The sequence below is a fragment of the Halosolutus amylolyticus genome, assembly GCF_023566055.1.
GTDB classification, from domain to species: Archaea; Halobacteriota; Halobacteria; order Halobacteriales; family Natrialbaceae; genus Halosolutus; species Halosolutus amylolyticus.
In genome coordinates, this window is record NZ_JALIQP010000002.1 from 557,808 (window position 1) to 611,267 (window position 53,460).

Below are 53,460 nucleotides of genomic sequence, written 5' to 3' on the forward strand. Positions count from 1 at the left end.
GTTCCGTGAATTCGATCTCTTCGCTCCCCTCCGGGGCGAGGAAGAACCCTACCGTCGTGTTTTCGAGCGGCTGGCGATCAGAATGACTCATCGGTCGATCCTGAGGCCGGGAGCGGGGAAACGGTTCGACTTTCCGTTGCAACGCCGCCGTCACCGCGTCGCTCGCTTCCACTCTTTCAGCCCGAGAATCTCGCCATCGAGTGCGTTCCGATCGGCCTCGGTCGCCGCCCAGACGAACATGCCGGCGATCGACTCGGGGTCGCGACCCTGCCCGCCGGTGAGGTCGGTCGCGATCTGTCCGGGTTCCAGACAGCCGACGGCGTACGCGGTATCGGCGGCGAACGCGCGGACGATCGCTTCGGCCGTCGCCTTCGAGATCGCGTAGGAGCCGTAGCCGGGTTTTGCCGTACGAGCGATCGCACCGGTCGGGACGAGGACGCGCGCCCCCTCGTTCAGGTGGGGAAGCGCCTCGCGGATCGTCGCGAAGATGCCGCGGCCGTTCGTGCGCCAGTGGTCGTCGAACGCCGCGTAGGATTCCCGATCGGTGGGCGTCTCGCCCGGGTCGCCGTGGTAGACGCCCGCCGCCGCGACGACGACGTCGATCCCGCCGCCCTCGCCGGTTCGCGAGGCCGTCTCCACGAGTCGTTCGACGTCGTACTCGTCGCGGACGTCGGTTCGGACCCCGTCGACGGCCCCGCTTCCATCGATCGTCGCAAGTGCATCGACGGTTTCGTCGATCGCGTCCCCGTCCCGCGCGCCGACGACGACGGTCGCACCCGCGGTCGCGAACGCTTCGGCGACTGCCCGTCCGATGCCACGCGTGCCGCCGGTCACGACGGCGGTCGTGTCGTCCATACGCCTGCTACGAGGGGGAGCCTCAGAAACCCACTGACTTCCGGCAAGACGGACGTCTCGAACTGGTGTCAGTGCCGACAGCGAGAGAGTCGATCGTGTCGGATCAGTGAACGCTGACGCGGTGCTACCGTCCGAACAGCCGCTGGTATAGGCTGCGCTCGGACGGACGTTCGGCGAGCAGGACCGAACAGCCGACGTCGTCGATCACGTCCATGTGCAGCGATCCGGTCACGAGCCGTGAGAGGAGGCCGCGTTCGGTCGCCCCGATGAGCATCATCGTGTGATCGCTCGCCGCCCGGCAGATCGCCGCCTCGACGTCCCCGCTGTCGTCGACGATGAGGTTCGCGTCCGCGAGGTCGTGATCGGCGGCCCACTCGCCGAGGAACTGTTCCGCACGATCGTGTTCGGAGGATTCGTCGGCGACGTACAGCAGGGTCACCTCGGCACCGACGGTCCGGCGGAGGGTCCGGGCCACCTCGGCGCTCAGGTCCGAGTCCGGCCCGCCCGCGGTCGGCAGGAGGATCCGCGAGGTGTCCAGCCCGCGGTCCTTGAACACGAGGAAGTCACACGGCAGTTCGCTGGTGAGTTCGCTGAGCGGGCGCTCGGCGCGGGCGGCGTCCCACAGCTGGTTCGCACCCCACCCCATCACGACGAGGTCCGTCCCCGACCGTTCGGCCGTGGTGAAGATCTCCTCGAACGATCGGTGGGAGACGACCGTCGAGGTCTCACAGTCGACGTCGTACTCGGCGACGAGGTCGCGAACGTCCCGGAGCTGGTTGTCCGACTCCGAGACGATACGCCGGTGCTGGCGGCTTCCGTAGTTCGCCGACGGCCGCTCGGGAACCTGGACGATGTGGGCGACGTGGACGGTTCCCGACTCGTGGCCCTCCGCGAGCATCGCGGCGAGTTCGACGGTCGACGACTCGGTCCGCGGGTTCGCGATCGGGACCATAATCCGGTAGGATTCGTCGTCCGCGGCCGTCCGCTCGCCGGTGTCGATCAGCGGGACGTACGATCGGCCGACGAACCCGCCGAACAGCCACTCGCGGGCGGAGAGGCGGCGCTCGCTACCCGCGAAGCGGGCTGATTCGAGCCGTTTCTCGCTCGTCTGGTAGTAGTTGACGACGGTCACGAGCAGGATGCCGCCGAGCGTGTTGCCGAGCAACACCGGGAGCACGAACTCGGTCGCGCCGACGAAGAGGCCGAGCTGGCCGGCGAAGACGAGATAGAGCATCTCGGTGAACGAGACGACGACGTGGAACAGGTTCCCCAGCGGGATCGCGAGGAACGCGAGGTAGACGACCACGAGCCGCGAGATCGTGTCCCGCGAGGCGAAGGTCACCCAGACGACGCCGGCGACGATCAGGCCGGCGAACGCGGCCTTGAAGAACAGGTCCCACCACGCCGTTTCGATCCCGTGGGTCGCGATGGTCATCGCCGCTTCTTCCGCCGGCTCGTCGAAGACGCCGCCCCAGGTGAGCGCGGCCGCGCCCAGGGCTCCGCCGGCGAAGTTCCCCGCGAGTACGATGACCCAGTGACGAAGCAACGCCGGCAGGCTGGCCAGTCGCTCGATCGTCAGCGCGACTGGCGGGAGCGTGTTCTCCGTGTACAGCTGGTAACCGCCGATGATGATGTAGATGAACCCGAGCGGGTACAGCAGGGAACTGAGTATCGGGTGGCCGTCCGTCGCACCGTACAGCGACGCGTACAGCAGGAACGTGATCGTGATCGCGAACCCGGCGGCGAGGCCGCTGAAGAAGAGTTCGCGGTTGCCGGACGTGATCTCTTCGTCCGCCGCCGCGACGATCCGCTGGAACACCTCGTCGGAGGAGAACCGATCGCGAACGACCGACCCCACCGCGGGCGCACCGTGTCTGGATCGCTCGACTGCCTCGCGGACGGAATCTTCCTCGGACTGCTCGGGGGCCTCCACGGCCGATTCCTCGGGAGGTCCGGCATCGAGGTGGCGAGGGCGTTCGGAATCACTCATTGGTGGCTCCAGTCGGTTCACTAACTAAGCGTTTGGCTTTCGGATCGATCGAACGGGGCTATCGGCGCCCGTGGCGGCGCTGGCCGGTCGATCCCGACCGCCGATCCGGCGCTCGTCGAGCCACGATTTCGATCGGCGGCGACGTCGATCCGGTCCGGTCGGTGTGGACAGGTTCGCGATCGGCGACGGCGAAATGCACGCGGCGATAGCGGAACCCTACGTACGTATGACTCACATTTAACATGGAACCGACACTGTAATATCACATGGAATCGCTGGCCGGAGAGTCGGTCGTCGTGATCGGGGCAGGCGTCGGCGGGCTGTCGACGGCCTGCTACCTCGCCGACGCGGGTGCCGACGTGCGAGTCATCGAGAAGAACGAGCAGCTAGGCGGCCGCGCGAGTCGCCTCGAACGTGACGGGTTCCGGTTCGACATGGGGCCGTCGTGGTACCTGATGCCCGACGTCTTCGAGCGCTTCTTCGCCGAATTCGATCGGACGCCGACCGACTACTACGACCTCACGCACCTCGATCCCCACTACCGGATCTTCTTCAAAGACGGCGATCGCGTGGACGTGACGGCCGACATCGATCGGACGAAAGCACTCTTCGAGGAGTACGAGGAGGGTGCGGGCGAGGCCCTCGAACGCTACCTCGAGAAGTCGAAGGAGAACTACGAGGTCGGGATGGAACACTTCGTCTACGAGGACCGATCGCGACTGCGTGACTACCTGGACCTCGACGTGGCCAGGCAGGCCCGCGGCCTCTCCCTGCTCGGGTCGATGCAGGGTCACGTCGAGAAGTATTTCGACCATCCGAAACTCCAGCAGATCATGCAGTACACGCTGGTGTTTCTCGGCGGGTCGCCGAAAAACACCCCGGCGCTGTACAACCTGATGAGCCACGTCGACTTCAACCTCGGCGTCTGGTACCCCGAGAACGGTCTCGGCGGCGTCATCGACGGGATCGTCGACCTCGGCCGGGAACTCGGCGTCGAGTACGACACCGATCGGCCGGCGACCGCGATCAAGGGCCGCGAGGGCGCGTTCCTGGTCGAGACGCCGGACGGCCCGCTGCGGCCGGATCTCGTGGTCAGCAACGCCGACTACGCCCACACGGAACAGGAACTGCTCCCGCCCGAGCGGCGCGGCTACGACGCCGACTACTGGGAGTCCCGGACCTACGCGCCCTCCGCGTTCCTGCTCTATCTCGGCGTCGAGGGCGACGTCGAGGACCTCGAACACCACACCCTCGTGCTCCCGACCGACTGGGAGGAGCACTTCGACCAGATCTTCGAGGACCCGCAGTGGCCCGGCGACCCCGCCTACTACCTCTGCGTCCCCTCGAAGACCGACGACTCCGTCGCCCCCGAGGGTCACAGCAACCTGTTCGTCCTCGTCCCGATCGCGCCGGGGCTCGATGACACGCCCGAACGCCGCCAGGAGTATCGCGACCTGATCCTCGAGGACATCGCCGCCAACACCGGCACCGACCTGCGAGATCGGATCGTCGTCGAGGAGACCTTCTGCGTCGAGGACTTCGCCGATCGGTACAACAGCTTCAAGGGGACCGCACTGGGGATGGCCCACACGCTCCGCCAGACCTCGCTCTTCCGGCCGCCCCACCGATCGAAGGCAGTCGAGGGGCTGTACTTCACCGGCTCGTACACGACGCCCGGGATCGGCGTCCCCATGTGCCTGATCAGCGGCGAGTTGACCGCGGAGAAGGTGATCGAGGATTACGGACGGCCGAAACCGACGGACAATGTCCAGTGACGGCCATGCCCGGGAACTCGACGTCGATCGCGAGTTCGGGGACGAGATCGGATCCGGGTCCGGAATCCATATCGGGCTCGGAGTCGGCACGGGGACCGAAGTCGGACTCGGACCCGGGTCGGGAGTCAGATCCAGAACCCGGGTCGCCGATCGCCGACGGGGACGGACGAGGTCTGCGCGATCGGCTCTCGTACCTGGTGACGCTATCGCGGCCGCGATTCTGGCTCTACCTCGCGGGACCGGTGCTCGTGGGCGTCGCCTACGCCGCCGACGGCGTCGGTGACCTCACCTCGCCCGCGGCCGCCGTGTTGTTCGCCTACTTCCTCCTCCCGGCGAACGTCTTCCTCTACGGGATCAACGACGTCTACGATCGGGAGATCGACGCCGCGAACCCGAAGAAGGAGGACCGGGAGGCACGGTACCGGGGCCAGCGGTGGGTTCCGGCGGTCGTCGCCGCCTGTGGCGTTCTGGCGCTCCTGCTCCTCCCGCTCGTCCCGGCTGCGGCGTGGCCGTGGCTCGCGGCGTTCCTCGTTCTCGGGGCCGCCTACAGCGCACCGCCGGCGCGGTTCAAGACGACGCCCCTGCTCGACTCGGTCTCGAACGGGCTCTACGTCACGCCGGGGATCGCCGCCTACGCCGCCGTCGCGGGCACGCAGCCGCCGTTGCTGGCGATCGCGGGCGGGTGGCTGTGGGCGATGGGGATGCACACGTTCTCGGCGATTCCGGACATCGACCCCGATCGAGCAACCGGGATCCGGACGACGGCGACGGTGCTCGGGAAGCGTCGAACCTACGCCTACGTCGGCGCGTGCTGGCTCGCGAGCGCCGTCGCCTTCGGGGCGCTCGACGTCCGGTTGAGCGCGCTCATGGCCGTCTACCCCCTGCTCGTCGCGGCCATCGCCACCGCGAGCGTCGCCGTCGATCGGGCCTACTGGTGGTTTCCGGCGATCAACACCGTCGTCGGCGCGGCGCTGACGATGGGCGGCCTCTGGAGGCTCTATGGATAGTCTCTCGACGCGGTCCCACGACTGGACGCGAGCGGCAGTCCAGCGGCGACTCGAGACGATCGTCCGCGAGAACCGCTTTACGATCGCGGTCGTCTTCCCCGTCGTCGGGGCGGTGACGCTCGTGGCCAGCGCCGAGGGACTGCTCCCCGATCCGCTCTCGTACAACCCGTTCCTGATCCTGTTCGGGACGCTGGTCATGCGATCGCCGCTCGTCGTCGGCCTCCTCCCGCGGATCGACCGGCGGGCCGTCGGCGCGCTCGGCGTCCTGACGGCGTTTACGTACGCGATCGAGATCGTCGGGGTCCGAACAGACTGGCCCTACGGGGCATTCGAGTACGGGATCCGGCTCGGACCGATGCTGTTCGGGGAGATCCCGCTCGCCTTGCCCCTGTTTTTCGTCCCGCTGGTACTGAACGCGTACCTGCTCACCCTGCTGGTCCTCCGCGGGTGGGCCGAAAACCCCGTCGTTCGGCTGGGGACGGCGATCGCCGCCATCGTCGGGATCGATCTCGTGTTGGACCCCGCCGCCGTCGCGATCGGGTTCTGGGCCTACCTCCCGCCAGGGGGGTACTACGGCGTTCCCGCCTCGAACTACGGCGGCTGGCTCCTCTCTGGCACCGTCGCCGTCGTGCTGGTGGATCTCGCGTTCGATCGGGCGGCGCTCCGAGAGCGCGTTCGAACCTGCGAGTTCGTCCTCGACGACCTGGTGAGCTTCGTCCTGCTATGGGGATCGATCAACGTCCTCTACGGCAACTGGCTCGCGGCCGGCGTGGCCGGCATCTTCTGTCTCGGCCTGTTCAGTACGGACCGCTACGATCGCGAACTGGTGTGGACGGCACTGCCGATAGGCGGGTAGCGGTGGCAGCCTCGAGTCCGAAGCCGGTACCGGCTCGACGCGGGAGCCGTGTCGAGAGAATCCGTCCTGACCGCCCAACCCCACTCACACGAACAGGTCGCTGAGCGGTTCGCCGAACTGAAGCAATAGCACGACGGCAGCGAGCGTGATAGTCAACCAGACGGCGAGGGTGATCGCGGTCGTCCGAACGCCGTACCGATCGATCGCGAGCGGATCGTGTCCCGAATCAGTACACGTACGAGACGATCAGGATCGCCGTTTCGACGAATTTCGTCCCACGATATAGGGGAGTTGCCGTCACCGCGTCGGAACGCGATCGCCCGGATCCGGTCGGTGGCGGTCCTGGCCGACGGTCGGAATCGCCGAGACGCGCTGGAACACCGCCTCGGGGTCGCGGTTCCAGTGCCAGTGCCAGCGGGTTTTCGCGAGACACCACAGCTTTCGCGCCGTCGACAGCGACGGCTCGGTCGAGAGCACGTCGTACTCCTGCTCGCGGATGATGGTGTGGTGTTCGGCGTAGAGTACGGCCGCGAGCAGGACCGGAAGCTGGCAGTCTTCGGGGAGATACCGGATCCCGGCGACGCCCTCCCGGTAGAGGTCCTCCGTCCGTCTGAGTTCCTCGGCCATCGCCGCCCCGAACGAGTCCGAGTACTCGAGCCGTTCGATCTGCTCCTCCGGGACGCCGTGTGCACGAAGGGTCTCCTGGGGAACGTAGATCCGATCGCGTTCGACGACGTCCTCACGGACGTCCCGCAGGAAGTTCGTCATCTGGAAGGCTTCTCCCAGTTTGACCGCGTGTGGAAGGGCGGTCTCCGGGTCGTCGGGTTCCATGATCGCAGTCATCATCACGCCGACCGCGGCGGCCGAACCGCGCATGTACGCCTCGAGATCGGCGTAGGTCTCGTACCGGTGGCGATCGATGTCGGTCGCCATCGCGTCGAGGAACTCCTCGACCTCCTCGTCGGCGATGCCGTACCGCTCGCGCAGTTCCTGGAACGCCACGAGGACGGGGTCGTCCGGTTCGACCTCACCCAGCGCCTGTGCCCGGAGTCGCTCGAGTTCCGCCCGCTGTTTCTCGGGCGGAACGTCGGCCGCATCGTCGACGACTTCGTCCGCGATGCGAAAGAACGCGTAGAGGACGTGCGTCGCATTGCGGACGCGCTCGGGGAGAAACCGTGTCGCGAGGTAAAACGTCTTGCCGGTCCGTTTCTGGATCGCTTTGCCAGCGTCGATATGTTCCTGTTGCATTCTCGTCCTCGTGTCAACCTGACTTCAGTCGGGTGTCTATGGTACAACAGGAGTATATAAAAGGCCTATCCCTCACTAGTAGGGTGAGTTTATTCTCCGCTGAACAGTTCCTCCAGCAACTTTCGCTGGGCCGTTCGCAGGTGCTGGTGGAACGTCGATCGGGAGATGTCCATCGTCCGGGCGAGGTCCTCGCCCGAGACGTTTCGCGGCCACGCGAAGTAGTCCGCGTAGTAGGCCTTCCGCAGCGCCGTTAGCTGGCGGTCGGTCAGTTTCGTTTCGAGCCTGGCCGCCAGGTCCTGTGGCGTCCGCGTCGGTTCCTCGCTCTCGTGGTAGCTGATCAACTCGACGCGATCGTACCGGTCCGCGAGCAGGTCGTAGGCCGATCGTGCCGACTGTCCGGTCGGGAGTTCGACGGACAGGTCCGCGATCCCGTCACCGGCGTCGAACCGGCGGATCACCGCACCGTGTTCGCTCAACGCGGTCACGACGTCCGCGTCGACGGCGACCTCGAGCAAGGTTCCGCCGTCGTGTTCCGACAGTTCCGTCACCGCCGAAACCGCGTCGAATTCCGCCACGGCCGCCGCGACGTCGTCGTCCCGATCGACGTGGAAGAAGACCAGCGGGGTGCCATCCCGATCGTACGTGAGCCCCCGATAGGAGACGTCAGCGTCGAGTTCGTCGGCGAGCGCCGTGACGAACAGCGACGGATCCTCGATCGCCAGTTCGAGTTCCACGACGGTATCGATCGTGAGCATGCGACGGGCCTCGATCGCGTTCATCGCGGTCGCGATCGTCCCGGCGAGCGACTCGAGGACGAGCAGTTCCCGCTCCTCGAAGACGTCCGGTTCGTCGGCGAACAGCACGAGCACGCCGTACGTGACGTCGCCGTACTCGAGCGGGAAGGCGGCGACCGACTGGAATCCCGACCCGGCCCCGGTCGGCCACCACCGCTCGGCGTCCGCGAACGTCTCCACGTCCTGGACGACCGCTGGCTCGCCGTCCTCGAGCGCCCGGACGGCCGGATGCGATCGCCCCGACTCGAGGACGAGTTCGCCGTCCTCCAGCGGCAGATCGCCGGTGCTGGCCCACTCGCGGGGCGTGATCCGCTGGTTCGTGACGTCGACACGTCCGATCCACGCGAGGACGTACGAGTCGGACCCGATCAGCCGCTCGCAGACCCGGCGTTCGATCTCGGGCCGCGTCCCGGCACCGACCGCGGCGTCGGTCACGTCCCGGACGAGTCCGTCGATTCGCTCGAGCACGTGTTCGAGCGCCGCCCGTTCGTCGCGAAGCCGATCGGACGTCGCCTCGGTCTCGAGTTCGGCCAGTTTCCGATCGGTGATGTCGAGGTGGACCACGGAGACCCGGGGTTCGTCGTCGACCGCGAACCGACTGGCCCGCATCAGGAACCACTGCTTTTGCTCGGGGGAGTGACAGGGGTACTCCATCGAGAACGTCTCCCGATCGCCGTCGAGGACCGCCTCGAGGCCGGCGACCGCCCGTGCGGCGTGCTCGTCGTCGGCGTCCGCCGCCGTGGCGACGTAGTTGACGCCGACGTCGTCGGGGTCCGATCGTTGCTCGGTGCCGAATTCCCGCCACGAGCGGTTCGTCAGGAGAATGTCGCCATCGTCGTCGAGAACAGCGACCGTGATGGGGAGCGTATCGAGGGTCGCTGCGGCGAGCGAGTGCCGTTGGACCATCGAGAGATGCTTCGTCGCGAATCGGCTTAACACGCATGCCCCGTGGTCAGCCGTCGGTCGCTGCCACGGGGTCCGGGGCGGCCGCCCGGCGACCGTCCCCACTGGATCGGGCTAGTCGAGCAGTTCGTCGCGCAACATCGGGATGAACGTCCCGATGTCGGTGACCATCCCGATCGCCTGGGCGCTGCCGCGATCGAGCAATTGGGTGACAGTGGCGGGGTTGATGTCGACGCAGACGGTCTTCGTCGTGGAGGGGAGGCAGTTCCCGACGGCGACGGAGTGCAAGAGCGTCGAGAGCATGAGCACGAGATCGGCCTCGTGGGCCTGTTCGCGGATCGCGTCCTGGGCCTCGATCGCGTCGGTGATCGTGTCCGGGAGCGGGCCGTCGTCACGGATCGATCCAGCGAGCACGTAGGGAACGTCGTTCGTGACGCACTCGTACATCACGCCTTCGTCGACGATGCCCTCCTCGACGGCCTCGGGGATGCCGCCGACGCGGACGATCTCGCTGATCGTGTAGATGTGGTGTTTGTGGCCCTTCCGGGGGTGTTCGAGCGACTCCGTGTCGACCCCGAGCGAGGTGCCGTACAGGTCGCGTTCGAGGTCGTGAACGGCGAAGCCGTTGCCGGCGGACAGCGCGTCGATGTAGCCCGCGCGGACGAGGTCGGCCAGGGCGTTCCGGCCGCCGGAGTGAACGATCGCCGGGCCGCAGACGACGAGCACGGTGCCGTCGTTCTCGCGGACTTCGCGCATCTCGTCGGCGATCTCCTCGATCAGCGATGCGGACGGGCGCTCGCTGGAGACCCCTCCCTGCATGAAGCCGAAGGAACTGCCCCCGTTGCGCGGTCGTTCCGGCGGTTCGACGCGAATCCCGGTGTCGCCGGTGACGACGAGGTCGCCCTCCTCGACGGCGTTGAGCACTTTCGTGGTGACGCGGGGGCCGTCGTCATCGTCGGTCCGTTCGACCACCAGCGCGCAGTCCATCTCGACGTCTTCGACTGCAACCCACTCGCCGTCGACGCGGACGTAGGTCGGGTGGTTCGTCGTCGAGTAGAAGTCGACGGGGACGACCTGGTCGTCGGGTGCGGCCTCCAGCGTGGCGTCGCGGGGATCGGCGACGGTCGCACCCTGTTGATTGAGTTCGTGGAGGATGGCCCGCAGATCCTCTGCGGTGTCGGCCAGCACCCGCATCCGGCAGTACGTCTCCTCGTGTTTGTGGCGGCCGACCTCGAACTCCTCGACCTCGAACTCGCCGCCCATGTCCATCACGACCCCGAAACAATTGCCCATCGTCCCCGAGTCGATGATGTGACCCTCGAGTTCGACGGTGCGCGAAACTGTCATTGGGGAGGGGTTGGCGGTCCGGGACCGTGAATGTGTGCGTCTCAGTTCGGCACTGCCGATCGCCCGGAGAGTTCTTCGAACCCGACAGTTCAGCGAAGGGAAATTTAAGTAATTGGGGTATCCATCCGCTCGTATGTATCGATTCGTCCTGTTCGTCACGGTATGCGTCCTCACAACGCCGATGCTCACTGCGGGGGCCGTCGGGGCGAGCGAGGAGGTGACGGTAAGCGTGCACGTCGTCGACGACGACGGTGACGACGTCGCCGGCGCGACGGTGACCGCGACCTGGGATGGCGGTGAGGAGACGGAAACGACCGCCGCGAACGGCCAGACGCTCATCGACGTCCCGAACGGCGCGGACGTCTCGATCACCGTCGAGGACGACGCCCTCGTCCAGAACAACCCGCGAGAGATCGGCACCGTACGGAGCCACACCGACGTCACGGTCGAACTCTTCCCCGAGACCACCGCGACGGTCACGGTTACCGACGGTGAGGCCGCGATCGACGGAGCGACGGTCACGCTCACCAGGACCGACGACGATCGGGCGGCCGCGACGGGAACGACCGACGGTGACGGCGAGGTCACGGCGGAAGGGATCGAGGAGGGGCGGTACGACGTCGTCGTCGAACGGACGGGCTACTACGACGAATCCGCGGTCGTCGACTTCGCCACGACCGACGAGGCGTCGGTGGAACTGGAGTCGGGGACCGTCGACGTCTCGGTCACGGTCACCGACAGCTACCTCGACGCACCCCTCGAGACGGACGTGGGGTTCTACAAGGACGGCGACCACGACGCGACCGTCTCGACGGACGAAGACGGTCAGCGGACCATTCCGCTCGACGTCAACACGAAGTACACCGCCGTCGTCGAGAAAGACGGCTACGGCGAACCCGAACGCACCGTCGACGTCGGCGAGTCCGATCGCACCGTCAGCTACGAGATCGAACGGGCACCCGCAGTAACTCTCGAGTCGACGAACGAACGCGTTCTCGTCGGCGAAACCGTCGGCGTCGGCGTCACCGACGAGTACGGCGAACCGATCGAGGGAGCCGAGGTCCGTCTCGACGGCGAGGCGGTTGCGACGACGGCGGCCGACGGCTCGGCGACGGTGCCGATCGACGAGGCCGGCGACCGCGAACTAACCGCCGTCACCGAGGACACGACCGCCGAGACGGTGACCGTCGAAGGTGTCGATCCGGACGCCGACGACGGGACCGTCGAGGGAGACGAGACGGACGAGCAGGCGGAAACCGAAACCGACGAGACGGACGACTCGGTCCCCGGCTTCGGTGCGCTGGTCGCGGCCGCCGCGCTTGCCGCCACGATGCTCGTCTACTCCCGGCGCTGAGGCCTGCGCTGAGCCGAGTTCGGTGCTGAAAGTATCGGTGCGTGGACCGAACGTGTCACCGATCGTATCGTAGTGATACTGTCCGACGAGTGCGCAACTGATCCCGCCGATTCGGTCGATCTGGGCCGTTTCGACCGCGTTCGTGGCAAAAGTTCACAGTGTCTGACATCGGGCCAAACGCTTTTCTACCTCTTCGTGGACAGCCTCCACGGAGATCACTCGTGTCGGACCACCAACTCACATCGAAGACGGTCGAGCTATGGATCCGTTCGTTCGCTCCCGTGACGACCGGTCCGACCCAGGAGCGGGCGCTAGAGCGGGTCGAGGCGCTCGAATCGGCCGCACCGATCGACGAAATCGAGATCAGCGTCTGGGGGAAACAGGTCGAGCGGACGAGCCGATCACGACGGATCCCCCAGCTGCGGACGATCGAAGCCAGGCTCGACGCGTTCGAACGGTGGGCGAACCGGACGGGCCGTTCCCTGGTCCCGTTCTTCCGGACGCGAACGGTCGAGTCCTCGATCACGGGTGACCGATACGAGGTGTGCAGACTGCCGACGATCGCCCTCGCGGAGTTCGCCGACGGCGAACTCGTCCACGTCGCCCCGTGTCGCGACGGCGATCGAACGATCGAGGTCTTCGACCGCCTCGACGCCCTCGAACGCGACGAGGCGACGGATCCGGTGGTCACGTACGAGGAGACGCACGCGAGCGACGAGTCGATCTCCGACCAGACGCGGTCCGGGCCGGACCGACGGAGTCTATTCGTCGGGCCGTCGCCGCCCGGGCCGAACTGACGGCGTGTCACACGCATCGCCGGCCATCCAACCCTGTCACTCGCGGTCCATCGCTCGGCCGATCCCCGGCCCGGCGCGGACCGCACCCGGCGTCGATCGCCGAGTGACGACCCCGCGAGCACGCGTCGTCGGCGGTCGGTACCGGCTCCGTGAAACCGGGACCAACATATATGCTACTCTATCGCATATGACGGCGTATGGCAGGTGAATCAGCGACGCTCGATCACTCGCGGTGCCGAAACTGTGGGTTCGAGGCACCCGGCGGCGCCGACGAGTGGCTTCGGATCGACGTCCCGAAACTCGGTCGAATGACCCAGTGTCCCGACTGCGAGAGTACGGACATCATCACGAAGCGGTAACTATCGGCATCCGGCACGGGGCAGGTCGCAGTCAGTGTCGCCCCCAGGAGCGCGTGCGTCGACCGATCGCCGTCGCCCCTGTCGCTGACCGCCGACGCGATTGCAGGCAGCACCCTTTTCGACGGATCGGCCCCACCACTACCCATGTCCGAAGACCGACCGACCGCGGACGAACTGCGCCAGGGACTCACCGTAGAGATCGTCCAGGGCGACCAGGACGTCCAGTCGACGGAGCGAGAACCGATCGTCGGCGAAATCGGCACGATCTACGGGGACGAACCCGCCGGCCCGGAGGTCGAACTGAAAAGCGGCGTCGTCGGGCACGTCCAGTCGATCGTCCACGACGAGTCGTCGACGCGCTGATCGCGTCCGAGAGGCTGCCGGCCGAATCGATTTTTGTCGGGCCGTCGTCGTCAGGGTATGGCAGACTCCGGGGTAGTCGCGCTCGTCCGTGACGTCACCGCAGTCGCTCGCGAGCGCCAGATAAGCGTCAAATCCGCCGGCCTCGCCTACCACGCGTTCAACACGCTCGTTCCCCTCGTCATCCTGTTGCTCGTCGGCATTACGGTCGTCGACGCACTCGAACCGCTTGTCCGGACCCTCGAGTCGGCGATGGGCCTCGAGGGAACGGTGACCGGTGACGGACTCGAGGGCGTGACCGGCGACGGGAGCACCGACCTGGTCCGGGCTGGCCTCCTGGCGTTCGTGATCCTGCTGTGGAGCGCGGCCCGCTTGTTCCAGGCGGTCAACAGCGCCTTCACCGACGTGTACGGCGCGCGAAGGGAGCAGTCGTACGTCGGAAACGCGGCCCGAGTGACGATCGTGACGGCCGTCAACGCCGCGCTCGCCACGGCGACGTTCGCGGTCGGCGTCGCACTGGTCGGCGTCGTCGGCGTGAGTCTCTCGATTTTCCTCGGCGGCGTCCTGGCCGCCGCGGCCAGCAGCCTCCTCCTCGCAGTGGTCCTGTGTGCGCTCTTCCTGCCGATGTACTACCTCTTTCCCCACACCGGCGTCTCGATCGGGGAGGTGCTCCCCGGAACGGCGTTCGCCGCGCTCTCGTGGACCGCGCTGGCGATCGGCTTTCGCGTCTACGTCGCGACCGCCGAGAGCGTCGCGCTGTTCGGAATCGCCGGCGCGATCCTGCTGATCCTCACGTGGGTCTACCTCGGCGGGCTCTGCCTGCTCCTCGGGGCCGTCCTGAACGCCGTCCTCGCCGATCGGGTCGAACCCGAGACGGGCTGGATTCCAATGCGAGACGTCTGGTCGAAATACGCCTGACGGCCGTTTTCGCCGGTAAAAGGGAGGCGGACTGCTCGATCAGAGGTCGGCGGCGTCGAACTGGGAGTAGCCGACGACGAACGGCACGACGAGCCAGAGCGCGAGCACGAGGAGGCCGACCTCGGGCGAGGCGTAGAACGGCTCTGCCGCCTCCGGGCCAGCCTCGACGCCGACGCCGCCGCCACTGGGTTCGGCCCCGGCGACGTCCGCGAGATCCGGCAACAGCGCGACGACCGACGAGAGGTACGCCGAGGAGGGCGAGAGCTGCATGACGAAGAACACCCAGTCGGGGATCGATGCCGGGAGCGTGAACCCCTCGACGACGTAGAGGATCCCCATCGGAACGACGTCCCAGAGCAGTTCGAAGACGACGAAGAACCCGAGCGCCAGCGTCGTCGCCCGCGACGTCGAACCGGTCGTCGCGGAGATGCTCACGACGATGCCCGCGTAGATGGCCGCGAAGGCCAGCGTGGCGAGTACGAAGAGCAGGGTCGCGGCGAGGTCGATCTCACCGAGGAGCGCGGCCCCGATCCCGAGGCCGACCAGGAGCCCGACGGCGAGACCGAACGCGAGCACCCCGGCCCGGCCGAAGAGTTTGCCGACGAACACGTGTCGCCGGTTCGTCGGGAGCGAGAGCAACAGTTTGATGCTCCCGAGTTCGCGCTCGCCGGCGAGGGACTTGTAACAGACCACGATCGCCGACAGCGGGACGAACAGGCCGACGAGACCGATCGTGAAGAAGATCAGACCGCCGAAGGTGGCGCCAGTCGTCGAGCCGAGCAACTCGGGTGCCTCGACGTAGGCGTAGGTCGAAATGACCGACAGCACCACGAAGATAGCGACGAGCGCCCACAGGGCCCGCGACTGGACGGCGTCCCGGAAGTCCTTCTTCGCGATCGTGAGCCAGGTCATGCCAGCACCTCCCGCTCCTCGTTCGTGTAGCGGACGAACAGGTCCTCGAGCGACGATTCGGCGACCGAAAAGTCCTGAATGGGAACCACCTCGGCGTCGATCGCGTGCAGGACGGCGAACTTCGAGACGCCGTCGACCGTCACCCTGAGTCGGCCGTCCTGGATCGACGCGCTCCCGACGCCGTCGAGGGCCGAGGCCTGCTCGACGATCCCTTCGTCGAGCGGCGAGGCGTAGACGTACAGCGTCTCCCCGGTCTCGCTCGCGTTGCGAAGGCCGTCGATCGTGTCGACGGCGACGAGGTGGCCGTCGTCGATGATCGCGACGCGATCGCAGACCGCCTCGACCTGCTCCATGACGTGACTCGAGAAGAAGACGGTCGTTCCGCGGGCGTTCTCCTCGCGGATGATCTCGCGCATCTCGCGGGCCCCGTTCGGATCGAGACCGGTCGAGGGTTCGTCGAGCACGAGCAGGTCGGGATCACCGACGAGCGCCATGGCGAGGACGAGACGCTGGCGCATCCCCTTCGAGTAGCCGCCCGCCTTCCGATCGGCTGCGTCGGCGATCCGGACTCGCTCGAGCAGCGCCATCGGATCCTCGTCGGCGCCTTTCATCTCGACCGCGAACTCGACGTGCTGGCGGCCCGTGAGCCGATCGTAGACGTGGTAGCCGTCGGGCAGGACGCCGGTCCGTCGCCGGACCGCCTCGCCCTCCGTCTGCGCGTCGTGGCCGAGCACGGTCACGCTCCCCTCGGTCGGGCGGATGAAATCGAGCAGGGTGTCGATCGTCGTCGACTTCCCCGCGCCGTTCGGGCCGAGAAAGCCGAAGATTTCGCCCTCCCTGACGGTCAGGTCGAGGTCGTCGACGGCCACGACGTCGTCGAACCGCTTCGTGAGTCCGTCGAGTTCAATCGCGGCCATACTCACCACCCCGGTACTCCGTCCGGCCGTTCGCGGCCGATGTAACGCGAGTCATGGCAGTATCAAAAGCGTACTCGGAGAAAAGTATTGTTATTCCACTTACATATTGACAGCGTCCCTACTCAAATATCTTTGAGCGAGCGGCGACGCGGTCGTACCGTTCGAGCGACGATCGCCGATCGGCCACGAAACGGCCGGGAGAGCGCTACGAACCCGGATCGATCGGATCGACGACGCCGTGTTCGTCGACGTCGATCGCCAGCGTCTCGTCGTCGAAGGCGAACTCGATCGTCGCGGCGAACGGATCCTCGGAGACCACGTCGGTCCGCACGGCCCCGGAGGTGACGTGTTCGAAGAACTCCCAGAGCGGCAGGGAAAACAGCGAGACGCCGTGGCTCCAGAAGTAGCCCACGACCGCCGGGTGGAACGCGGCCGTCACCTCGATCGGGAGCGTGATCACGAGGCCGCATTCGCGGCAGGTGCTGACGTGGACGGGGAACGATCGGTCCCCGTCGACGGGTTCGTTGGCGCGCGTGTCGACGATCCCGTAACACTCGGGGCAGACGTCGCCCTGGATCAGGATCACCGTGCTCCAGATCCGGTAGCCGAAGCTGTCGACGATCTCCGCGGGCGTTCGGTGGCGCGCCTGACTCCGGGGGAAGTAGTCCGTGACGAGCGTCGCGTCACACGCTCGACAGCGGACGACGAATCGGCCGTCGACGAGGGACGCGGCCAGTTCGTCCCCCTCGCAGAGCACGCACGCCCCGTCGACGGCTCGGTCCTCGAACGCCGTCGCGCTCGCGTACAGGTCCGATCGGATCGCGCGGACGATCTTGTCGCCGCCGTAGGTGAGTCGGTAGCCCTCGGACGTCTCGGCGACGAATTCGCCGACCAGCCGATCGAGGTGGTAGGAAAACTGCGACGTGCTGTCGACGTCGACCGCGTCGTACAGGTCGGTAAACGTCATCGGGTGGCCGTCGACGCCCACTTCTCTGGCCCGATCGGCCAGTACGACCAGTATCTCGAGTCGCTGGCGGTTTCCGAGCGATGCGATCGCGTCGACGACGTCGTCCTCGATTCGCGTCTCGTGATCTCGCGTCATCGTAGTGCCTTCCGCTGGTCGTCCCGAGGGGCCGCATCGTCTTCACGCTGTCCGCATACCGATGGCCGATCGATCTGGTCGGCGAGATCGTGACCGGCCCAGGACGCTGGAAACGAAGTCGCGGAGCGTTGCCCCCGTCGATCGAGACGTGTGCACGATCGACACGATAACCGATACCTTCTATCCCGTGACGTGCGTAGTGGCGACGAATGGGTACCGCAGGGTTCCACGCCACCCTACTCGTCGTCGGGTTCGAGGCGGAAGCGGCGGCAACCGTCGCGACCGACGACGTCCGCGAGGTATCGACCGCGAGCGAGGCCATCGAGACCGTGAGCGCGGGCGCGATCGACTGCGTCCTGACCGCGGGGACGCTCCCGGACGGGACCGGTCTCGGCCTGCTCGAGTCGATCCGCGAACGCGACCCCGCGCTCCCGGTCGTGCTCGCGCCGGCCGACGGCGACGAGGCGCTCGCGAGCGAGGCGATCGCAGCCGACGTCACCGAGTACGTCCCGCGCGAGGACGGACCGGACGCGCTCGCGGCAGCCGTCGATCGGGCCCTCGATCGGGGTCGGGACCGCCGGGAGCGGCGAGCGCAGGCGCGGCAGTTCGAGGCAGTCTTCGAGGATCCCGGGGCGTACTCGTGGGTCCTCGAACCCGACGGTCGGGTTCGACGGGCCAGCGACGCCGCGCTCGGAGCGATCGACGCGACTGATCGGGACGTCCGCGGGGAGTGGTTCTGGACGCTCCCGTGGTGGGACCGGACCGAGGACGGGCGATCGACGATCCGGGCCGCGGTCGAGCGCGCCGCCGACGGGACGATCGCGTACCGGGAACTGACCCGGACGGGGACGGACGACGGGGGCGGCGGGGCGCGGCCCCGAACCCTCGAGGTGACCATCCGACCGGTCCGGGACGAGTCGGGGACGGTCGTCTCGCTGCTGGCCGAGGCGACCGACGTCACCGAGCGGGTCCGACTGGAGGAGGAACTGCGCGAATCCGAGGAACTCCACCGCGTCACGCTGAACGAGATGACCGACACCGTCCTCATCACGGACGACGAGGGCGAGTTCACCTACGTCTGCCCGAACGTCCACTTCATCTTCGGCTACACGGACGACGAGATCCACGAGATGGGGACGATCGACGACCTCCTCGAACCGGACCTCTTCGATCGCGATCGGCTCGCCGAGGAGGGCGTGTTGACGAACGTCGAGTGTACGGCGACCGACAAGGCAGGGAGGGAACACACCCTGCTGGTCAACGTCCGCGAGGTCTCGATCCAGGGCGGGACGCTCCTCTACAGCTGTCGTGACGTGACGAAACGCAAACGCCGCGAGGAGGCGCTGACGGCGCTGCACGGGACCGCCCGCGAACTGCTCTACGCCGAGACCGATCGGGAGATCGCCGATCGGATCGTCGCGGACGCGGCGGACGTGCTCGACCTCGAGGCCAGCGCCGCGTTCCTGTTCGATACCGACGAGAACGTGTTGCGGCCGGCCGCCACCTCCGCGGTGATGGAACGGCTCCACGGCCCGTTCTCGTCCAGGCGGGCCAACGCCGACACGATCTCCGGACAGGTCTTCGTCGAGGGCGAGTCGCGATTCTTCGCGGACGTCCACGAGTCGCCCACGCTGTCGGATCCGACGACCGACGTCCGGAGTGCCGGGTTCGTCCCCCTGGGCGACCACGGCGTCTTCGTCGCCGGCTCGGCCGACGTCGACGCCTTCGACGAGGTGACCCGGGAACTGGCGGACCTGCTCGCGACGACCGCCGAGGCGGCGCTCGATCGGGTGGAGCGAGAGCGACGGCTCCGGGAGCGCGACCGGGAACTCAAGCGCCAGAACCGGACGCTCTCGCGGCTCGACGGGATGAACGAGATCATCAGAGAGATCGACCAGGCGCTGGTCGGGGCGGAAACCCGCACGGAGATCGAGGACGCCGTCTGCGAACGGCTCACCTCGGCCGATCGGTTCTCGTTCGCCTGGATCGGCACGACCGACCCCGCGGACGAACGGCTCGAGTCGACCGCCCACAGCGGGACGGAACGGGGGCGAGGCTACCTCGACAGCGTCCGTCTCGCCCTCCCGGACGGGACCGAACCCGCGGTCAGGACCGCGATCGAGCGCGAGGTTACCGTCGTCTCGAACGTGGTCGATCGGCTCCACGACGACCCGTGGCGCGAGGCCGCGCTCGCGCGTGACTACCAGTCGGTCGCGAGCGTCCCCCTCGCGTACGACGAGTTTACCTACGGCGTGTTGACCGTCTACGCCGATCGTCCCGACGCGTTCGACGAGACGACGCGGGCGGTGCTCGCGGAACTCGGGGAGACGATCGCGGCCGCGATCGCCGCGGTCGAGCGCAAACGCGCGCTGGTGACCGACTCGCGGACGCGCTTCGAGTTCGACGTCCACGACGACGGGTTCGTCTTCGCCAGGCTCGCGCGGGAGGCCGACGCCCGACTTTCCTTCGACGGTGGCGTCCGCCAGCACGAAGACGGGGCGTCCGTGTTCGTGACGGTCGAGGGGGCGTCCCCGCAAACCATCGCGTCCGTCGCCGCGGACCTGGTCGCCGTCGAAGACGCGCAGGTGATCACCGGCGACGGTGACGCGGGCGACGGAAACGGGACTGGCGGCGGTTCCGTCCTCCTGGAGCTATCGCGGCCGTTTCTCGCGCTCCGGCTCGCGGACCACGGCGTCGTGTTGCGAAGCGTCGAGGCGACGCCGGAGGAGGCGCGCGTCGTCGTCGACGTCCCGAGCACCGTCGACGAACGGGGTGGCGCGGCCGTCGTCTCGAACGCCTTCGACGACATCGAACTCCGATCGAAGCGAACTGTCGATCGGACCACCGCCCGCGACCTCCGGACGACGCTGCTCGATCGGCTGACCGATCGCCAGCTCGAGGTCGTCCAGCTGGCGTACTACGGCGGCTACTTCGAGTCGCCGCGGGCGAAAACCGGCGAAGACGTCGCGGAGACGCTCGACATCTCCCCGGCCGCGTTCTACCGCCACACCCGGACCGTCCAGCGAAAACTCTTCGAGGTCCTGTTCGAAGACGTCGGCCTCCCGGCAAATACTGCGCCAACGGTTGAATAGTGAACCCCCATTCGCGGGAGGGGCTAGTTATCTGAGGGACACACTCATCCTAATATCCCTAGTACAATACTAATGCGACGATCGCCCCCCGATCCGTTCGTCGTGACTACCATGAAAGACGTCACCTACGATCCCGAGGACGAATCGACCTACGAGTGTTTCAGTTGCGGGACCGTCGTCAACGCGTCGGCACCGGGTACGTGTCCGGAGTGTGGGGCCGACATGCGTAACCGACGGACACCGATCGAGTAGCGATGGCGTCTCACCAGCGTTCGACACCGAACCGGGAGCCACAGCGATCGCCGGACGAGAATCCCGAAACGGCGCTCGAGACCGCTCGTCGGCAACTCGCCCGCGCCGCAGAGTATCTCGAAATCGACGACACCGTCCTCGAGCGACTCAGATACCCCGGGAAAGTCCACGAGGTCACCGTCCCGCTCGAGCGCGACGACGGGAGCGTCGACGTCTTTACCGGCTATCGCGCCCAGCACGACAGCGTTCGCGGGCCGTACAAGGGCGGCCTCCGGTACCATCCCGACGTGACCCGCGACGAGTGCGTTGGCCTCGCGATGTGGATGACCTGGAAGTGCGCCGTGATGGACATCCCCTTCGGGGGCGCGAAAGGCGGGATCGTCGTCGACCCCAAGTCACTGAGCGACGACGAGACGGAACGACTCACGCGCCGGTTCACCCAGGAGATCCGCGACGTGATCGGCCCGAACACGGACATCCCGGCCCCCGACATGGGGACCGATCCGGCGACGATGGCCTGGCTGATGGACGCCTACAGTATGCAGGAGGGCGAGACCACGCCCGGCGTCGTCACCGGCAAACCGCCCGCGGTCGGCGGCAGTCGCGGTCGCGAGGAAGCGCCCGGCCGGAGCGTCGCGATCGTCACCCGCGAAACGCTCGACTATTACGACGAAGCGATCGAGGAGACGACCGTCGCCGTCCAGGGCTTCGGGAGCGTCGGCGCGAACGCCGCCCGCCTGCTCGACGAGTGGGGCGCGACGGTCGTCGCGATCAGCGACGTCAACGGAGCCGTGTACGACCCGGCCGGGATCGACGTGGCCGCGATCCCCTCCCACGACGAGGAGCCCGAAGCGGTCACCGACAACGCCGAGGGGACTCGCATCACGAACGACGAACTGCTTGCGGTCGACGTCGACGTGCTCGTGCCGGCGGCCGTCGGCAACGTCATCACCGAGGACAACGCCGACGACGTACGGGCCGAGTACGTCGTCGAGGGGGCCAACGGCCCGACCACGTTCGCCGGCGACGCGATCCTCGCCGAGAACGGAGTCCACGTCCTCCCCGACATCCTCGCCAACGCCGGCGGCGTCACCGTGAGCTACTTCGAGTGGCTCCAGGACATCAACCGCCGCACGTGGAGCCTCGATCGGGTCCAGGAGGAACTCGAGGCCGAGATGGTCGCCGCCTGGGACGCCGTCCGCGAGGAGGTCGAGACTCGGGACGTGACCTGGCGCGACGCCGCCTACATCGTCGCCCTCTCGCGGATCAGCGAGGCCCACGAGATGCGCGGGCTCTGGCCCTGATTCCGGTCCCCCGTTCCTCACACTCCTCCCGACACTCGACCCTGCGGAGCGATACTGCCCGTACCTTTTTTCGCCACCGCCGAGTCGCCCTCAGTAATGGAATCGCCGCTCGCGTTCCTCCTCGTCGCCGTTCTCGCCGTCCAGCTTCCGATCGCCGTCCTCGTCGCCGTCGACGCGCGGCGACTCGGGCTCGCGAATCCCGAGCGCTACGAACTCGGGATCCTCGTCCCCGCTGGCGGTCTGGTAGTAATATTGGTGTATCTCTCCCGGCGCCGGGAACTGCCGCGCGAGGCCGAGGACTGACCCGTTACTCCCGATCGAGGTACTCGATCGCGTCCGCGTCGGTCACCTGGCCGAAGGTCCGGTAGAACTGGCCGACTGCCTGAAAGTTCTCGGGCGTCCGGAGCGCGATCACCTCGTCGGCTTCCGACTCCAGATCGGCGATCGATCGGGGCGAGCCGACGGGGACGGTGAGCGCGACGGATTCGGCGTCCGAGTCCTGGACCTGCCGGAGACAGGCGACCGCGGTCGCGCCCGTGGCGACGCCGTCGTCGACGATCACCACGCGCTCGCCCGCGAGGTCCGGCAGGCCCGGCGTGTCGCGGTATCGATCGGCCTTTTGGGCCGCGTTCTCAGCCTCCTCCTCGCGGATCTCCTCGAGGTACGCGTCGTCCACGCCTAGCCGATCGATGAGGTCGTCGTTGTACCAGGCGCTCCCATCGCTCGCGACCGCACCGATCGCCAGTTCGGGGTTCCCCGGCGCGCCCATCTTTCGGGCCACGACGACGTTCAGGTCGGCGTCGAGCGCGTCCGCGACGGGTCGAGCGACGGGCAGCGCCCCGCGCGGGATGCCGAGGACGACGTCCGCCTCGAAGCCGCGTCGCTCGAGTTCCGCTGCGAGCTGTTCGCCGGCGTCCGTTCGATCGTCGAACATGGGGAGCGCTACGAGAGCCATCCACTATGTCTTGACGTGGCACACGTCGGGTGGGCGACCGGAATACGCCTGCCGAGCGCATATCAGTCGACCGGCGGGAACCTTGCCATGGTACGCCTGCAGCGAACGCTCTCGAACGTCTCCGAGGGCGGGAACGACAACGGTCGCGTCGGCATCGTCGGCGGGGCGGTCGAGTACCCCAACCAGCCCGCGCTGGTCGGGCTGGCGGCGCTCCGGACCGGATCCGACCACGTCCGCGCGTTCGTCGCCGATCCGATCTACGAGGTCGTCGCGAGTTACGATCCGAACCTGCTCGTCGATCGCTACGCGGGCGAACAGTTCGAGCGGAGCGCCGTCGAGCGCACCCGCGAACTGGGCGCGTGGGCCGACGCGCTCGTGATCGGTCCCGGCCTCGTCGACGCCGACCGCGCGGCCCTGTGCGACGCCGTCGACGTGCCGACCGTCGTCGACGCCCTCGCGATCGAACCGGCGCTCGAGGCCGACCTCTCGAACACCGTCCTCACGCCCAGCAGCGCCGAGGTAGAGCCGATCCGCGAAACCTACGGCTCGCTCGAGACCTTCACGACGGAGACCGGAGCGGTCGTTGCGCTGACCGGCGACGTCGACGAGATCGTCGCCGACGGGGAGCGCCTTCGAAACGAAACGGGGACGTCGGCGCTCACCGTCGCCGGGACCGGCGACACGCTGGCCGGCATCGTCGGGTCCCTGCTCGGCCAGGGAACGGACCGGGCCGAGGCCGCCGAACTCGGGGCGTGGGTGCTCGGCAAGGCCGGCGAACTGGCGACGGCCGAGTACGGCCCTGGCGTCGTCGCGACGGACGTGATCGATCGGATTCCGGATACGATTCGGTGAGCGCGGGGACGCGGCCGACGGGCCACGAGTCCGGGAGCACAACCGGTTTCCCGCTGTCTCCCGTCGATCGGCGTACGCGATGCCCACTCACGACGGGACCCGAACGACCTGTGGCGAGTCGACCGACGAGGTTTCACACCCGCTCGTGGCGGCGGTGTACGACTGGGTCGTCCCCGAACGGGCCCTGTTCGCCCCGCACAGACGGTATCTGACGGCCGATCTCTCCGGACGGGTGCTTGACGTCGGGGCGGGAACGGGGGCGAACGTCCCGCACGTCGCGGCGAGCGACGACGAGATCGAGTTCCACGCGATCGAGCCCGATCCCCACATGCGCCGGCAGGCGGCCCGGAAGGCCCGGGCGGTCGGCTGTCGCGTCGACCTCCGGGACGCTCGCGCCGAGTCGTTGCCCTATCCCGACGACGCCTTCGACGTCGTCCTCGCCGGCCTGGTCTTCTGTACGATCGCGGACCCCGACGTGGCGCTGGACGAGGTCGCGCGGGTGCTGAAACCCGGCGGCGAGTTGCGCTTCCTCGAACACGTCAGGGCCGACGGCTGGCGCGCCGCCGGGCAGGACGTCCTGAACCCGCTCTGGGAGCGAGCGGCCGGCGGCTGCCAGCTGAACCGCGACACCGTCGATCGGTTCGTCTGCCACGACGCATTCGACGTCGAGGAGATCGACCGCCTCTCGGTCGGGATCTTTCCGGCGACGCCGATCGTCCGCGGGCGACTGCGGCGCCGGCGCGACGATCGAGACGATAGGGGTTTATTTGACAGGCTGGTGCCTGTCGAGACGTGACAGACCGATCGACGGAGACGTTGCGGATGACGCCCGGCCCGACCGAGGTCCCGGCGGCGGTCCGCCAGCGGATGGCCGAACCGACCCCGAACCCCGACGTCGAACCCGAGTTCGTCGCGTTTTACCGCGAGTTGACGGACAAACTGGCGCGGATCTACCACGCTGACCGGAGCGGCGAGTCCCCGAGGGAAGCGGCCGAACGGCGGGACGTCGTCGTCCTCGGGGGCGAGGGGATCCTCGGCCTCGAGGCCGCCGTCGCCTCGCTGGTCGATCCCGGCGATCGAGTGCTGTGTCTCTCGAACGGCCTGTACGGCGCGGGGTTCGCCGACTTCGTCGAGGACTACGGCGGGGAGGCCGTCGTCTGCGAGGTCCCCTGGGAGGAGACGCTCGATCGCGGGACGGTCGAAGCGCGTCTCGACGACGCCGACGAGGCGTTCGACGTGGCGACGATGGTCCACTGCGAGACGCCGACGGGGACGCTGAACGACCTCGACCCGATCCTCGACCTGCTCGCCGATCGCGACGTGCTCACGGTCGTCGACGCGGTTTCCTCGCTGGGCGGCACGCCGGTTCCGACCGGGAAGGTAGACGTCTGTCTCGGCGCGAGCCAGAAGTGTTTCAGCGCGCCGCCGGGGCTCGCGACCTGCGCGGTCAGCGATCGGGCCTGGGAGCGCATCGAAGCGGTCGAGAACGAGACCTACTACGCCGACCTCGAACCGTGGCGGACGGCGGCCGAGGACGAGTGGTTCCCCTACACCCACCTCACGGCGAACCTGTACGGCCTCGACGCCGCGGCCGACCTGCTTCTCGACGAGGGACTCGAGGGCGTCTTCGATCGCCACGAGACGGCGGCGCGGCGGTGTCGGGAGCGCGCCGCCGACCTCGGCCTGGAGCTGTACCCGGCCGAGGAACGCGATTCGTCGCCGACCGTGACCGCACTCTCGGTCGACGGCCGGGCCGACGAGTTGCAGCGGGCGATGCGCGAGGACCACGAGATCGTCCTCGCGACCGGCCTCGGCGACCTCGAGGACGACATCCTCCGGATCGGACACATGGGCCACAACGCCCGCGTCGATCGGGTCGATCGGACGATGGATGCCCTGGAAGCCGTCCTCGACTGACGCCGAACGAGGGGCCGGTCCCTGGCCACCACGGTAGGGCCGGAACCTGCAGGTGGAATCGTTTCCCGGGCGACGCGACAAGCGGGACGTATGTCCGAACCCGATCGAGAGCCGACCGAGAAGCCCACGAACACCAAACGTGAGGCGAAAGAAGAGGACCAGTGGATGATCCGAAACTGGATCGGGGTCGCAGTCGTCTCGATCTTCGGCTTGCTGTTGCTCGCACTCGGAATGATGCAGGCGACGGGACTCGTCGACCTCCTCGCGCCAGTCGCGGATACCGGGGCCCAGCAGTGGGGCGTGTTCGCCGTCCTGGCGCTCGTCGTGCTCGCGCTGGCCGGATGGAGCTGGAGCGCCATCGCCGGGTGAGCGATCGGGGCCGACGAGCGATCAATAGAGACAACCGGTCAAATTGGCAATTATTCTTCTATACGGAGGTTAACGCCTCAGTTAGAAAATATTCGCTGTGCTCTGCCGAGAAAAATAAACAACTATTAAGGTTCTCGCACTCACTGGGTTTGTTTGGAACTAGCATGACACAGGTGATTTGGATCGTTGCCGCGGTACTGGTAACGTTCACAGTGGGGTACGTGGGGTACTCGCGGTATCTCACGCAGTTCGTCGAACTCGACGCGGATCGAGAGACACCGGCACACAAGTACGAGGATGGTCAGGAGTACGTCCCGTCGAAGAAACCGGTCTTGTTGGGGCATCACTATTCGAGTATCGCGGGGGGCGCTCCGATCGTCGGCCCGATCACGGCCGGGGCCATCTGGGGCTGGGTTCCCGCCCTGCTGTGGATCGCGATCGGGAACCCGCTGATGGGCGCCGTTCACGACTTCGTCTCGCTGTCGGGCAGTCTGCGCCACGAGGGGAAGTCGATCGGCTACATGATCGGCGAGTACGTCGGCGAGAGCGGCAAGAACATGCTGCTGTGGTTCGCGTTCCTGACGATCATCCTGGTCGTGGCCGTGTTCGCGCTCGTCGTCGGGATCGTGTTCAACGCGTTCCCACAGGTCGTGACAGCGTCGTTCATTTATATCGCTCTGGCGCTCGTGTTCGGGGTCTACCTGTACCAGTTCAACGGGCCGTTCATCCCAGGAACGATCGTGTTCGTCCTGGGCGTGTTCGCGGCCGTCTGGGTGGGCATTCAGTACCCGCTGGCGCTGTTCGCCGGTGACTATCCGGCCGGAACGATCGTGTTGTTCAGCGGCACCGGCGAGTGGCTCCCGGGGGCAGCCCAACTCGAAGGGATCGGCGGCGGGAACACCGCGGGGTGGATCCCCATCGTGATGGTGTACGCCGCAGTTGCGAGCGCACTCCCGGTGTGGGTCCTGTTGCAGCCGCGTGACTACCTCTCGTCGTTCCTGCTGTACACCGGCGTCGGCGGAGCGATCGTCGCGATCATCGTCGGGACGTTCCTCGGAACCTCGTCCGAACCGCTCGTCATCGACAGCTCGATCGGCGCGTTCGAAGGGTTCTGGGGCGTCGAAGCGGCCGGGTACGCGCCGCTGTTCCCGCTGCTGTTCATCACGATCGCCTGCGGGACGATCAGCGGGTTCCACTCGCTGGTCTCCTCGGGAACGACCGCGAAACAGCTCGACAAGGAAACCGACGCCCGGCTGATCGGCTACGGCGGCATGCTGGGAGAAGGACTGCTCGCCGCAGTTGCCCTTTCCACGCTCGCGGTGTGGGGCTTCGCCGATCCCGCCGGCGGGATCGGTGCGGCACTGCCGAACTTCGCGTCCGGCGGTGGCGTCATCTTCACGAGCCTCGGTATCCCCGAGACGACCGGCGCCGTGTTCATGGCGCTGGTCCTGTGTAGCTTCCTGCTGACCTCGACCGACACGGCCGTCCGCCTCGGCCGGTACATGATGGAAGAGATCGTCGGGACGCCCGCAGGTCGGACCGACACGGGGCTGAACGCCGATCCCGGGTCGATCGCCCGGGGTCGATACACGAACCCGCTCGTCCAGGTCATTCCGGCGTACCTGCTCGTCGTCTCCGGCCAGTGGGTCGTCCTCTGGCAGCTGTTCGGCGGGGCGAATCAGCTGCTCGCCGCGCTGGCGCTGCTGACCGCGACCGTCTGGCTGGCCAACTGGGACGACAGCAAGCAGCTCATCTCGACCGGCGTCCCGATGGCGGTCATGGTGACGATCACCATCCTCGGCCTCTCGATCCTGGTGTTCTACGAGAACCTCTACCTGAACCTGATCCAGGGCGGGGCGGGAACCACCGAGGCGACGATCTCGTCGATCGTGCAGATGGGGATCGGCCTCGTCCTGATCGGACTGGCGCTCGCGCTAGTCAGGCTCGGGTACAGGAACATTCAGGACGTCCGTCGCGGACCGGAAGCGCCCGCCGCACCGGGCGACGACTGATCGGCGTTCGAACGCGTTTTTTGAGTCGCTTTTTTTGGTCGATCGATCGGACGCAGCGTCGGCGATCGACGGACCCGATCGTCGCTATCGCCAGAACCGCTTCGCGAATCGCGACAGCACGCCGTCCTCGGGTTCGCTCACGTCGTCCCAGAGCGTAAACGCCTCCGCGACGTCGGCGGCCTCGCTGGCGACGCACTCCTCGGCGTCGGGAACGACGACGACCAGGTTCACGTCGTAGTGCCCGTAGTAGCCGAACTTCAGCAGGGTTCGATCGCGAAAGCCCGAGACGTACTCGCGGACGTCGTCGGGAAGTTCGTCGGCGACGAGCACGAAGCTCACGTCCGTCCCGAAGTGCTCCTCGTCGGCGACGATCCGCTCGTCGGCGATCTCGTGACCCAGGTCGACGAGCCGATCGAGTTCCGCGACGGTCGGCCGGGACTCCCGGCGGGCGAAGACGTACTCCTCGGCCTCGTGATCGGCGTAGGAGAGCGCAGGGTGGAAGAACTGCTTCTGGTTGACCACGCGCATCTCGCCGTAGAGGTCCCACCGCTCGCCGCCGTGCCGGTAGTCTTTCTCTAGGTCGTAACTGTACACCAGCCGGTGGGCGACCCGATCGAGGTACTCGTCCGCCCACTCCGGAGCGGCCTCGCTGATCTCCGCGGGCAAGTCGTCGGCGGTCGGCACTTCTCCCTCGCTCATGCGTCGTCCGGGTCGTAGGCGTGTACGTCGTCGTCGGCTTGCGGTGCACCGATCGCCAGCACCGTCACCTGTTCGTCGGCGTCGGCCGGGTTGTACGCGCGCTGTGGGTGTTCCGGGTCGACGACGAACAGGCGGTCGCTCGGCACCTCGTACGTCTCGTCGGGCGTCTCGACGGCCAGGGTCCCCGAGAGGACGTAGAACGCCTCCTGTTGCGTGTCGTGGTAGTGGTAGGCCAGCGGGAGTTCCTCGCCCGGTTCCGCGCGGAACCGGTTGATCGCCATCGTCTCGAGTCCGGCCGGATCCGACAGCTTCCGGCACTCGCTAGGCCGATCGGGCGCCGGGTCGATCGCGTCCGGATCGACGATTCGGTATCCCATACCACCCCGTAGCGACCGGGATCGCAAATATGCGTCGGTGGCCGGTTCGGCGGTGAACGGGCTCGACCGGGCCGTCGGGGCGGTACGTTTTAGCCCCTGGGGACGTACTATCGTGCAAGAGAGTCCCATGGGAGGAAAGCAAACCGAATCCTGCGGCCGGTGTGCGATGTCGTCGGTCGTCGACGTCGTCGAGTCCGAGGACGACGCCGAGAACGCCGATCGCAATCCGTTCGGCGACGATGCGATCGAGATCAACGACGAGACGCTCAGGCGGGTGTCACCCGCCGCGTGGGCAGGGCGGGTGAGTAGCCGGATCGACGCCGCCGCACAGCGACTGATCTACGGGCGGTAGTCGCCCCGTTCGAGACGCCCAGTTTCTCGGGACCCGATTAGGCCATCGTCACGGCGTAGGTCATCGCGAACAGCAGTATCGCCGCGGTCGCGACGTTGACGAATCCGAACTCGACGATTCCCAGGAAGGAGAGCCCCCAGACGATCGTCCAGCCGAACAGCGTCGACAGGATCACGTTCATGAGAAACAGGACGCGGGGATCTCCCCGGGAGGTCGCGACGCCTTCGCTGAATCCCTCGGCTTCCCCATCCCGATCGCTCATAGGGGACAACTGTGCGTGCAACACTTAGCTCTTTGCCGTTCGACGACGTCCCTGCAGTATGCGCCCTCGGAACCGTCAGGGGAGCCCGGTCGATCCCGTCCCGTTCGTCGTCGTCGCCGGCCTCGCGTTCATGATTCTGCTGTCGTTCGGCCCGCTGTACGGCCAGGCACTCGGTGCGTCGCTCGACCGATCGATCGCCGCGTCTGCCGCGCTCTTCGTCCTCGTAACCGTCGGTGCGTACTACAGACAGGTGTGGACCGCCCGACCGGAGGCCGTCGATCTCGTCCCGGCCGGGATCCGCGCCGAGCGGTTATTCTACCTCATTCCCGTTCTCGTGGCGCTCATCGTCGCGCTCGCGATCCCGTTGCTCGCCCGCGGGTAGGATCGATCCTGCCCGAACGATCGTGCGTGCGTGAGACACACTCGCAAAGAATTGTTAGGGTCGGCGTCGAACGATCGACCATGGGATTCATCGCCTCGATGAAAGCGGTGTTCGACTCGACCGGACCCACGGACCGCCCCACGGACGGTTCCAGGGGGGCCTACTGGTGTGACGACTGCGGCGTGCGGATCAGAGACGTCGATCTCGAGGAGGAACGAGTCGATTCGACGGAAGAAGTGCCGACGTGCCCCGACTGCGGCGACGAGATGCGCTTCGAGCGCTCGACCGGCCGGAGTTGCGCCTGCTGACGCAACTCATACGGTTTACTGTACGTCAGTTCCGGCGCAACCGCCGTCCGGATCGCGGTTGCGCCGGGAAATCGGTACAGCAATCCGTATCAGGGTTCGCGAACGACAGTCTCCGCGCCCTGCTCGTCGGGGAACGGGTCGTCGGTCGCGAGGGAGTCGTCGCTCGCCCACTCGTCGTCGGTCACGAGCGCCTCCGAGAGCGCCGCCCGGAGCGCCGATTCGTCGTAGTCGGTGCCGATGAAGACGAGTTCGGTCCGCCGATCGCCGTGCTCGTCGTCCCACGCGAGGTCCGGTCGGTTCGATCGGTACATGTCGCGTTCGATCTCGGGGAGGCTCGCGATCCACGGCCCCTGCGCGGTGGCCCTGATCGACGGCCCGGCCTGAGCGATCGCGACCCGCATCTCGTTGCCCCCGAGCCACGCCGTCCCCTTCGCACGGACGATTTCTGGCGGGAGGTCGCGCAAGAACGACGCGAATCGATCGGGGTGGAACGGTCGCCGACGCCGGAAGACGAACGACGAGACGCCGTAGACCTCGTCGGGATGGTGGTGTGCGTGCTCGGCGTCGTGGTGCTCGTGGGCGTCTTCGCCCCCGTCCTCGTGGCCGTCCCCGTGGTCGTCGTGATCGTCCTCGAGTGCACGTTTCCAGCCGGGCAACTCCGAGAGCCGATCGGGGTCGAACAGCCCGCGACCGAGTATGCGATCGGGATCGACCGCCGAGAACTCCGTGCGGATCGTCTCGGCGTCCGGCTGGAGCGCGTGGACGAGTTCCTCGGCCGCCGCGAGGTCGTCCTCGCTGCACCGGTCGGCCTTGTTGCACAGGACGACGTTCGAGACCTCGACCTGATCGACGAGCAGGTCCGAGAGGGGGCGATCGGCCTCCTCGCCGCGGCGTTCGGGAACCTCCTCGCCGGCGAAGGCGTCGAGGAACGCGGGCGTGTCGAGAACGGTTACGAGCGTGTCGACCGTGTAGCGCGCGGCGACGCGGGACTCCGTCGTGAACAGCCGCGCGACCGGCGCGGGTTCGGAGATCCCCGACGACTCGACGACGAGGTGGTCGAAGGACCGATCGCGAGCCAGCCGGACGACGGCGGTCTCGAGGTCGTCCTGCAACTCACAGCAGATACAGCCGTTCGAGAGTTCCGCGACGCCGTCGTCGAGTTCCAGTTCGGAGCCCTCGGCGACGAGTTCTGCGTCGACGTTCACCTCGCCCATGTCGTTTACCAGCACCGCGAGCGTCCGATCGCCGGCGGTCGACAGCAGGTGGTTGAGCAGCGTCGTCTTGCCAGCGCCCAGACTCCCGGAGAGAATCGTCACCGGGATGGTCCCATCGGCGTCCATAGTCGGACACTGGGAGTCGGACGTCTTGAAAGCGTCCCTCGACAGATTTTACTCGCCGGAACCGCACGTACAGGCATGGACCTGGCCGACCGGATCGAAGCGTTCCGGCAAACGCTGGACGAGTGGCTCCGTGGACTCTACCACGGCATGATCTCGCACCCGTCCTACGAGAAGATCGAAAAGGAGGCCGAGGACGCCGAAGACGCGTTCCTGCTCGCGTGTTTCCCCGACGCGTTCGGGATCCCCTCGCCCGTCTCGTACTACACCGCCGAACTGCTCCCGTTCCTCGAAGACGAGTTCGAGTCCTGGGAGCGACGGCTCTGGGACCGCGGCACGCTCCTCGAACGAAAGGGCCAGCAGTACCACTTCTGATGGAACCGTTCGTCTTCTTCGGCGGCAAGGGCGGCGTCGGCAAGACGACCGTCTCGTGTGCCTACGGGCTTCGCTGCGCCCGCGACGGCCACCGGACGCTCGTCGTCTCGACCGACCCGGCCCACTCCGTCACCGACGTGTTCGACCAGCCGTTCGACGACTCGCTGAAGTCCGTCGAAGGGATCGACGGACTCGACGCGATGCAACTCGACCCCGAGGACGAGGTCACGCGGCACTTAGACGAGATCCGCCAGGACCTCTCCGAGCAGGTTTCGGCCGCGATGGTCAACGAGATCAACCGGCAACTCGAGATGGCCCACGGCACTCCCGGCGCCTACGAGTCGGCGCTGTTCGATCGGTTCGTCGACGTGATGCGCACCGCCGACGCCTACGATCGGGTCGTCTTCGACACCGCGCCGTCGGGGAGCACGCTCCGCCTGCTCGGCCTGCCGGACCTGCTCGAGGGGTGGATCGATCGGCTCATGTACAAGCGCCGACAGAGCATCGACCTCTTCGAGAAGGCGGCGGTCGGGAGCAACGAACCGCGTCGCGTCATGGAGGGCGACCCCGTCCTGGCCCGACTGCAGGAGCGAAAGGAGTTCTTCGAGTTCGCCGGCAACGCGCTGAGCGACGACGCCGCCTTCTTCCTCGTCCTGAACCCGGACGAACTCTCGCTGAACGAGACCGAACGATCGATCGCCGACCTCCGCGAGAAGGAGTTCGCGGTTCGCGGCCTCGTCGCGAACAAACTCACTCCCTCGCCCGATCCCGACGAGAACGGCCGCGGCGCACGCTACCTCCGCGAGCGCGTCGAGACGGAGCGGGCGCACCTCGAGACGATCCGCGAGGCGTTCGACCCGCCGCTGGTCGCCGAGATCGGGTGGCGGGTCACCGAGGTCAAGGGCGACCTCCTCGACGACGTGGCGAGCGAACTCGACATCGAGACGACCATCGAAGCACCGACACACGTCTGACGATCGGCTGGAACAGTTTACCGGGTTGCAACAACCTCGAAAGCCCCGTTCGAGGTGTTCTCAGTTCTCGTAGTCAGCAAACGGTTTGCGTTCACACAGGACGTGAGGTATGCACACAGAACTCACTGTACTTCCGAAGAGAAACCAGTTTAGGCGGTGCCCGCCCAGACCGACCAATGAGTTACCGCATCGGACTCGTCGGCAAACCCTCCGTCGGCAAGTCCTCCTTCTTCAACGCCGCAACGATGAACGACGTGCCCGAGGGGGCCTACCCGTTCACGACGATCGATCCCAGCGTCGGCGAAGCCTACGTCCGCGTCGAGTGCGCCGCGCCGGAGTTCGACGAGGAGTGTACCCCGAACGTGGGCTACTGCGACGACGGGATGCGGTTCGTCCCGACGAAACTCGTCGACGTTGCGGGACTCATCCCCGGCGCACACGAGGGTGCCGGCCTCGGCAACCAGTTCCTCACGGACCTGAACGAGACGGACGTGCTCGTCCACGTCGTCGACTTCTCCGGCGAGACGGACGCGGAGGGCGAACCGACCGAGGGCCACGATCCGCGAGAGGACATCGCCTTCCTCGAGGAGGAACTCGACCAGTGGTACCTCGGGATCTTGGAGAAGGGGATCGAACGCTACGAATCGGGCTACACCACCGAGGACGACGCGATCGAGGCGGAACTCGCCGAGCAGATGAGCGCGTTCAAGACGAACGAGGACGAGATCAAGCGCCTCATCCGGCGGGTCGACGTCGGCTTCGAACCCGCGGCATGGGAGGACGAGGACCAACTCGCCCTCGCCCGCGAGATCCGCAAAGAGACCAAGCCGATGGTCATCGCGGCGAACAAGATGGACAAACCCCAGTCCCGAGAGAACTACGAGGAGATCACGGCCGATCCGGAGTACGACCACCTGACGATCGTTCCCTGTAGCGCCCACGCCGAGAAGGCGCTCAAGTCCGCAGACAAGGCTGGCGTCGTCGACTACCGACCCGGAGACGACGACTTCGATATTACGGGCGATATCTCCGCGGAGCAAGAGCAGGGCCTCGAACAGATCCGCGACTTCCTCGCCGAGTACGGCGCGACCGGCGTCCAGGCGGCCCTCGAGACCGCCCTGTTCGACGTGCTGGGCGTGACGCCGGTCTTCCCCGGCGGCGCGAACGGCCTCGGGAACGAACGCGGCGAAGTGCTTCCCGACTGTTACCTGATCCCGCCGAACTCGACCGCCGAGGACTTCGCCTACAGCCTCCACTCGGACATCGGCGACGGCTTCCTCCACGCGATCGACTGCCGATCGAACCGCCAGCTCGGCAAGGACTACGCGGTCGAGGACCGCGACGTGATCGAAGTCATCACGACCAACTGACGGATCGGTCGCCCCGGAACACCGTACCCTCTTCTCTATCGCCTCGCCCCCGTACGCTCGGGACCGTCGAGTCGGCGACGAATACTCCGGGGGACGGGGAGTCCAACCCGTGCGTGCCGATCGTTGGCCGGTCTCGGGGGCACTGTCAGGACCGGCGATCGGTCACTGGCGTCGCATCGGCTCGCCGGGACTGCGATCTTTCCAGTCCACGCCCCTCCCGTGCGATTTATTCCGCGGCGCAATTCGGAATTGTAAGGCATGCCATCGTGATTTGGGGAAACTATGATCACAGGGCCGCGAGACTGCAAAATTGTGATTTATGAAGATAGACGGTGTGAACAAGGGAATCCTGTTCTTGCTCCAACAGAATGCCCGGCGGATCACGACGCGTGAAATGGCGGCCCGGGTCGGCGTCTCGGCCAGTACGGTCCAGAATCGCATCGAGAAGATGGAAAACGAAGGGATCATCCGAAGCTACGCTCCGCAGATCGACTACGAGAAAGCAGGTCTCCAGCTCCACATGCTCTTTCTCTGTCACGCACCGAACGCCGATCGCGAAACGCTCGCCGAGAACGCACGGGGCGTGAACGGCGTCGTGATGGTACGGGAGGTCCTCACCGGTCAAGAAAACGTCCACGTCGAGGCCGTCGGGACGGATACGGACGACATCGCCCGCGTCAACGACGAACTGAGTGAGCTCGGTCTGACGGTCGTCAACTCGAAAGTGCTCACGAATTCGCACGTCCAGCCGTTCGACCACTTCGGGACGCACATCGTCGACGAACCCACTGATGACGAGTCCGCCTGATTCCGTCGAGTCGCTCGAGTACGATCCGGACGCGGAAACCTACCGGGTCGCGTACGATACGGCGACCACGTCGGCGAGCAGGGCCGTCCTCGCGGCCCTCGACTCGATCGCCCCCGAGCGACTCCAACGCGGCGGTCCCCTGTACGACGCGCTCGATCCCGACGCGCTCGATCGGATTCTGGCGCCACCCCGCGACGACGAGACGGCGGCCGAACGGTCAGTCCGGTTCACCTACCTCGGATTCCGGATCACCGCATTTAGCGAGGGATATCTCGAGATCCACTCGATCCGGGACGGCGAGAACGAGGCGCGATCGAGGTGAGTGACCGCCGTTTCGTCCCGCTCCCGACGGTCCCGCTGAACCGTTCCGGAATCCGCGACCGCCCGGTCGGCGCGATCGCCGACCGGCCGCGGGACGGTGCGTGGGAGAGCGGGAACTCCTAGCGGTATCCGGGTTCGGTCGACGCGGAACGTCGACGAGGGATCGATCGTCCCCGTATACGATCACTAGAGGCGTCTTTAAATACAATTGAGAAATTCTATACAAAAAGATTTAGGTAGCGGCGGTTCCCGGAGTCGGTCGAGTAGGATGACAACCACGGACCGCCCCTTCCGCGATTCGGATGCCCAGCCCACGGAATCGGGAACCGAAGCGTCCCTCCTGTCTCCCGACGACGTGTTCCACATCCTCCAGACGTTCCGGCGGCGGGAGACGATTCGCTACCTGCTGGATGCAGACGGCCCGGTCAAGATGGGCGACCTCGCCGACCACGTTGCCGCACGCGAACACGAGACGACCGTGGCCGAACTGACGTCGACGCAGCGCCAGCGCGTCTACGTTCCGCTGTACCAGTCACACCTGCCGAAACTCGATCGGGCGGGCGTCATCGAGTACGACAAGCCCCGCGGGATCGTCCGATCGAGCGATCGGATCGAAACGTTCCGGCCGTACCTCGAGGCGGCGGCTCCGTCCCCAGCGTCGGCGACCGGCGGAGGGGTCGGCGCGGACGACGGCCACGACCGACGGTATTTCGTTGCGGCGATCGCCGCGGCCGCGAGTCTCCTGGTCGCGACCGCGGCGGGCCTCGAACTCCCCGGTCCGATAGTCGGGGCGATCGTCACGGCGCTGGTCGCGCTCGGGACGGCGTCGATCTGACCCGATCGACGTCGCCAGCGGATCGCGACCCGGACGCACCCCGCGGGCCTCCGGGTCAGATGACGTCGTCGGGGTCGTGCGTCTCCGCCATCCGCGTCGCTTCGGCCGCGTACTGCTCTCGCAGGGCCGGATCGTCGGTCGCGCCGAGGTTGTCGGGATCGGCGTCGACGGCGGCGGTCGTGTCGCGAACGTCGGTAAACGACGTGAGCGCGCGTTCCTTGCGGAAGTACCGATCGCCGTCGGGCGTGGCGTAGGTGAGGATGATCAGGTTCTGTTCGTCGTCGGAGTAGGTCCGTTCGACGAGCCACACGCGTACGCTATCGTCCGGTGTGTCGGACGAGTCCGATGCGTTCGACATGGGAGCGAGTCCGGCGTCCGGACGGAAGAATGTGAGCGTCGTCGATCGGGATCGACGCCGTCACGTGGGCGATCTGAGCGGCGACGTATGCCCGCTCGATCGCCGGGGACACCCCGCTGAAAGCGCTGTTTTACCTTGGAGAAGGCCTTTACCGATATCGATCCGTGAAATCCGTATGCATCGGCGAACGGCACTCACGACGGCAGGCGGCACGCTGGCGGTCGCGCTTGCGGGCTGTCTGTCCGACTCCGACGATACAGGAACGGACGACGAAGACGACGTGGGAGACGACGATCCCGGGGACGACGGGCAGAACGGCGACGGAGACGGCGGCGAGTGGAACGACGACTACCTCGGCGAACGCATGGCGACGACGCCATCGCTCGAGTTCAGTACGATCCAGGGCGCGCAACTGGCGGACGTTCCGCTGGAGAGCGAGGACGTCGACGACGGCACAACCGACGACCGCGTCGAAACGGATCCCCGCGTCGACGAACCGCCGCACGAGATCACGGTGCCGGACGAGGCGGACTCCGAGACGGACCCGGACGGCGAGTACCGGGTCAGGCTGCTGGAAACCGCTGCGGAGCGCGACGACGTCCTCGAGATGGAGACCGTCGACGATGAGACTCGCGATCGGCTCCAGGCGGTCGACTTCGACGACGCCGTGCTGGTCGTCGTCGAATCCGGGTACGGCTCCAGTTCGATCGTCCACCGCTGGGCGCGCGTCGAGGACGTCGACGACGGCGTCCACCTCCACGGCTACTACCGGAAGCCGTACGAACGGCTCGCCGACATGAGCCCGCGGCTGTCCGTCCTCGAAGTCGAGCGCCCGGACGACGACCCGTCGCTCGCTCGCGTGAGCCTCACCGTCACACCGGACCACCGCGTTCACTTCAATTCGACCGAGGGCGTCGTGTCGATCGGCGACTGAAGCCGGTACGACGGCATTCGACGGAAGTCGCCCCGTATCGGACGCCCGGCGAGGGCTGGGTTTCGTATAGCGGTAACGGATATACTGCCGCCGGGGACGATCGATCCGGAAACGACTGGAGCCGGTGCGAACGCGGTGCCGCTGTTGTCGATTCGCTCTCGGAACTACGGTCGCGGCCCGCCCGCGGCGCCGTGAAAACGGATCCGCCCGGAAGACTCGTGACCCCCGGTCGAGCCGACAGGTACTCACGGGCGGCCCCATTCAGTGCCGACATATGGCAGGACGGGCACTGACGACGTACCAGCCCACGAAACCCGAACTCGCCGTACTGATCTCGGGGATCGTCAGCATGGGCCTCGAGATTCTCGCCGTGCGGATCGTCGCGCCGCAGTTCGGGAGCCACATCTACACCGTCGGCGGCATCCTGACGGTCTTCCTCGCGGCCCTGAGCCTGGGCTACTGGCAGGGCGGCAAGCGATCGGTCACGGCCACGAACCGGGAGATGGTCTGGATCATGCTCGCGACGGCGACGTACGTCGCCGTAGTGGTCTACGCGAGCGACCTGTTGCTCACCGCGACGGCGACGCTGGCGGTGCCGCCGCGGTACGCTTCGCTGCCGGCCGTGATCCTCCTGTTCGGCCCGCCGACGTACCTGCTGGGCTTCATCAGCCCCTACGCGGCCGAACTCTCGCGGAAGGAGAGGACCGGCGAGGCCTCGGGCCACGTTTACGCGCTGGGAACGATCGGGAGCATCTTCGGGTCGGGCGCGACCACGTTCGTCCTCGTGCCGGCCCTCACGATTTCACAGATCGGCGTCCTCTTCGGGCTCACCCTCGTCGGGACGGCGGTCGCCCTGACGCTGCCGTCGCTCCCGCGAAAGTCAACCGTCGCGAGCATGGTCGTCGTGCTGTTGCTCGTCGGCGCCGCGGGCGGCACCCCGATCGCGTACGACTACCGCGGCGAGGTCGTCTACGAGACCCAGACGCCCTACCAGCAACTCGAGGTCGTCGACGACGGCGACGTCCGAACGCTGTACCTCGACGGGGCGCGCCACAGCGCGATCGATCTCGAGGACCCCGATCGACACGTCTTCACCTACACGGAGTACTTCCACCTGCCGATGCTGATGGCCGACGACGTCGACGACGTCGATCGGGTCCTGTTCGTCGGCGGGGGCGGCTACACCGGTCCGCAGGACTTCGCGGAGCAGTACGACGTGACCGTCGACGTGGTCGAGATCGATCCCGAGGTGACCGGCGCGGCCGAGACCTATTTCGGACTCGATCGCGGGGACGTCAACGTTCACACGGGAGACGGCCGCCAGTTCCTCCAGCGAACCGACGAGACCTACGACCTGATCGTTCTCGACGCCTTCAAGAAAGAGCAGGTTCCGTTCCACCTGACGACCGTCGAGTTCATGGAACTGCTCTCCGAGCGGCTGAGCGAGGACGGGATGGTCCACGCGAACGTGATTTCGGCACCCAGCGGACCGGCGGGCGAGTTCTACCGCGCCCAGTACAAGACGATGGCCGAGGTCTTTCCGACGGTTTCCAGTTACCGCACGTCGGACCTGAACGCGATCCAGAACGTCCAGCTCGTGGCTTCGAAGGACGACACGCGGCTCACGAAAGCCGAACTCCGCGACCGGAACGCCGCACGGGAGACGGGGGTCGACCTCCAGGACCCGATCGACAACCGGATGGCCGAACCAGACACCGACGACGCACCGGTGCTGACCGACGATCGCGGCGAGGTCGACAGCCTGCTGGATCCGATGCTGGGACAGCGCTATGTCATCGAGGAGACCGACGGAACCGAGACCACGGGCGAACCCGCAGCCGCGATCGGCGGGGACCGGACGATGCGGGCACCGATCGCCACCTCCCGATAGACAGATTGCGGGCTCTGTTGAAACTCTTGCTTGGGGATATATTTCGGGAGTCATGCTGAATACAGGGCGCATATCGGACACAGTGCAACCCAAGATCTATGCACTCACTCCGATTTGTGGAACTAATGGTCGGGTTGGAACGTGGAACCGTCGAATTGGAGCCGTTTCGAGAAGAATGGAAGGAACTCTACAACCAAGAAATAGCGCGGCTGAAAGATATCGCGGGCGATCGGTTCCTCGAGTTTGAGCATATTGGTAGCACCGCCATCGAGGGAATGCCTGCGAAGCCAATAATCGACATCCTCGCTGTCGTCGAAGATTTGGACGAAGCGGAAGATCTCATCCCTCTACTCGAAGAACACCGGTACGAATACCGCCCCGGAGACATAGAAGGACGACTATTCTTCGCCAAAGGGCCGCGCACGAATCGTACCTTCTACCTCTCACTCACAGAGCAAGGGAGCGACTTCTATACCGATAAAATCGCTTTCAGGGAGTATCTTCGTGAGCACCCTGAAGCCGCCGAACAGTACGCCTCCTTGAAGAAGAAAGCGGCAGAGAAATATCCGAAAAACAGGGAGAAATACACCGCGGAAAAGGGAGACTGTATTCAGGATATTCTCGATCGGGCGATGAACGAGTAATCACTGCTCTACCCATATGCCCGTGCTCCAGTTTGATAGATACAGCCGCTGTATTCAGCAGGTGAATGCTATCAGGTACTGTGATTTCAACAGAGCTGATCGCGTCGATTCGGGGTCCTCGGACGATCGAGCCTCTCGAATCGCCGGCCCGCTAATCGGCGGCCGCGTCCTCAACCCTGCCACTCCTCGCGAAGCAGTCCGTACTGGATCGTATCGCGGTATTCGCCGTCGACGAATCGGTCCTTCCGGAGGCGACCTTCCACGGTGAACCCGAGCGATTCGAGCAGTCCACGGGACGCGTCGTTGAAGTCGTAGGCGACCGCCCAGACGCCCGGCGCGTCGTAGACCCGGAACACGTACTCGATGACGAGCGAGACGGACTCCCGGCCGTACCCCTCGCCGTGGACCTCGGGGATCAGCCAGTAGCCCAGTTCGGGCCGCCGCCAGTCGGCGTCCTGGACCGAAACGAGGCCGATCGGACGTACGTCATCGTCCGCGGTCGACGGATCCGGTTTCGGCGGGTCCCGATCGCCCTCGAGGCAGACGAGAAACAGGTCGTCGTCGGGGTCCTCGACCCACTCCTCGATCTCCGATCGATTCTGGACCGGCGACCCGAGCGGGTAGCGAAGTTCCGGATTGGCGCTCCCGCGCTGGAGGAACGGGACGTCCTCGGTCTCGACCGACCGGAGCGTGACTCGTTCGCCGTCCTGCACGCGTGCTCCCGGCATGCGTTCCCCGATCGTGTCGAACGGTATATGTTTTCCGTTCGGCGGGCAGTCGGCCTCACTCCAGCCGACTGTAATCGGGGTCGAACATCTGTGCCGACATCGGGGCCGGATCGCCCTCGGTCAGGTTGTACCGCGAGAAGTCCTCGACACCGGCCTCCCGGAGGAAGTCCTCGTCGTAGACGGCGTTGCCGGTGAACTCGGCCGGGTCGCGGCCGAGAATCTCGAGGACGGTGTCCGCGACGATGTCGGGCGTCCGCCAGTCGTCCTCGGTCCCGAGTCCGAAGTAGCGGGTCGCCCGGGTGTCGATCGCCGTGACTGGCCAGAAGGCGTTACAGCCCACGTCGTCCCCGCTCAGTTCGGTCGCGAGCGAGAGCGTCAGGAACGACATCCCGAGTTTCGACCACGCGTACGGTGCTTCGCCGGGGGCCCGATCGACGGTCACCGGCGGCGCGTTGGTCAGCAGCCAGGCGTCGTCGACCTCCCGGAGGTGGTCGATAAACGCCCGCGAGGTGAGGTACGTGCCGCGGACGTTGACGTCCGTCAGGAGATCGAAGCGGTTCGGCGGGAGGTCCGCGACGGTCGCCAGCTGGATCGCGCTCGCGTTGTTGATGACGATGTTGACCTCGCCGAACTCGTCGATCGCGCGCTCGGCGGCCGCCTCGACCTCGGCCTCGTCGCGGACGTTCAACTGGATCGGGAGCGCCTCGACGCCGCGCTCGCGGGCCTCGCGAGCGGTCTCCTCGATCGAACCCTTGAGGTCGCTGTCCTCGTAATCGTCGTCTTCCTCGCTCGTCTTGCCAGTCGAGACGATGTTACAGCCCTGCTCGGCGAGCGCGAGCGCGATCGCCTTGCCGATGCCGCGAGTCGTTCCGGTGATGAACGCCGTCTGACCGGACAGGTCCGGTTTCTCGAGAGACATGCGTACAGCATTCGGGACCGGCGGTATAGTTCTCCGGGGCGAACCGGGCGATCGTCGGTCAGAAAGTGGAAACCGATCGGCCCATACGGACCGCTGTACGTCAGTTCCGGCACAACCGCGAGCCGTCCTGCGGTTGCGCCGGTAAATCGTTCCAGCAGACCGTATCAGTCGTCAGCCGTCGCCTCCTGTTGCTCGATGTGCTCGACGATTTCGTCCGTCTCCGCGGCGAACTCGTCCACGTCGACCTCGTTGCCGTGGAGCAGCGTCGAGAAGTACTGGGTGGAACTGGCGAGGTTGACGGCCTCCTCGATTTCGGCCTCCGAGACGCCCGCCAGCCGCGACTCCGCCTTGTGGAAGTAGGCGCAGTACGGACACTTCATCGCAGACGCCGCGGCGACCCCGATCAGTCCCTTCTCCCGTGGGGAGAGTTCTGTCTCTCCGAACGTGAGGTCGCGGAAAATTCCCCAGCTGTGATCGCCGGCCGGCTCGGCGATGAGCTCCATCCAGCTCGGGACCTGCCCGAGCGTCCGTTCGATCTCCTCGCGTGACTCTGTTGATACCATGGTAACGAACCCCCGCACGAGAGCGTTCGATCGCGATCGTTACGTAGGCAACTGTTGACAGGATTGCAGTCGCTGCCGATCGTCCGGTTGCTGCAACCGAACGGCGGCCGACAGATATAGTAGCCACTGAAAATCAATGCACACCTGATCGCAGGACAGCTTTGCGATCAGTGTGTAAACCGTTTCAGTGGCTACTATAGAATCGTGAAGGCGTCTCAGACGCCCGCACCGGTCGGCGCGTCGGGCAAGTCGTGTTTCTCGACCTCGATGCCCAGTTCTTCCAGTGCGGCCTCGAGGTGACGCTCTTCTGCGAAGTCGACGCCGTCTTCCTCGCGGAGTCGCTGGGCCGTCGCGAGCACCTCGCCGCGACGATCGTCCGGGATCGAGAACTTGTCCGTCGCGAGTTCGATCGTCAGGCCGTTGTGATCACGGGTGTACAGCGAGTGGAAGATGCCGCGATCGAACTCGTTGTAGCCGCGACCGGCGTCATCGAGCGCCTCCTTCGTCTCGACGAACCGTTCGGGATCGACCGAGAACGAGAGGTGGTGGACCGAGCCGATCTGGTGCTGGAGCGGACGCGGATTCGAGCCTCGATCGCCGACGAAGAAGGTGAGAATCCGGCCGTCGCCCGTGTCGAAGAAGAGGTGCGTCGAGTCCGGATCGTCGAGGTTGGGCTGTCTGAGCACGAGGGGCATCCCCAGCAGGTCGCGATAGAACGCGATCGTGTCCGCCTCGTTACTCCCGATCAGGGTGATGTGGTCGGTTCCGGAGAGTCGGATCGGACTCTCGGGCGGTTCTGCGGTGATTTCTGGCTCGTCCGTCATGGGCACCGGTAGGTGTTCGAGACGTAAACCGGTGCGCCTCCCGGCTACTGCCGCGGGACGCGGTCGAGGTGTTTCAGTCCTCGTCCCCGCCCGCACCAGTCACGACGACCGGTCGATCGGTGTTGAGAATGATCGACTGCGTGACGCTCCCGAAGACCGCCTTGCCGACGGGGGATCGTTTCCGCCCGCCGAGGACGATGGCGTCGGCGTCGTACTCGTCGGCCCACTCGAGGATGTCGTCCTCCGTGTCGCCGCTGTCTTCGAGGATCGTCACGTCGACGTCGTGGTCCTCGAGGTGTTCCTGGGCTGCCCGAACGGAGCCGATCCGCGAGGCCGACTTGAACTGTTCGAACTCCTTCGGGAGATCCTCGCCCTCGTCGGTGAAGACGAACAGGAGGTAGGCCTCGACGGACTCGTCCGCGTGGGGCAACGACGCGACGTACTTCGCCTGTGCGAGCGCTCGGTCCTCGTTGGTGTCGACGGGTATCAGCACGCGGTGCATACCGGACAGTTCGCACAGACGACCTATAAAACCGCTAGTGCGTTCTGGCTGGGTTGGAGTTCTCGTTCCGGCCACGCCGCCAGCGGTCGGCGATCGTCGCCACACCCACCGTCGGGACCCCCTCACTCGGCGGCGTCGGTCTCGCGCTCCCGAAGCGATCGGCGACGGATCTTGCCGGTCGTGGTGGTCGGCAGTTCGTCGACGAACGAAATCTCACGGGGATACTCGTACTCGGCGAGTCGATCGCGGACCAGGTCGCGGATCTCCTCGCGGAGCGTCTCGGGGTCGTACTCGTCGGTCGCGGGCTGGACGAACGCGTGGATCGCCTCGCCCCGGGTCTCGTCGGGGACGCCGACGACGCCCGCCTGTTCGGCGAGCGGGTGGTGGAGGATCGCCTCCTCGACCTCCATCGGGCCGACCCGGTAGCCGCTGGTGAGGATGACGTCGTCGGTCCGGGAGACGAACCAGAGGTAGCCGTCGGCGTCCCGCTCGACCAGGTCGCCCGTCAGGAACCAGCCCTCGTCCGTCCGCTTCGCCGCCGTCTTCTCGGGCAGGCCCCAGTACTCGTCGAAGAAGACGCGCCGATCGGCCGGCTGTACGGCGAGTTCGCCCACCTCGCCGGTCGGTACCGGGTCGCGGGTATCGGGATCGAGGACCCGGACCTCGTAGCCGGGGAACGGGTTGCCCATGCTACCGGGTCGCGTGTCGAACCACGCCTCGGAGTTGCCGACGACGAGATTCAACTCCGTCTGGCCGTAGAAGTCGTTGATCGCGACGTCCGCGAACGTGTCGTCGACCCAGTCGACGACCTCCGCGGTGAGCGGTTCGCCCGCGGAGGCGAACGTCTGGAGGTCGAGGTCGTACTCGCGCTCGGGGTCGTCGACCGACGTGAGCATCCGGAGCGCCGTCGGCGGCATGAACGAGTGGGTCACGCCGTGGCGTTCCAGCAGGTCGAACACGTCCTCGGGGTCGAAGCCGTCCCGCGGCCAGCCGACGATCGAGCAGCCGTGGTGCCAGGCCGCAAAGAGGGTCCCGCCCAGGGCCGCGCCCCACGCCCAGTCGGCCGGCGTCCAGAGGGTCGCCTCGCCCGGGACGAGTCCCTGATCGAAGTAGTTGTACGCCGCCGCGGCCCGGCCGAGCCAGAGCGCGTGGCTGTGGAGGACGCCCTTGGGCGGCCCGGTCGAGCCGCTGGTGTACATGATCGCCGTCGGCGTCTCCGGCGTGGCGTCGTGGACGTCGATCCCCGGTTCGTGCGACGCGAGAAGGTCGTCGAAGGCGTGGGTGCCGGCGTCATCAGCGCCGTCGACCGCCTCGCCGTCGCCGAGTTCGATCACGTGCTCCAGGTCCGGGCAGTCGCCCCGGATCTCGTCGATCGTCTCGCGAACGCTCGGATCGACGACGAGCGCGTTCGCCCCGCTGTCCTCGAGGCGGTACTGGAGCGCGTCGCGGCCGAACAGCACCGTCAACGGAACCGATATCGCGCCGAGCTTCCAGTTCGCGAGGTGGGTGATCGGATTTTCCGGTTTCTGCGGGACGACGACGCCGACCCGATCGCCCGCCTCGACGCCCAGGTCCGAAAGCGCGGCCGCGATGCGGTCCGATCGATCGTCGAGGTCGTCGAAGGTGTAGGTCTCGACGTCGCCGCGCTCGGGTCGTTCGTACCGCAGGGCGACGCGACTCGTGTCCTCGTGTTTCCGGAGAAAATCGACGGCGGGGTTGAACGCCTCCGGAAGGTCCCACGCGAAGTCAGCGCGGGCCCGATCGTACTCCTCGAAGGTCGGCATGACAGTCCAGCTCATGGCCGGGCGTTCCGCGGCCAGCGCATAGCGTTTTTCGACACGGAGCCGACACCACAATCGATTTCCGGTCGTGTCAGGAATGCTGTGTTCGAGACCGACTACCGATGGACGAGAACGCGAAAACGGCCGTCCGCGACGCCTACGACGCACTCGCGGACACCTACGCTGCGGAACGATCGATCGCCGGCGACGAACTGGATATCCTCGACGCGTTCGCCGACTCGTTGCCTGCCGGGCCCCGGGTGCTCGACGCGGGCTGCGGGCAGGGGACGCCGGTCCTGCGCCGGCTGGACGACGCGGCGACCGCGACCGGGCTGGATTTCTCGCGTGAGCAACTGGACCTGGCCGCCGGAACCGTTCCCGGTGCCCCGCTGGTCCAGGGAGATATGACGAGGCTGCCGTTCCGGGACGACGCGTTCGACGCCGTGACGGCGATCCACTCGCTGATCCACGTGCCGCTCGCGGCCCACGGGACGGTCGCCGACGAATTCGCGCGGGTGCTGGCACCCGGCGGCCGACTGCTGTGCTCCGAAGGGGCCGTCGAGTGGACGGGAGCGAACCCCGACTGGCTCGACAGCGGCGTCGAAATGCGGTGGGAGATCGCCGGTGCGGAGGCCACCCGATCGCACCTCGAAGAGGCGGGGTTCGAGATCCTCGAGCGGTGGGACGTCCCCGATACCGTAGCCGACGAGGAGGGCGCGACGAAGCCGTTCTTCGCCGCTCGACTCGATCGGTAGCGGAGGACGGATGGTGGCCGGTCGGTGACGGACCCGGAACAGTGGTTGATCGCGGACGGGCCCCGAACGTGGAGCCGATCGATCCGGTTCCCACACCGGATCGGTGGCCCGCCCTGACAGTACTGTTATGGGGGCCCGGTGCTACCGTGGGGACATGTCACGAGACGTGCTCGCCCGGGACGTCCTCGATCGATCGCCGGACGATCGAGTACAGGTGCTCGACACGGACGGCACCGTCGTCGAACCGGCGCTGGAACCGGACCTCGAACCGGCGACGCTGCGGTCGATGTACCGCGATATGCGGTTCTCTCGGCGCTTCGACGAGCGGATGATCAGCCTCCAGCGGCAGGGTCGGATGGGAACCTACTCGTCGCTGGCCGGCCAGGAGGGCTCCCAGATCGGATCGACGTACGCGCTGGCCGACGACGACGTGCTCTCCTACCAGTACCGCGAACACGGCGCGCTCGTCGCCCGCGACCTCCCGTGGGAGTACCTGCTGTACTGGATGGGCCACGAGGACGGGAACGCGGCGCTCACCGACGTCAACGTCTTTCCGCTGAACATCTCGATCGGCGGCCACCTGCCCCACGCCGTCGGCTGGTCGTGGGCGGCGAAACTGAACGACGACGAGCGCGTCACCGTCGTCCACTTCGGCGACGGGTCGACCTCCGAGGGCGACTTCCACGAGGCGATGAACTTCGCCGGGGTCTACGACACGCCGACGATCTTTTTCTGCAACAACAACCAGTGGGCCATCTCCGTCCCGCGGGAGCACCAGACCGCGAGCGCGACGATCGCCCAGAAGGCCCGCGCCTACGGCTTCGATGGCGTCCAGGTCGACGGGATGGACCCGCTCGCGACCTACGTCGTCACCGAAGCGGCCCGCGAGAAGGCACTCAGCGACGACGATGATCAACCCCGACCGATACTCGTCGAGGCGATCCAGTACCGCTACGGCGCGCACACGACCGCGGACGATCCGGACGTCTACCGCGACGAGGCCGAGGTCGAACGCTGGCGACGACGCGATCCGATCGACCGGTTCGAGGCCTACCTCCGGGACCGCGGCGTGCTCGGCGACGCCCTGATCGGGGAGATCGAGGCGGAGATCGAGGACACGCTTGCGACGATCGTCGATCGCACCGAAGACGTCGAGGCGGATCCGCGCGAGATGTTCGAGTACACCTACGAGGACCCCACGCCGCACCTCGAAGCGCAACGCGAGTACCTCGAGGATCTCCGGAACAGTCACGGCGACGACGAATTACTCGATTTCGAATAGAAGCTCCCACGCCCGCTTAAAACGGCGAATCGGACATGGAAAAGACTACGATAGCGTCGTCCTGACACGGCGGCATGCAACTCGAGCAGCCGTCCCAGGAGACGACCTGGTCCGGCACGGTTCCGACGGCGGTCGACGCGCGCGTCCTCGGCCTCGTGGTCGTGACCGCGGCGCTCGCGGCGTCGCTGAACGTCCCCTACGGCGGCCTCCTGCTGGCCGGCGTCGCGTTCGTCGTCCTCGCGATCGGCGGCGGCGTCGTCCACCTGCTGGGCGAGCGACGACTCCGGCGGATCACCGACGGCCTCGTCGATCGGTGGCTCGACGCCGGCGCGCAGATCACCGACGTCACCCGCTCTTCGAGCGGGATGCGAACCGAGTGGACCGTCTACACCCCGGAGGGCGAGATCACGATCGGCGGCGTCGCGCTGGTTCCCGTCTCGCGACTCGCCGTGGAGTGGCAGGGGGTCGGCGACGCGATGGATGCCGGCGAGGCCGAAGCGGATCTCGATCGACTCGCCGAGAGCCTCTACGCGGAGATTTTCGAGATCGGCGACGCGCCACAGCAGTCCTGAGTCGGTCCGGTCCGAGTCCCGAGTCGGTCCGGATCGATTTTTCGGGAGCGACGATCGGCGAGCGAGTGGCAGGTCCCCGGACGATCGTGTCGAGTGATACCTTCCAACACAGCTTTGCCGATCGATCGCCATCACGTCCGACATGAGCACCGGCACGCCGAACGCGACGCCGAACCATCGTACGCTCGGGGACGACGTATTCGAGGAGCGGGTCGCGGACCTCTGGGAGCGATACGCGGACTGCGACCTGTGTGCCTACGACTGTGGCGTCGATCGAACCGCGGGGGACGTCGGCACCTGCCAGGTCGACGACACCGCGTACGTCTCCACGTACTTCCCACACTTCGGCGAGGAAGACTGCCTGAAGGGCCACAACGGAAGCGGGACCATCTTCCTCGCCAACTGCAACATGAAGTGCGTCTTCTGCCAGAATTTCGAGACCAGCCACGAGGCCGAGGGGGAGCCGGCGACGCCCGCGGAGATCGCCGAGATGGCCCTCGAACTCGAGTCGAAGGGCTGTCACAACGTCAACTTCGTCTCGCCGACCCACCACTCGCCGCACCTCGTCGAGGCCGTGAAGATCGCGTCGGATCGGGGCCTCGACCTCCCGATCGTCTGGAACTGCGGCGGCTACGAGCGAGCCGAGATCCTGCGGACGTTAGACGGCGTCGTCGATATCTACATGCCAGACGTGAAGTGGGGCGACGACGCGGCCGCAGCCAAGTACTCCAAGGCTCCGAAGTACTGGTCGAACGTCGCCGACTCGCTCCGGGAGATGCACCGACAGGTCGGCGACCTGGAACTCGACGACACCGGCCTCGCGACCGGCGGCCTCCTCGTGCGCCACCTCGTGATGCCGAACCACGTCGAGAGCGCGAAGCGGGTGCTCGAGTTCGTCGCCGAGGAGATCTCCGAGGAAACGTTCGTCAACGTCATGGCGCAGTACCGGCCCCACTACAGGGCGAAAGACGAGGACTTCTACGCGGAGATCGGTCGGCCGATCACCCACGAGGAGTACGACGCGGTGGTCGAACACGCCCGGGAAGCCGGGCTCGAACGGCTCACGCTCGATCGATCGATGCTCGCCGATCGGGGCGGTTCGTTCGGGTTGTTCTGACCGGGGTTCGCATTCCGCTGAAGGCCGCGAGGCCCGACTACGAAAAGAGGTCCTCGTGGCGCTGGGCCAGGTTCGTGTACTCCCCCGAGGAGAACTCCTCGAAGACGGCGTCGGGATCGATCCCAGTGTCCGCGAGGGGAGTCACCTCGGCGGGGACGCCTCGCACGAACGACGCCGGCGGGATGTCGTAGTCGTCGGGGATCACCGTCCCCGCGGCGACGATACTCCGCTCGCCGATCGTGGCGTCGGTGTTGACCGTCGTGTTGAACCCGACCAGCGCGCGCTCCTCTACGGTGGCCTCGTTGAGAACGGCCCCGTGACCTACCATCACCTCCGGTTCGAGCGTCGACGCGTGAATCGTCGCGTTGTCGCCGACGTGTGCCTGTCGACCGACGCGAACCGGACCGATGTCGCCTCGCAACACGACGCCCGGCCAGACGCTCGCGTCCGCCGCAACCTCGACGTCGCCGACCAGCACCGCGTCGCGGCTCACGTGCGCCGCGTCGTTGATGGTGGGGCTGGCACCCTCGAACTCGTAGGTTCGGCTGTCGACCATACCGGATTCGACCACGAGGGCGCTCATAAGCGTTCGTTGGCGAACTCCTGACCGTCACAGCGCCCGGAATTCGATCGTGCAACACCGGACCCTCGGCGCGGCGATTTTCACGACCTGATCGGCCTCGTCCCTACGATTCGATCTTCTCGACGATCTCGCGCGCCTGTTCCTCCGCCTCGTCCTCGCCGACGGTCTTGCTGATGAGGACGCTCGTCACCTCCCAGTCGTCCTCGCCTTCGACCTTGCCGGTCCGGACTTCGCTCCCTTCGGAGACCGATTCAGCCGGGTTCTCGGCCCAGTCGGGGGTTCGGATCTCGTCGTACCGATCGGGATCGCGAAACCGGACGTGGATGTAGTCGTCTTCGGTCTCGATTTTGTCGACGTCGGGCGTGGTGGCCATGTCCAGACTACCAGTGCGGTACTCCTAACGAGAGACCCTGAATCTGCACGCACTGAATCGGGCCGCGATCGGTCGAACGCGCACGTGTCAGCAGGGGGTGTTTCCGTCTCGGCCGCGAATCGATGAGCAGCATGCTCGTCCTCGGCGACGCCCACGCGTCCGATCCCGATCGGTGCGAGGCGCTGCTCGCGTACTACCGCAGGCTCGACCCCGACTGCGCCCTGCAGGTCGGCGACCTCGAGTACTACCGGCTCCCGGCACCGACGTGGTTCGTCGCGGGCAACAACGAGGACTTCGACGTGATCGACACGCTCCGGGCGGGCGACGAGCCCGACGGAACGCGAAACGCCCACCTCCTCGCGAGTACGGCGGCCACGATCGACGGGCTCCGCGTGGCCGGCCTCTCGGGCAACTACGCCCCGACGAAGTACGACGAGCCGCGGGCCGCCCTCTCGGGCGATCGGCGGCGACACTTCACTCACGAGGACGTCGATCGCGCGGCCTCGCTGTCCGACGTCGACGTCCTCCTCACCCACGAGGCACCGACCGGCCTGCTCTGGTACGGCTACGACCCCGGTTGCGAACACGTGAGCGACCTGCTCGAAACCCTCTCGCCGGAGCTCTGCCTGGTCGGCCACCACCACCAGCACCGCGAGGCGACGATCGCGGGGGTCCGCGTCGTGAGCCTCGCGCCGGCCTGGGAGGGCTACTACACGCTCGATCCGGAGCCGCTCGTCCTGACGGCCCACGATCGGGACGCGATCGTGTGACGTCGCGAACGTCGGTGGAGTCCGTCGCTCGGGGCCGGTCAATCGGGTTGGTCTTCGCTGGTGACGTACCCCGGCGACGGCGGCAGTTCGACGACCGTCGTCTCGGCGCGGTCGTGGGGGATCGTCGCCTCCATCTCGATTTTCACCGCGCGATCCCCGCCGACCACGTCGCTCACGCCGACCATCACCGTCGTCGGCAACTCCGGCGGGTCGAAGTGGGACCGACAGGCAGCCCCGATTTCGGTTTCGGCCTCGGGAAGCAGGTCCTCGCGGACGTAGTGACGGATCATCGTGACGTCCGCGAGCCGCCCGTCACAGTACTCGCGGAGGAACCGATCGGCGAAGGACAGGACCCTGTCGGCTTGCTCCCGCGGGGTGTCACCCGGGCCGACGACGCCGTCCAGTTGCACCCGATCGTGATCCCCGTGTCGCGTCCTGACGGCTGTCGCTGCGACCGCGTCGTCTCCCCGGTCCTCTCGCCTGAACACTGTCTTCTCCATGACAGTAACAGTACTCGTCGCCCACAAATGCGTTCGCGTCGACGAACGTGGCTCGCGGAGCGATCTACCCGCCGAGGTGCGTCGTGAATCGGTCCGCGGCGTGGTCGGCGACCGATCGCGCTCGCCGCCGACGATCAGCAACGTCGGGACCACCACGTCGCCGTGGCGACGAGCCGATCGGACCTGCCCGGACCCCGCTCACTGCTGGGGAACCCGGCGTTGCACGAACTTCCGGACCCGCGAGGTGTACGTCTCCGGACGGTGGAGATTGCAGATGTGGCCGACGCCCGCGAGGACCTCGATGCGACCGTCCCGTGCGGCCGCCGCGTGGTCGCGCTCGCCGCGGCGCATGAGTCGGTCGTGTTCGCCGTTCAGGATCAGCGTCGAGCCGGGATACGTCGAGAGCGCCTCCCGAAAGTCCCGTCCGGCGACGTGCGGCCCCGCGTCACCGAACTGCTTCGGGTAGAAGCCGGATTCGATGATCGCCTCCTCGACGTCCGGCTGGAGATCGCGGTTGCGAACCCATCGCGTCGCGAGGCGTTCGACCGCGCGTTTGCCGACGTCGGGTTTCGTGAGCAGCCTGGCGACTCCGCCGGTCGCCCGGGTCAGCAGTTCCATCCCGCGAACCGGGTTCGCGCTACTGCCGGACAGCACCAGTGCGTCCACGTCGTCAGGGTTCCGGTGGGCGTACTCCGTCGCCACGTACCCGCCGAGCGAGAGTCCGACGAGGACGGCACTCCCCTCGGTCTCCGCGTCGATCACCCGTCGGAGCCGTTCGATCGCGGGCTCCATCCCGAACGACTCGTCGCCATAAACGCCGTGGCCCGGTAGATCGGGCGCAACGACGTGATAGCTGTCGGCGAGCGCGCGTTGCTGTGGGAGCCACATCGTTCGCGTGAACATCGCGCCGTGAACGAACACGATCGACTGTGCATCCGTGGGCCCGGCGACGTCGACGCCGCTCGGACCGCCGTTTCCGCCGAGTAGTGCCATGGCTCCCCCACGTATCACCGCGAGCGGTTTAGTGGTCCGGCCGGCGAGTTCTACCCGATGGCAGTGGATGGATTCCGCTGTGGCGGACGAGCGATCGGGCCCGGGAGCAGAACGTCCGATCGCAGGTCGAAGAGCGCTGTTCGCACCCGAATTCTGTGTCCTGGTGTCACATCGGTACTGACTGAACTCGGAGGTGATAAATCGTATACCGAGATATCAAATCAGGGTCGTCGGGACAGTACCGTCTCCCGGGAGCGATCGACACCGGCGTTGCGGAGAGACGGCTAAACTGATGTTCGTTCGGGTAGGTGTGCTAGTGATGCCTGGCGAGAACGGCGCGTGGACCGACGACGGCCGACGACCCGCGCTGGGACCGGAAGTCGGGACCCCGCTCGCGGAAGCGATCGTCGACGACTTGCCGGAGGGGCGCGCACTCGACCTCGCGACCGGTGAGGGCCACGTTGCGAGCCTGCTCGCCGACCGTGGCTGGGACGTCCACGCCGTCGACGTTTCGCGGGCCATGCTCGACCGGGCCCGCGAGCGCCGGGCCGACCGATCGGAATCCGACGGCCGGCCGGGATCGATCGACTGGATCCTCGCCGACGTCGACAGCTACTGTTTTCCCGAATCGGTCTACGACGTCGTGACGATCCGGTTCTTCGACGCCCGCGATCGGCTGGGCGCCGTCAAGACTGCCCTCGCGCCCGGCGGTGCGCTGGTCTAC

The 53,460-nt window shown here is 66.7% G+C and carries 61 protein-coding genes (2 of these 61 running past the window's edge); 36 read left to right on the forward strand and 25 right to left on the reverse strand.

Annotation, left to right across the window (positions count from 1 at the left end):
- The 3 genes from MUN73_RS09165 to MUN73_RS09175 all read right to left on the reverse strand — a co-directional run.
- Positions 1 to 91, reverse strand: the beginning of a protein-coding gene (locus MUN73_RS09165) for a type 1 glutamine amidotransferase domain-containing protein (protein WP_250140158.1). Its footprint begins 473 nt before the window's first position; 91 of the gene's 564 nt are visible here — the first part of the coding sequence; its start codon is at positions 89 to 91; the stop codon falls past the left edge of the window.
- A gap of 59 nt (positions 92 to 150) precedes the next feature.
- Entirely contained in the window at positions 151 to 855 is a 705-nt protein-coding gene (locus tag MUN73_RS09170) for an SDR family NAD(P)-dependent oxidoreductase (RefSeq protein ID WP_250140159.1), read from the reverse strand.
- A gap of 124 nt (positions 856 to 979) precedes the next feature.
- Entirely contained in the window at positions 980 to 2,845 is a 1,866-nt protein-coding gene (locus MUN73_RS09175) for a formate/nitrite transporter family protein (protein ID WP_250140160.1), read from the reverse strand.
- Positions 2,846 to 3,111: 266 nt separating this feature from the next.
- On the opposite strand from MUN73_RS09175, the gene MUN73_RS09180 reads away from it, so the two are divergent.
- From MUN73_RS09180 to cruF, 3 genes are read left to right on the forward strand one after another with little or no spacing between them, the layout of a single operon-like run.
- On the forward strand, positions 3,112 to 4,620 hold the full coding sequence (locus tag MUN73_RS09180; RefSeq protein ID WP_250140161.1) for a phytoene desaturase family protein: 1,509 nt from the start codon (positions 3,112 to 3,114) through the stop codon (positions 4,618 to 4,620).
- Between the two features lie 5 nt (positions 4,621 to 4,625).
- Positions 4,626 to 5,627 carry a prenyltransferase gene (locus tag MUN73_RS09185; RefSeq protein WP_250140162.1) on the forward strand — a complete coding sequence of 334 codons (1,002 nt, stop codon included), beginning with the start codon at positions 4,626 to 4,628 and terminating at the stop codon, positions 5,625 to 5,627.
- Positions 5,620 to 6,483 (forward strand): bisanhydrobacterioruberin hydratase, encoded by an 864-nt coding sequence (gene cruF, locus MUN73_RS09190; protein ID WP_250140163.1) that lies wholly within the window; start codon positions 5,620 to 5,622, stop codon positions 6,481 to 6,483. Before MUN73_RS09185 ends, cruF begins: the two co-directional genes overlap by 8 nt.
- Positions 6,484 to 6,780: 297 nt before the next feature.
- Here cruF and MUN73_RS09195 read toward each other — a convergent pair whose 3' ends face one another.
- The 3 genes from MUN73_RS09195 to MUN73_RS09205 all read right to left on the reverse strand — a co-directional run bounded on the left by MUN73_RS09195 (position 6,781) and on the right by MUN73_RS09205 (position 10,775).
- A complete protein-coding gene (locus tag MUN73_RS09195; protein ID WP_250140164.1) occupies positions 6,781 to 7,731 on the reverse strand; it encodes a phytoene/squalene synthase family protein in 951 nt (316 codons plus the stop codon).
- 89 nt (positions 7,732 to 7,820) lie between these two features.
- The gene (locus MUN73_RS09200; RefSeq protein ID WP_250140165.1) at positions 7,821 to 9,431 is read right to left on the reverse strand and encodes a bacterio-opsin activator domain-containing protein; all 1,611 of its coding nucleotides are present in this window, start codon (positions 9,429 to 9,431) and stop codon (positions 7,821 to 7,823) included.
- A gap of 111 nt (positions 9,432 to 9,542) precedes the next feature.
- Positions 9,543 to 10,775: an ornithine cyclodeaminase, nickel-pincer nucleotide-dependent gene (locus tag MUN73_RS09205; protein ID WP_250140166.1), complete on the reverse strand. Its 1,233-nt coding sequence runs from the start codon at positions 10,773 to 10,775 to the stop codon at positions 9,543 to 9,545.
- 133 nt (positions 10,776 to 10,908) lie between these two features.
- On the opposite strand from MUN73_RS09205, the gene MUN73_RS09210 reads away from it, so the two are divergent.
- The 5 genes from MUN73_RS09210 to MUN73_RS09230 all read left to right on the forward strand — a co-directional run bounded on the left by MUN73_RS09210 (position 10,909) and on the right by MUN73_RS09230 (position 14,563).
- Positions 10,909 to 12,129 carry a carboxypeptidase-like regulatory domain-containing protein gene (locus tag MUN73_RS09210; protein ID WP_250140167.1) on the forward strand — a complete coding sequence of 407 codons (1,221 nt, stop codon included), beginning with the start codon at positions 10,909 to 10,911 and terminating at the stop codon, positions 12,127 to 12,129.
- A 221-nt stretch (positions 12,130 to 12,350) separates the two neighbouring features.
- Positions 12,351 to 12,926, forward strand: coding sequence for an HTH domain-containing protein (locus MUN73_RS09215; RefSeq protein ID WP_250140168.1), 576 nt, complete (start codon positions 12,351 to 12,353; stop codon positions 12,924 to 12,926).
- Between the two features lie 197 nt (positions 12,927 to 13,123).
- Positions 13,124 to 13,285 carry a hypothetical protein gene (locus MUN73_RS09220; protein ID WP_250140169.1) on the forward strand — a complete coding sequence of 54 codons (162 nt, stop codon included), beginning with the start codon at positions 13,124 to 13,126 and terminating at the stop codon, positions 13,283 to 13,285.
- A 144-nt stretch (positions 13,286 to 13,429) separates the two neighbouring features.
- Positions 13,430 to 13,648: a DUF2196 domain-containing protein gene (locus MUN73_RS09225; RefSeq protein WP_250140170.1), complete on the forward strand. Its 219-nt coding sequence runs from the start codon at positions 13,430 to 13,432 to the stop codon at positions 13,646 to 13,648.
- Between the two features lie 57 nt (positions 13,649 to 13,705).
- Positions 13,706 to 14,563: a YihY/virulence factor BrkB family protein gene (locus MUN73_RS09230; protein WP_250140171.1), complete on the forward strand. Its 858-nt coding sequence runs from the start codon at positions 13,706 to 13,708 to the stop codon at positions 14,561 to 14,563.
- Between the two features lie 39 nt (positions 14,564 to 14,602).
- Here the strand turns inward: MUN73_RS09230 and MUN73_RS09235 are convergent, their stop codons facing one another.
- The 3 genes from MUN73_RS09235 to MUN73_RS09245 form a co-directional block, all read right to left on the reverse strand.
- On the reverse strand, positions 14,603 to 15,475 hold the full coding sequence (locus MUN73_RS09235) for an ABC transporter permease (RefSeq protein ID WP_250140172.1): 873 nt from the start codon (positions 15,473 to 15,475) through the stop codon (positions 14,603 to 14,605).
- Entirely contained in the window at positions 15,472 to 16,392 is a 921-nt protein-coding gene (locus MUN73_RS09240; protein ID WP_250140173.1) for an ABC transporter ATP-binding protein, read from the reverse strand. Before MUN73_RS09240 ends, MUN73_RS09235 begins: the two co-directional genes overlap by 4 nt.
- Positions 16,393 to 16,597: 205 nt before the next feature.
- Positions 16,598 to 17,494: an ArsR/SmtB family transcription factor gene (locus MUN73_RS09245; RefSeq protein WP_250140174.1), complete on the reverse strand. Its 897-nt coding sequence runs from the start codon at positions 17,492 to 17,494 to the stop codon at positions 16,598 to 16,600.
- A 209-nt stretch (positions 17,495 to 17,703) separates the two neighbouring features.
- On the opposite strand from MUN73_RS09245, the gene MUN73_RS09250 reads away from it, so the two are divergent.
- The 4 genes from MUN73_RS09250 to MUN73_RS09265 all read left to right on the forward strand — a co-directional run bounded on the left by MUN73_RS09250 (position 17,704) and on the right by MUN73_RS09265 (position 22,445).
- The gene (locus MUN73_RS09250) at positions 17,704 to 20,586 is read left to right on the forward strand and encodes a bacterio-opsin activator domain-containing protein (RefSeq protein WP_250140175.1); all 2,883 of its coding nucleotides are present in this window, start codon (positions 17,704 to 17,706) and stop codon (positions 20,584 to 20,586) included.
- Positions 20,587 to 20,697: 111 nt separating this feature from the next.
- Positions 20,698 to 20,838, forward strand: coding sequence for a rubrerythrin-like domain-containing protein (locus tag MUN73_RS09255; RefSeq protein ID WP_250140819.1), 141 nt, complete (start codon positions 20,698 to 20,700; stop codon positions 20,836 to 20,838).
- Positions 20,839 to 20,840: 2 nt separating this feature from the next.
- Positions 20,841 to 22,142: a glutamate dehydrogenase GdhB gene (gene gdhB, locus MUN73_RS09260; RefSeq protein ID WP_250140176.1), complete on the forward strand. Its 1,302-nt coding sequence runs from the start codon at positions 20,841 to 20,843 to the stop codon at positions 22,140 to 22,142.
- 96 nt (positions 22,143 to 22,238) lie between these two features.
- The gene (locus MUN73_RS09265) at positions 22,239 to 22,445 is read left to right on the forward strand and encodes a hypothetical protein (protein ID WP_250140177.1); all 207 of its coding nucleotides are present in this window, start codon (positions 22,239 to 22,241) and stop codon (positions 22,443 to 22,445) included.
- Positions 22,446 to 22,449: 4 nt separating this feature from the next.
- Here MUN73_RS09265 and MUN73_RS09270 read toward each other — a convergent pair whose 3' ends face one another.
- Complete coding sequence (locus MUN73_RS09270) at positions 22,450 to 23,076, reverse strand: phosphoribosyltransferase (RefSeq protein WP_250140820.1); 627 nt, start codon at positions 23,074 to 23,076, stop codon at positions 22,450 to 22,452.
- Between the two features lie 108 nt (positions 23,077 to 23,184).
- On the opposite strand from MUN73_RS09270, the gene MUN73_RS09275 reads away from it, so the two are divergent.
- The 5 genes from MUN73_RS09275 (at position 23,185) to MUN73_RS09295 (ending at position 28,247) form a co-directional block, all read left to right on the forward strand.
- Positions 23,185 to 23,949, forward strand: coding sequence for an NAD(P)H-hydrate dehydratase (locus MUN73_RS09275; protein WP_250140178.1), 765 nt, complete (start codon positions 23,185 to 23,187; stop codon positions 23,947 to 23,949).
- A gap of 79 nt (positions 23,950 to 24,028) precedes the next feature.
- The gene (locus MUN73_RS09280; protein ID WP_250140179.1) at positions 24,029 to 24,745 is read left to right on the forward strand and encodes a class I SAM-dependent methyltransferase; all 717 of its coding nucleotides are present in this window, start codon (positions 24,029 to 24,031) and stop codon (positions 24,743 to 24,745) included.
- A 26-nt stretch (positions 24,746 to 24,771) separates the two neighbouring features.
- A complete protein-coding gene (locus tag MUN73_RS09285; RefSeq protein ID WP_250140821.1) occupies positions 24,772 to 25,866 on the forward strand; it encodes a pyridoxal-phosphate-dependent aminotransferase family protein in 1,095 nt (364 codons plus the stop codon).
- Between the two features lie 90 nt (positions 25,867 to 25,956).
- Positions 25,957 to 26,235, forward strand: a complete 279-nt coding sequence (locus tag MUN73_RS09290) for a hypothetical protein (protein ID WP_250140180.1) — start codon at positions 25,957 to 25,959, stop codon at positions 26,233 to 26,235.
- Between the two features lie 164 nt (positions 26,236 to 26,399).
- Positions 26,400 to 28,247 carry a carbon starvation CstA family protein gene (locus MUN73_RS09295; protein WP_250140181.1) on the forward strand — a complete coding sequence of 616 codons (1,848 nt, stop codon included), beginning with the start codon at positions 26,400 to 26,402 and terminating at the stop codon, positions 28,245 to 28,247.
- An 84-nt stretch (positions 28,248 to 28,331) separates the two neighbouring features.
- On the opposite strand, the gene MUN73_RS09300 is transcribed toward MUN73_RS09295, so the two are convergent.
- Positions 28,332 to 28,946, reverse strand: a complete 615-nt coding sequence (locus MUN73_RS09300) for a DUF8052 family protein (protein WP_250140182.1) — start codon at positions 28,944 to 28,946, stop codon at positions 28,332 to 28,334.
- Positions 28,943 to 29,323: a cupin domain-containing protein gene (locus MUN73_RS09305; RefSeq protein WP_250140183.1), complete on the reverse strand. Its 381-nt coding sequence runs from the start codon at positions 29,321 to 29,323 to the stop codon at positions 28,943 to 28,945. The genes MUN73_RS09300 and MUN73_RS09305 overlap by 4 nt, the downstream gene beginning before the upstream one ends.
- Positions 29,324 to 29,450: 127 nt before the next feature.
- Here MUN73_RS09305 and MUN73_RS09310 point away from each other — a divergent pair, with 127 nt between their 5' ends.
- On the forward strand, positions 29,451 to 29,675 hold the full coding sequence (locus MUN73_RS09310) for a DUF8007 family protein (protein WP_250140184.1): 225 nt from the start codon (positions 29,451 to 29,453) through the stop codon (positions 29,673 to 29,675).
- Between the two features lie 37 nt (positions 29,676 to 29,712).
- Here MUN73_RS09310 and MUN73_RS09315 read toward each other — a convergent pair whose 3' ends face one another.
- A complete protein-coding gene (locus MUN73_RS09315) occupies positions 29,713 to 29,937 on the reverse strand; it encodes a DUF8107 family protein (RefSeq protein ID WP_250140185.1) in 225 nt (74 codons plus the stop codon).
- 58 nt (positions 29,938 to 29,995) lie between these two features.
- On the opposite strand from MUN73_RS09315, the gene MUN73_RS09320 reads away from it, so the two are divergent.
- Both MUN73_RS09320 and MUN73_RS09325 read left to right on the forward strand, forming a co-directional pair.
- Complete coding sequence (locus MUN73_RS09320; RefSeq protein WP_250140186.1) at positions 29,996 to 30,319, forward strand: hypothetical protein; 324 nt, start codon at positions 29,996 to 29,998, stop codon at positions 30,317 to 30,319.
- An 80-nt stretch (positions 30,320 to 30,399) separates the two neighbouring features.
- Positions 30,400 to 30,627, forward strand: coding sequence for a hypothetical protein (locus MUN73_RS09325; protein WP_250140187.1), 228 nt, complete (start codon positions 30,400 to 30,402; stop codon positions 30,625 to 30,627).
- 89 nt (positions 30,628 to 30,716) lie between these two features.
- Here the strand turns inward: MUN73_RS09325 and MUN73_RS09330 are convergent, their stop codons facing one another.
- Positions 30,717 to 31,967, reverse strand: coding sequence for a CobW family GTP-binding protein (locus tag MUN73_RS09330; RefSeq protein ID WP_250140188.1), 1,251 nt, complete (start codon positions 31,965 to 31,967; stop codon positions 30,717 to 30,719).
- 75 nt (positions 31,968 to 32,042) lie between these two features.
- Between MUN73_RS09330 and MUN73_RS09335 the strand changes: the two genes are divergently transcribed.
- From MUN73_RS09335 to MUN73_RS09360, 7 genes are all read left to right on the forward strand, one after another.
- Positions 32,043 to 32,339, forward strand: coding sequence for a DUF7990 family protein (locus MUN73_RS09335; protein ID WP_250140189.1), 297 nt, complete (start codon positions 32,043 to 32,045; stop codon positions 32,337 to 32,339).
- A complete protein-coding gene (locus MUN73_RS09340; protein ID WP_250140190.1) occupies positions 32,339 to 33,313 on the forward strand; it encodes an ArsA family ATPase in 975 nt (324 codons plus the stop codon). The genes MUN73_RS09335 and MUN73_RS09340 overlap by 1 nt, the downstream gene beginning before the upstream one ends.
- Before the next feature lie 176 nt (positions 33,314 to 33,489).
- On the forward strand, positions 33,490 to 34,683 hold the full coding sequence (locus MUN73_RS09345; RefSeq protein WP_250140191.1) for a redox-regulated ATPase YchF: 1,194 nt from the start codon (positions 33,490 to 33,492) through the stop codon (positions 34,681 to 34,683).
- Positions 34,684 to 35,002: 319 nt separating this feature from the next.
- Positions 35,003 to 35,491, forward strand: coding sequence for an Lrp/AsnC family transcriptional regulator (locus MUN73_RS09350; protein WP_265339165.1), 489 nt, complete (start codon positions 35,003 to 35,005; stop codon positions 35,489 to 35,491).
- A complete protein-coding gene (locus tag MUN73_RS09355) occupies positions 35,475 to 35,813 on the forward strand; it encodes a HalOD1 output domain-containing protein (RefSeq protein ID WP_250140193.1) in 339 nt (112 codons plus the stop codon). Before MUN73_RS09350 ends, MUN73_RS09355 begins: the two co-directional genes overlap by 17 nt.
- Positions 35,810 to 35,935, forward strand: coding sequence for a hypothetical protein (locus MUN73_RS22580; RefSeq protein ID WP_265339166.1), 126 nt, complete (start codon positions 35,810 to 35,812; stop codon positions 35,933 to 35,935). Before MUN73_RS09355 ends, MUN73_RS22580 begins: the two co-directional genes overlap by 4 nt.
- Positions 35,936 to 36,080: 145 nt before the next feature.
- On the forward strand, positions 36,081 to 36,647 hold the full coding sequence (locus MUN73_RS09360) for a DUF7344 domain-containing protein (RefSeq protein WP_250140194.1): 567 nt from the start codon (positions 36,081 to 36,083) through the stop codon (positions 36,645 to 36,647).
- A 55-nt stretch (positions 36,648 to 36,702) separates the two neighbouring features.
- Here the strand turns inward: MUN73_RS09360 and MUN73_RS09365 are convergent, their stop codons facing one another.
- Positions 36,703 to 37,005, reverse strand: coding sequence for a DUF7967 family protein (locus MUN73_RS09365; RefSeq protein WP_250140195.1), 303 nt, complete (start codon positions 37,003 to 37,005; stop codon positions 36,703 to 36,705).
- 175 nt (positions 37,006 to 37,180) lie between these two features.
- Here MUN73_RS09365 and MUN73_RS09370 point away from each other — a divergent pair, with 175 nt between their 5' ends.
- From MUN73_RS09370 to MUN73_RS09380, 3 genes are all read left to right on the forward strand, one after another.
- Positions 37,181 to 37,939, forward strand: a complete 759-nt coding sequence (locus MUN73_RS09370; protein ID WP_250140196.1) for a hypothetical protein — start codon at positions 37,181 to 37,183, stop codon at positions 37,937 to 37,939.
- A gap of 274 nt (positions 37,940 to 38,213) precedes the next feature.
- Complete coding sequence (locus MUN73_RS09375) at positions 38,214 to 39,830, forward strand: spermidine synthase (protein ID WP_250140197.1); 1,617 nt, start codon at positions 38,214 to 38,216, stop codon at positions 39,828 to 39,830.
- 125 nt (positions 39,831 to 39,955) lie between these two features.
- Positions 39,956 to 40,474: a GrpB family protein gene (locus MUN73_RS09380; RefSeq protein ID WP_250140198.1), complete on the forward strand. Its 519-nt coding sequence runs from the start codon at positions 39,956 to 39,958 to the stop codon at positions 40,472 to 40,474.
- 170 nt (positions 40,475 to 40,644) lie between these two features.
- On the opposite strand, the gene MUN73_RS09385 is transcribed toward MUN73_RS09380, so the two are convergent.
- From MUN73_RS09385 to MUN73_RS09410, 6 genes are all read right to left on the reverse strand, one after another.
- A complete protein-coding gene (locus tag MUN73_RS09385; RefSeq protein WP_250140199.1) occupies positions 40,645 to 41,202 on the reverse strand; it encodes a GNAT family N-acetyltransferase in 558 nt (185 codons plus the stop codon).
- 55 nt (positions 41,203 to 41,257) lie between these two features.
- Positions 41,258 to 42,121 carry an SDR family oxidoreductase gene (locus tag MUN73_RS09390; RefSeq protein WP_250140200.1) on the reverse strand — a complete coding sequence of 288 codons (864 nt, stop codon included), beginning with the start codon at positions 42,119 to 42,121 and terminating at the stop codon, positions 41,258 to 41,260.
- 164 nt (positions 42,122 to 42,285) lie between these two features.
- Complete coding sequence (locus MUN73_RS09395) at positions 42,286 to 42,684, reverse strand: carboxymuconolactone decarboxylase family protein (RefSeq protein WP_250140201.1); 399 nt, start codon at positions 42,682 to 42,684, stop codon at positions 42,286 to 42,288.
- Between the two features lie 215 nt (positions 42,685 to 42,899).
- Entirely contained in the window at positions 42,900 to 43,508 is a 609-nt protein-coding gene (locus tag MUN73_RS09400; protein WP_250140202.1) for a VOC family protein, read from the reverse strand.
- Between the two features lie 73 nt (positions 43,509 to 43,581).
- Entirely contained in the window at positions 43,582 to 44,010 is a 429-nt protein-coding gene (locus MUN73_RS09405; RefSeq protein WP_250140203.1) for a universal stress protein, read from the reverse strand.
- Positions 44,011 to 44,132: 122 nt separating this feature from the next.
- The gene (locus MUN73_RS09410; RefSeq protein ID WP_250140204.1) at positions 44,133 to 45,809 is read right to left on the reverse strand and encodes an acetate--CoA ligase; all 1,677 of its coding nucleotides are present in this window, start codon (positions 45,807 to 45,809) and stop codon (positions 44,133 to 44,135) included.
- Between the two features lie 104 nt (positions 45,810 to 45,913).
- On the opposite strand from MUN73_RS09410, the gene MUN73_RS09415 reads away from it, so the two are divergent.
- The 4 genes from MUN73_RS09415 to MUN73_RS09430 all read left to right on the forward strand — a co-directional run bounded on the left by MUN73_RS09415 (position 45,914) and on the right by MUN73_RS09430 (position 49,517).
- Complete coding sequence (locus MUN73_RS09415) at positions 45,914 to 46,546, forward strand: class I SAM-dependent methyltransferase (RefSeq protein ID WP_250140205.1); 633 nt, start codon at positions 45,914 to 45,916, stop codon at positions 46,544 to 46,546.
- Between the two features lie 154 nt (positions 46,547 to 46,700).
- Complete coding sequence (gene pdhA, locus MUN73_RS09420) at positions 46,701 to 47,828, forward strand: pyruvate dehydrogenase (acetyl-transferring) E1 component subunit alpha (RefSeq protein WP_250140206.1); 1,128 nt, start codon at positions 46,701 to 46,703, stop codon at positions 47,826 to 47,828.
- A gap of 74 nt (positions 47,829 to 47,902) precedes the next feature.
- On the forward strand, positions 47,903 to 48,400 hold the full coding sequence (locus tag MUN73_RS09425; protein WP_250140207.1) for a hypothetical protein: 498 nt from the start codon (positions 47,903 to 47,905) through the stop codon (positions 48,398 to 48,400).
- Positions 48,401 to 48,542: 142 nt separating this feature from the next.
- Positions 48,543 to 49,517, forward strand: a complete 975-nt coding sequence (locus MUN73_RS09430) for a radical SAM protein (protein WP_250140208.1) — start codon at positions 48,543 to 48,545, stop codon at positions 49,515 to 49,517.
- A 37-nt stretch (positions 49,518 to 49,554) separates the two neighbouring features.
- On the opposite strand, the gene MUN73_RS09435 is transcribed toward MUN73_RS09430, so the two are convergent.
- Both MUN73_RS09435 and MUN73_RS09440 read right to left on the reverse strand, forming a co-directional pair.
- Positions 49,555 to 50,073 carry a gamma carbonic anhydrase family protein gene (locus MUN73_RS09435; protein ID WP_250140209.1) on the reverse strand — a complete coding sequence of 173 codons (519 nt, stop codon included), beginning with the start codon at positions 50,071 to 50,073 and terminating at the stop codon, positions 49,555 to 49,557.
- A 130-nt stretch (positions 50,074 to 50,203) separates the two neighbouring features.
- Positions 50,204 to 50,473: a hypothetical protein gene (locus MUN73_RS09440; RefSeq protein ID WP_250140210.1), complete on the reverse strand. Its 270-nt coding sequence runs from the start codon at positions 50,471 to 50,473 to the stop codon at positions 50,204 to 50,206.
- 131 nt (positions 50,474 to 50,604) lie between these two features.
- Here MUN73_RS09440 and MUN73_RS09445 point away from each other — a divergent pair, with 131 nt between their 5' ends.
- On the forward strand, positions 50,605 to 51,243 hold the full coding sequence (locus tag MUN73_RS09445) for a metallophosphoesterase family protein (RefSeq protein WP_250140822.1): 639 nt from the start codon (positions 50,605 to 50,607) through the stop codon (positions 51,241 to 51,243).
- 38 nt (positions 51,244 to 51,281) lie between these two features.
- Here MUN73_RS09445 and MUN73_RS09450 read toward each other — a convergent pair whose 3' ends face one another.
- Both MUN73_RS09450 and MUN73_RS09455 read right to left on the reverse strand, forming a co-directional pair.
- Positions 51,282 to 51,743, reverse strand: coding sequence for a RidA family protein (locus MUN73_RS09450; RefSeq protein ID WP_250140211.1), 462 nt, complete (start codon positions 51,741 to 51,743; stop codon positions 51,282 to 51,284).
- 198 nt (positions 51,744 to 51,941) lie between these two features.
- Positions 51,942 to 52,736 carry an alpha/beta fold hydrolase gene (locus MUN73_RS09455; protein WP_250140212.1) on the reverse strand — a complete coding sequence of 265 codons (795 nt, stop codon included), beginning with the start codon at positions 52,734 to 52,736 and terminating at the stop codon, positions 51,942 to 51,944.
- 319 nt (positions 52,737 to 53,055) lie between these two features.
- Here MUN73_RS09455 and MUN73_RS09460 point away from each other — a divergent pair, with 319 nt between their 5' ends.
- A protein-coding gene (locus tag MUN73_RS09460) for a class I SAM-dependent methyltransferase (RefSeq protein ID WP_250140213.1) crosses the window boundary here: on the forward strand, positions 53,056 to 53,460 show its 5' portion. 165 nt of this gene lie beyond the right edge of the window; only the first 405 of its 570 coding nucleotides appear in the window; it begins with the start codon at positions 53,056 to 53,058; the stop codon falls past the right edge of the window.

What these genes read in the sequence shown, in the direction of transcription:
- MUN73_RS09170 (WP_250140159.1), bottom strand. Translation starts at nt 855, where the DNA reads ATGGACGACACGACCGCCGTCGTGACCGGCGGCACGCGTGGCATCGGA.
- MUN73_RS09175 (WP_250140160.1), bottom strand. Translation starts at nt 2,845, where the DNA reads ATGAGTGATTCCGAACGCCCTCGCCACCTCGATGCCGGACCTCCCGAG.
- MUN73_RS09180 (WP_250140161.1), top strand. Translation starts at nt 3,112, where the DNA reads ATGGAATCGCTGGCCGGAGAGTCGGTCGTCGTGATCGGGGCAGGCGTC.
- MUN73_RS09185 (WP_250140162.1), top strand. Translation starts at nt 4,626, where the DNA reads ATGCCCGGGAACTCGACGTCGATCGCGAGTTCGGGGACGAGATCGGAT.
- cruF (WP_250140163.1), top strand. Translation starts at nt 5,620, where the DNA reads ATGGATAGTCTCTCGACGCGGTCCCACGACTGGACGCGAGCGGCAGTC.
- MUN73_RS09195 (WP_250140164.1), bottom strand. Translation starts at nt 7,731, where the DNA reads ATGCAACAGGAACATATCGACGCTGGCAAAGCGATCCAGAAACGGACC.
- MUN73_RS09200 (WP_250140165.1), bottom strand. Translation starts at nt 9,431, where the DNA reads ATGGTCCAACGGCACTCGCTCGCCGCAGCGACCCTCGATACGCTCCCC.
- MUN73_RS09205 (WP_250140166.1), bottom strand. Translation starts at nt 10,775, where the DNA reads ATGACAGTTTCGCGCACCGTCGAACTCGAGGGTCACATCATCGACTCG.
- MUN73_RS09210 (WP_250140167.1), top strand. Translation starts at nt 10,909, where the DNA reads ATGTATCGATTCGTCCTGTTCGTCACGGTATGCGTCCTCACAACGCCG.
- MUN73_RS09220 (WP_250140169.1), top strand. Translation starts at nt 13,124, where the DNA reads ATGGCAGGTGAATCAGCGACGCTCGATCACTCGCGGTGCCGAAACTGT.
- MUN73_RS09225 (WP_250140170.1), top strand. Translation starts at nt 13,430, where the DNA reads ATGTCCGAAGACCGACCGACCGCGGACGAACTGCGCCAGGGACTCACC.
- MUN73_RS09230 (WP_250140171.1), top strand. Translation starts at nt 13,706, where the DNA reads ATGGCAGACTCCGGGGTAGTCGCGCTCGTCCGTGACGTCACCGCAGTC.
- MUN73_RS09235 (WP_250140172.1), bottom strand. Translation starts at nt 15,475, where the DNA reads ATGACCTGGCTCACGATCGCGAAGAAGGACTTCCGGGACGCCGTCCAG.
- MUN73_RS09240 (WP_250140173.1), bottom strand. Translation starts at nt 16,392, where the DNA reads ATGGCCGCGATTGAACTCGACGGACTCACGAAGCGGTTCGACGACGTC.
- MUN73_RS09245 (WP_250140174.1), bottom strand. Translation starts at nt 17,494, where the DNA reads ATGACGCGAGATCACGAGACGCGAATCGAGGACGACGTCGTCGACGCG.
- MUN73_RS09250 (WP_250140175.1), top strand. Translation starts at nt 17,704, where the DNA reads ATGGGTACCGCAGGGTTCCACGCCACCCTACTCGTCGTCGGGTTCGAG.
- MUN73_RS09255 (WP_250140819.1), top strand. Translation starts at nt 20,698, where the DNA reads ATGAAAGACGTCACCTACGATCCCGAGGACGAATCGACCTACGAGTGT.
- gdhB (WP_250140176.1), top strand. Translation starts at nt 20,841, where the DNA reads ATGGCGTCTCACCAGCGTTCGACACCGAACCGGGAGCCACAGCGATCG.
- MUN73_RS09265 (WP_250140177.1), top strand. Translation starts at nt 22,239, where the DNA reads ATGGAATCGCCGCTCGCGTTCCTCCTCGTCGCCGTTCTCGCCGTCCAG.
- MUN73_RS09270 (WP_250140820.1), bottom strand. Translation starts at nt 23,076, where the DNA reads ATGTTCGACGATCGAACGGACGCCGGCGAACAGCTCGCAGCGGAACTC.
- MUN73_RS09275 (WP_250140178.1), top strand. Translation starts at nt 23,185, where the DNA reads ATGGTACGCCTGCAGCGAACGCTCTCGAACGTCTCCGAGGGCGGGAAC.
- MUN73_RS09280 (WP_250140179.1), top strand. Translation starts at nt 24,029, where the DNA reads ATGCCCACTCACGACGGGACCCGAACGACCTGTGGCGAGTCGACCGAC.
- MUN73_RS09285 (WP_250140821.1), top strand. Translation starts at nt 24,772, where the DNA reads ATGACGCCCGGCCCGACCGAGGTCCCGGCGGCGGTCCGCCAGCGGATG.
- MUN73_RS09290 (WP_250140180.1), top strand. Translation starts at nt 25,957, where the DNA reads ATGTCCGAACCCGATCGAGAGCCGACCGAGAAGCCCACGAACACCAAA.
- MUN73_RS09295 (WP_250140181.1), top strand. Translation starts at nt 26,400, where the DNA reads ATGACACAGGTGATTTGGATCGTTGCCGCGGTACTGGTAACGTTCACA.
- MUN73_RS09300 (WP_250140182.1), bottom strand. Translation starts at nt 28,946, where the DNA reads ATGAGCGAGGGAGAAGTGCCGACCGCCGACGACTTGCCCGCGGAGATC.
- MUN73_RS09305 (WP_250140183.1), bottom strand. Translation starts at nt 29,323, where the DNA reads ATGGGATACCGAATCGTCGATCCGGACGCGATCGACCCGGCGCCCGAT.
- MUN73_RS09310 (WP_250140184.1), top strand. Translation starts at nt 29,451, where the DNA reads ATGGGAGGAAAGCAAACCGAATCCTGCGGCCGGTGTGCGATGTCGTCG.
- MUN73_RS09315 (WP_250140185.1), bottom strand. Translation starts at nt 29,937, where the DNA reads ATGAGCGATCGGGATGGGGAAGCCGAGGGATTCAGCGAAGGCGTCGCG.
- MUN73_RS09320 (WP_250140186.1), top strand. Translation starts at nt 29,996, where the DNA reads ATGCGCCCTCGGAACCGTCAGGGGAGCCCGGTCGATCCCGTCCCGTTC.
- MUN73_RS09325 (WP_250140187.1), top strand. Translation starts at nt 30,400, where the DNA reads ATGGGATTCATCGCCTCGATGAAAGCGGTGTTCGACTCGACCGGACCC.
- MUN73_RS09330 (WP_250140188.1), bottom strand. Translation starts at nt 31,967, where the DNA reads ATGGACGCCGATGGGACCATCCCGGTGACGATTCTCTCCGGGAGTCTG.
- MUN73_RS09335 (WP_250140189.1), top strand. Translation starts at nt 32,043, where the DNA reads ATGGACCTGGCCGACCGGATCGAAGCGTTCCGGCAAACGCTGGACGAG.
- MUN73_RS09340 (WP_250140190.1), top strand. Translation starts at nt 32,339, where the DNA reads ATGGAACCGTTCGTCTTCTTCGGCGGCAAGGGCGGCGTCGGCAAGACG.
- MUN73_RS09345 (WP_250140191.1), top strand. Translation starts at nt 33,490, where the DNA reads ATGAGTTACCGCATCGGACTCGTCGGCAAACCCTCCGTCGGCAAGTCC.
- MUN73_RS09350 (WP_265339165.1), top strand. Translation starts at nt 35,003, where the DNA reads ATGAAGATAGACGGTGTGAACAAGGGAATCCTGTTCTTGCTCCAACAG.
- MUN73_RS09355 (WP_250140193.1), top strand. Translation starts at nt 35,475, where the DNA reads ATGACGAGTCCGCCTGATTCCGTCGAGTCGCTCGAGTACGATCCGGAC.
- MUN73_RS09360 (WP_250140194.1), top strand. Translation starts at nt 36,081, where the DNA reads ATGACAACCACGGACCGCCCCTTCCGCGATTCGGATGCCCAGCCCACG.
- MUN73_RS09365 (WP_250140195.1), bottom strand. Translation starts at nt 37,005, where the DNA reads ATGTCGAACGCATCGGACTCGTCCGACACACCGGACGATAGCGTACGC.
- MUN73_RS09370 (WP_250140196.1), top strand. Translation starts at nt 37,181, where the DNA reads ATGCATCGGCGAACGGCACTCACGACGGCAGGCGGCACGCTGGCGGTC.
- MUN73_RS09375 (WP_250140197.1), top strand. Translation starts at nt 38,214, where the DNA reads ATGGCAGGACGGGCACTGACGACGTACCAGCCCACGAAACCCGAACTC.
- MUN73_RS09380 (WP_250140198.1), top strand. Translation starts at nt 39,956, where the DNA reads ATGGTCGGGTTGGAACGTGGAACCGTCGAATTGGAGCCGTTTCGAGAA.
- MUN73_RS09385 (WP_250140199.1), bottom strand. Translation starts at nt 41,202, where the DNA reads ATGCCGGGAGCACGCGTGCAGGACGGCGAACGAGTCACGCTCCGGTCG.
- MUN73_RS09390 (WP_250140200.1), bottom strand. Translation starts at nt 42,121, where the DNA reads ATGTCTCTCGAGAAACCGGACCTGTCCGGTCAGACGGCGTTCATCACC.
- MUN73_RS09395 (WP_250140201.1), bottom strand. Translation starts at nt 42,684, where the DNA reads ATGGTATCAACAGAGTCACGCGAGGAGATCGAACGGACGCTCGGGCAG.
- MUN73_RS09400 (WP_250140202.1), bottom strand. Translation starts at nt 43,508, where the DNA reads ATGACGGACGAGCCAGAAATCACCGCAGAACCGCCCGAGAGTCCGATC.
- MUN73_RS09405 (WP_250140203.1), bottom strand. Translation starts at nt 44,010, where the DNA reads ATGCACCGCGTGCTGATACCCGTCGACACCAACGAGGACCGAGCGCTC.
- MUN73_RS09410 (WP_250140204.1), bottom strand. Translation starts at nt 45,809, where the DNA reads ATGAGCTGGACTGTCATGCCGACCTTCGAGGAGTACGATCGGGCCCGC.
- MUN73_RS09415 (WP_250140205.1), top strand. Translation starts at nt 45,914, where the DNA reads ATGGACGAGAACGCGAAAACGGCCGTCCGCGACGCCTACGACGCACTC.
- pdhA (WP_250140206.1), top strand. Translation starts at nt 46,701, where the DNA reads ATGTCACGAGACGTGCTCGCCCGGGACGTCCTCGATCGATCGCCGGAC.
- MUN73_RS09425 (WP_250140207.1), top strand. Translation starts at nt 47,903, where the DNA reads ATGCAACTCGAGCAGCCGTCCCAGGAGACGACCTGGTCCGGCACGGTT.
- MUN73_RS09430 (WP_250140208.1), top strand. Translation starts at nt 48,543, where the DNA reads ATGAGCACCGGCACGCCGAACGCGACGCCGAACCATCGTACGCTCGGG.
- MUN73_RS09435 (WP_250140209.1), bottom strand. Translation starts at nt 50,073, where the DNA reads ATGGTCGACAGCCGAACCTACGAGTTCGAGGGTGCCAGCCCCACCATC.
- MUN73_RS09440 (WP_250140210.1), bottom strand. Translation starts at nt 50,473, where the DNA reads ATGGCCACCACGCCCGACGTCGACAAAATCGAGACCGAAGACGACTAC.
- MUN73_RS09445 (WP_250140822.1), top strand. Translation starts at nt 50,605, where the DNA reads ATGCTCGTCCTCGGCGACGCCCACGCGTCCGATCCCGATCGGTGCGAG.
- MUN73_RS09450 (WP_250140211.1), bottom strand. Translation starts at nt 51,743, where the DNA reads ATGGAGAAGACAGTGTTCAGGCGAGAGGACCGGGGAGACGACGCGGTC.
- MUN73_RS09455 (WP_250140212.1), bottom strand. Translation starts at nt 52,736, where the DNA reads ATGGCACTACTCGGCGGAAACGGCGGTCCGAGCGGCGTCGACGTCGCC.